Genomic DNA, 56,820 nt, shown 5'->3' with positions numbered 1-56,820 from the left:
ACCGATCCGGCACCGCTGACGATGATCGAGACAACCATCCAGTTGAAGCCGCAATCCGAATGGCGACCTGACATGACAATGGACGGTATTCGAGACGAGCTGGACAAGGCCGTTCAGATCCCGGGCGTCACAAATGTCTGGATCCAGCCGATCAAGAACCGCATCGACATGTTGGCGACCGGTATCAAAACCCCTGTCGGGGTCAAGATCACCGGGACGGACCTGGGGGTGATCGAACAGATCGGCATCGAGGTCGAGGCAGCTGTCGCGGGCATCGGGGGAACAGCGTCCGCTTATGCGGAACGGCCAGTTGGTGGCCGGTTTATCGAAATCGATGTCAATCGGGACGCCGCGGCGCGTTTCATGATGAGCGTTCGTGATATTCAGGACGTGGTGCAAACCGCGATTGGCGGGATGCAGGTTTCAGAGTCCGTGGAAGGGCTTGAACGTTTTCCCATCAACTTGCGCTATCCGCAGGATTGGCGGAACAGTCCTGAAAGGTTGAGAGACCTTCCGGTGGTCACCCCATCCGGTGCTCATATACCTCTCGGGGCTCTTGCAGAGATTCGCGTCGTGGACGGCCCGGGCATGATCCGATCGGAGAACGCCAGAAGAACCGGCTTTGTCTTCATTGATATCGCCGGGCGGGACCTTGGGGGCTATGTCACCGAGGCGCAGCAGGTGGTCGCGCAAAATGTGCAGTTGCCGCCCGGCTATTCGATCGCCTGGTCAGGCCAGTACGAGTACATCCAGCGAATGCAGGAGCGGCTCAAGCTGGTGGCTCCTGCAACCCTCCTGATCATCACCTTGATGCTCTTCATGGCGTTCAACCGCGTCATTGAGGTCGGGATCATCATGGCGGCCCTGCCGGTCGCCCTGGCGGGTGGCGTCTGGTTTCTCTGGTACCTGAACTTCGACATGTCCGTGGCCGTAATCGTCGGTTTCATCGCACTTGCCGGTGTCGCCGTGGAAACGGCAATCGTCATGCTGCTCTATCTAAACCTTGCTTGGAACAAGCGGAAGAAAGCGGCAGCCAGCGAAGCCCGCGTCATGACAACGCAGGATGTCGAGGATGTCGTCTTTGAAGGCGCCCTTTTGCGCGTGCGGCCAAAGGTGATGACCGTTGCGACGATCTTCGCTGGCCTGATCCCGATCATGTACGGGGACGGAACAGGTTCGGAGATAATGCAGAGAATCGCTGCGCCGATGGTCGGCGGAATGGCAACGGCAACTCTTCTGACCCTGTTCGTCATTCCGGCAATTTTCGTGATCTGGAAGCGTCTTGCGCTCAAGCGCGTCAATCGTGAGCTCAGAGCGAACACCCCGGAAGCAGGCGCGGTCGTGCCCGCTGAATAACCACTTGATCATACCGAGAACCAGAGAAAGGACACGCAATGAACCTGATCAAATCCCTGACACTCGCCGCCTTTATGGCAGCCAGCACTGCACCTGTGGCGTTTGCCGACGCCAAACACGGCTCCGACCATTCGGGAATGGATCATTCCAATATGACAATGAACGCCGAGCAGATGGAGGGGGCTGTCCACACGAAGGCTGTCGTCAACTCTATCGGCGAAGGCACGGCAAATGTCAGCCACGAACCGATCCCGGAAATCGGCTGGCCGGCTATGACCATGGACCTGCCGTTGCTCGAAGGTTCCCAGACCATGGGTGCTGTCAACGCTGGCGACAGCGTCACGCTGATGCTGGTGAAGGGGGACGATGGTCTCTACGCCATCGGCGCTATTATGCCAAACTGATCAGCCTCGGCCAATTGCTTCCCGGATCGATCGGTCCGGGAGGCAGCGCCTGGCGAAAAGCAAATCTTACGAAACAACTGAAAGCTCATCGGTGAGAACATGAAACCAGGCAGCGCTTCCCTCGCATTGGTTCTTGCAAGTCTGCTGACAACAGGCGCTCCCCTGACTGCCGTGGCAGGGTTCCACCAGCCGCAAAGCGTTTTCCTGCCTCAACAGGCGCCAGTGAATATGGATCATTCCGTGCTTGAACAACGAGGCGCACAATTGGTTGGTGCGTTCCATCTTCGCGGCGTCGTTAACTCGTTGTCAGAGGGAACCGTCAACGTGAGACACGAGGCTAATCAAAGGATTGGTTGGCCGGCGATGACCATGGACCTGCCCCTCGCCCCCTATGTCACGGTCACACCCGGCGTTGAACCTGGAATGCCGGTAACTCTGATGCTGACCATGAGCGATCTTGGCAGCTATCGAGTCTCTTCGATTGTAGCCGACGAACCAACTGATGACACACCTGAAGCGAACCCGGACAGCGCCCCGCCTACGGATGACGGCGTGCCGGTGTTTTAGGATCAACGCAGCAAAGAAAATCAAATTACGCCAGAAGAAGGGTGGCGACGACTTACAGCCAGTCATCACACATTACGCTCTTTCGATTCAAAAGACTAAAACTGCGATTCAAGCGTGGAAAAATTCTCGATGAGCCGGAGCGCATGTCTCGAAAACAGCCAACATGTGATTTCCGTTACGGCAATATGAGCTTCAACTGCTACCGTCGAAATTTGAAAAGGTCTTTGGCCATCTGAATACACATGACATTGGGGGTCGTTCATGCCGGTTATCATCTATGCTCCAACCGCATCCAGTGAACGTAACTTGAAGCAGATCCTGAGAAGACTGTTTTCGAACTGCGTGACTTACCAGGATCTGCGAGACAACCATCAGCATCTGGTGACGCTTGTTCGACCGCCTCACATCGACGTCCGAATCCAGGGCATGATACGGCTATTCGAATTCAACAATCCCAAGCAACATTTTGCATCGGTCGTCGCATCGGTCGCGAAGGTGCTCGCGGAATGTCACTGGGAAGCCCATACGGAAAAGGTCGGCGATATCCTTCAGGCAATCGATGCCTATTCCGAAGTCCTCGTGTATCTCAACGGCAGCAATTTTTCCGTCACGCGGTTCAGGCCGCATCCGCATCCACATATGCGCACCCGCGGGTTCCTGATCGCAACCGGAGGAGGCTTGCCTGGCGGCGGCATCGTACGCGTCGGATCCGGGAACGAGCTTTACTCGCGCCTATATGGCCATGCGGGCCGACAGCTCATGCGCACCGGTGACGAAGCTCTCATCAATGGCGTTATCAATTTGGGTGTGAATGTCGGGACCGGCATGATCTTGTCGCGGTTGCTTGGCGCAACTGGCCTGATATCCCAAGCGGACGCCGGAGCACTTTGGAGAGGCTTCAGCTTGTTACGGCAAGGTACTGCCGCTGCTACTGCCGGTCGCTAATTTGCGTCAATGCCTGGAAACTACTGAGAGCGGATTGGGCCGAACGCCATTCCTTACATCTGGCTCGAGAATTAGCCTGCGATTGCCAACCAGCAAACCATTCACCCAACCGAAAACTGACCCATCATTCCGTTGTCCTCGTGTTCGAGAATGTGACAGTGGAACATGAATGGTTTGTCCGGTCTGGCCGGCTTATCGAACGACATTTTTAGCTCAACGCTTCCAGACACCAGAACGGTGTCTTTCCAGCCGGCATATTCTGGTCGTGGATCGCTACCATTTTCCGAAACCACCTGAAATCGTGTACCGTGGACGTGGAAAGGATGGCTCAACATTTCCGACCGGATGAACCATCTTTCGGTAGATCCGATCGGAACGGAAAAGTTTAGTTTGTCTATTTCGTAAGCCTTGTTGTTGATGGCGAATAGAGGAATTTCACTCTGGCCACTCCGCATCATCCTTCTCATCCCCATGTTGAGGGTCAGAGAACGTGTCCTTCCACTTTCCCTGTCTTGGACGATCGAGTTGCCATCCAATTCATCTGGTATTTTGGTGACGCGTGCCGGAATACGATCATCAACGGCAATCGACAGTATGGGGAATGACGAGATGAACAGAGTGTCGTAAAGCCCACGGACCCGACCCATCATTCCGGCGGGCCCCTGGTTCGGATCGTCTCTGCTATAAATTGTAATTGGGTTGCCGTCTGAAAAGTCGATCAAGACCTCGGCACGCTCACCAGGAGAAAGAGTGAGGCCGTTCAGTTCGATCGGGTTAGGTACATAGCCGCCATCGGTTGCAATTAGCTGCATGGGCCTGCCATCGTCAATGAACAGCTCATAGATGCGTGCATTTGATCCGTTCAATAGACGAAGCCTTGCTATGCCCTTTGGCACCATCGCCACAGCATCGATCTGGCCATTTACCGTTACCACCTCTCCTGTGAATCCGTGCATCAGATCCATCATACCGAGATCGTAGGAAAGTTTTCCGTCCGAACCGAAACGTCGATCCTGAAACACCAGCGCCAGATCATCTGTTCCGTATGAATTCGGTAGACCTCTTTCCCCATCCATACCGTCCGTCAAGATCATCATGCCAGCCAGCCCGTGATAAACCTGCACCGCAGTTCGCCGATGGCTGTGTGAGTGGTACCAAAGGGTCGAGGGCTGCTGGTTAACGTTCAAGTCCACCGACCATGAGTCTCCAGGCGCAATTGGTTGATGCGGACCTCCGTCCTGGTCACCCGAAACCATCAAACCATGCCAATGCACGCTGATGTCTTCGTTCAGTGCGTTTTCGACGCGTGCGCGTGTTTCACCTTGTTTCAAAAGGACGGTTGGGCCGAGATAAGATTGATCAAAACCTGCCGTTGATGATTCGACACCGGTACCGAACGCATGGGTTCCGTATTTAGCGCGCAACTTGAACTCACTGTTTCGGGTAGCATCCAGGAGCGGTGGGTAGCTCAATCTTGGCCTGCTTGCCAGAGCCAACTCATTTGTTTTCCCGGGCCGATTGCCTACCCAGATCGCTGTTCCCGCAGTCATTGCGGCGACTGTTCCACTCAAGAACAAACTACGTCGACTTATCATTTTCTCTCTCGACCAAACTACGCTATTTAAAGAACCGTCACGCTCATGCTCAAAGGTATTTTCCTGTTTCCCTGCCCAGAAACTCATTCGAGGCAGAATATCCGAGGGACTTGCTTCCGACTGCGGACAAAAGCGCGACACAATCAAGACTTCGTCGCAAAAACACCGCTACAGGCAATCCGTGAAGTCGCAATCGCCCGTCTTCTGGCCAAATACACCAGCATTATCAGTCCAGTGCTGGGAAATAGCCTGGCAACTCCGGGACGATCTCGTTCATAAAGGACTGTAGCCTTTCGTCGGCTTCAGCTTCACTTTCCGCATTTCCTATCGGAGTAACGAGCCGAACCAGTCCGCCATCAGTGCGCTTGCCAAGCACAGAATCCCAAGCGACAACGAATTTTGCCTCAAAGTCATTGACGATCCTGCGCCCGCGCTGTTCGAACCAGTAGTATACCAATTGCCGTTGTAGACCCAGTTGTATGACAGCGCGGTTTACTGTGAAGCTAATCTCCTCTTCTCCGGTTACAACGCTGACTGGTTTCTGTTCCCAATCTGATACTTCCCAACCGCCACCGGGTAGACACACCTCCGGAGAGTGAATTCCAGACCCGTGCGTTTGCGAGTCATAATACGTCAGTAACAAGTTGATGTTATTTTGATTGTTACTGTAGTCTGCGACCAGGTATTCGTCTGCACCAAGTACTCGCTCCACATCGCTATCCAAAATAGTAGACACCCCTTGCCTACCGTCAATACTCAGCGGGAAGAGACCCAGCGGCAATCTGTCAACTTCAAAATCGGATGCGTGCTTAGGGGCCATCTGCCAGGCAATCCCAGCGGCAAGCACGCAAATGGTTACAACCATGAAGGGTCGATTGACGTTTAGAGAAGGGAGTTTCTTTAATGGGCCCAACATTCCTTGGTAGTCCATACCGATAATGTATTTAGGGCGTTTTCGTCCAAAGGAGAAATATCGAGACAGAATCCACGCAAAAAGATACAGAATAACTGTGCACGCGATAAATATAATCCAGCCTTCAAAGAAATGAATAAATCCTTCAGCTTGTTCGATACCATAGTAGTTGACCAGAACACCGATCATTCCAACTCGAAAACTGTTCATGAGCACGGTTACAGGAATTGTTGCCAGAAATATCAGAACTCTATGCCAGTTCGGACCGTTGTAAAGAACCGCCATGAGCCAGCCAAAGCTAAACAATGGAAACAAATAGCGCAGACCACTACATGCCTCTGCAACGAGTAATTTGTATTCTCCAAGATCAATAACTGTGCCATCGAGATATACTGGAATATTCATGACTTGAATTACTGCAACGCCGAGTTCGGCTGAAACAGCTTGAAGATCCGTAGAAACCTTAAGGTAAATGAACTGCGGCAAAGGCAGCATGAATATCAAATGTAACCAACCTGGCCAGAATCGGAATCCTTGACGAGTTCCTGCGAGAAGAAGAATCAAAGCACCTATGTAAAGAATAAATCCGTAGGTGATGATGTCCGGGATCCGAACAAGGTTTCCGACAAATCCTATCAAGATTGAAACGAAGAAAATGACCAGTCCAACCGTCCGGGGACCGTGGTCGACCTTTACCGGATGACGATTAATCTCCAACAAAGTCATGTAGCTGGTAATTAGCGGTACAAGAGGACCGTAGCTGTATTCTGGCTTGGCCCATGCGGCTCCCAAAGAAATCAATCCATCCCAAAAAAACAGAGCAGCGCCGAGTGACGCTACCAAAAGCCAGAGGATCACATTGGTGGCCAAAACGGTCCTGTCAACCTGTGAACCATGATCGTTGGTGCGGGCCGCAATAGTCATGATTTGTCTCCCAAATTACTTGTATGAAACCAATAGCTTTCCAGTCTTCAATTCCTTTAAGTGCCGTCGCTTGCGCGCTCTTGGCGCATTATCCGTTTTGTCCTCATCAAACGCCTTTCCCGGCAGGCTAGTTGGCCGCATCCCGCGCCTCACTGACAGCCGCAGACAGCTGCTCCTGTGTGGGCAGGCCGGGCAGTACCGTGTTGCCGATGACGAATGACGGAGTGCCGGTGATGTTCAAGCCCTCAGCCAGTTGCATGGACAGGCGGATGTGATTGTCGACATCATCGGCCTGCATGTCGGACTGAAGCTGATCAATATCCAGGCCGACTTCCTCGGCTATTTCAAGAACCGACGCCTCTTCCGCCCGGCCCCTGAAGGCCATCAGAGCCCAATGGAATTCCTCGTACTTGTCCTGCTGGCGCGCGGCCAGCGCGGCACGCGCCGCATAAACCGAGCCTTCGCTCAGGACAGGCCATTCCCGGAATACAACGCGGATATTCGGGTCGGCTTCGAGCAAGGCCTCCACAATGGGCTTCGCCCGCTTACAATAGGGGCAGTTATAGTCAAAGAACTCGACCAAAGTGACATCTCCATCCGGATTCCCCAGAACAGGTGCATTCGGGTCGCGCTCCAGTTCGGTCCGGCGAGACTCCAGTGTCGCCGCTATCGCGGCCTGCTGTCGTTCGAGCTGAACCTGTTGCAGGCGCTGGATTGCCAGCTCGATGATTTCCGGATTCTCCAGAATAGCTTCGAGAGCAAGTTCCTTGATCCTCTCCTCGGAGAGCGTTTCCGCTGTATCGGCGAGCGCGGGCACTGCCATCGACAAGGGCGCGACCAGCAGAATGCAGAGTTTCAGAAGCAGACGTTTCATTGGTTCAAGTTCCTCATCCGTTCGTTCATCATGTCGTGCCGTTCTCGGATTTCGTCTGGCCATTGGGCCTTGATCCAGGAGAGAACAGCGATGATCTCCCGGTCGCTCAAGCTGTCTTCGAAAGCGGGCATATTGGACTGGAAATCCTCAATGCCCGCTCCTTTTGCCGTTCCGAATTTGGTGATCCGGAACAGCAACTCGTCGGCATGGTGCCAGGTGTGGCCGGTTTCGTCGTGAGGCGGTGCCTTGAGAGTCCCGTCGGCATTTGCGGATTGCCAGTCTTCCTCACCTTCCAGCGCGGCGCCGTGGCAGGACGCGCAGCTCTGGACGTATATCTCAGCCCCCAGGCGTGTCAGAGCAGCATCATCCGGCTGCAACTGTGTGCCCGCCGAGACACCGTCGCTGAGCACGTAAAGGCCTGCGGCGCCCGACCCCAGGATCAAGGCTCCGGCCAGCAGATACCCGCGCTTCAACACCTTGCCCATCACAGCACCACAATCGGCGTTCCAACCGGAACCCGTGCATGAAGATCAATGATGTCCTGGTTCATCAGGCGCACACAGCCACTGGAAACCGCTGACCCGATCGTCCAGTATTCTGCCGTCCCATGGAGCCGGTAGAGCGTGTCCTGATTGCCCTGAAAGATGTAAAGGGCCCTCGCCCCGAGCGGGTTCTCTAGACCGGGCGGCATCCCGCCGTTCCGCCAGCTCCATTTTTCGAGTTCCGGTTCCCGCTCGATCATCTCGTCAGGCGGCGTCCACTTTGGCCATGAGCTTGTGCGCGCAATCCTTGCTCTACCAGACCATTCGAAGCCAGCCCGACCCAGCCCCACGCCATAGCGCATGGCCTTGCCCTTCTCCTGTACGAGATAGAGATAATAGTTGCGTGTATCGACAACGAGTGTCCCGACCCTTTCACTGGTCGGGTAATCCACTTGTTGCCTATAGAACCGGTCAGGCACCTTATTCAGATTGATTGCGGGAAGCGGAAACCGTTCCTCCGGCATAGCTCCGTACATGGAAAGATACGCAGGATCCTGAGACGGGGTAAAAAACTCGGGAGCGGAGGTACTGGAGACGCAGCCGCTGACGGCGAGCGCGGCAAGGCTCGCCGACCCGGCAAGGAAGGTTCTCCTTGAGACGTTCATCATGAAGACCTATTCACCTGTGGTCATGTAAGGCTGCGGCGGTTCGGACGGCTTGGCACTCACCGAATAGACCGTGTATCTGGCAGACGGATCGTATCCCATGCCGAGAGAACCCTGCGGCATACCAGGGACGGCGATCCCGCGGATGTCCGGACGTTCCGACATCATCTTGTCGATTGCCTCAAGGGGAACGTGTCCTTCGATCACATATTTGCGGTCATCTCCGATCACCGCCGTGTGGCAGCCTTCCATTTCAGCCGGAACCCCCGCCTGTTTCTTGATCGCGGACAGATCCTCCATGTCTTTCACGATGACGTGGTACCCGGCCTTTTCAACGGCGTCCGTCCACACTTGACAGCATCCGCACCAGGGCGTCTTGAACACTGTTACGGTTTTGTCCTCATCAGCCAATGCCGTACCGGAGAGTGAAACCAGCCCTGCGAGGGCGACAGCAGAGAGAGTTTGTCTAGTCATTTTTCTGATCCTTGTTTTCCGCGCCATGGCACGACCTGCCCATGAACCGGTGCATGACGACATGCATGCCGAGGCAACCGAGAACAGGCGCGGCCAGAAGCAGCGTTTCTCCCAGTGATTGACCTGCCGGGGCCGACGCAAAAATGATGGCGGTTCCCGCGACCATCGCGGCACAACAGGCCATCATGAAGAGGGTGTGTCCGCTGACGCTCTTTTTCGCTGGGTTATCTTCAGCGGTCCTGGCCTTCACACGAGCTACCGCCGCCGGAATCCGGCTTCCATTTTCCTGAATGCGCATTTGGCATTTGCCTATTTCTCAGGGCGAATGGTGCCGACCTATAACTTCAGCAGATATCGGGAATTCACCATTCGTCCTTCCAAACCATTGACCTTTCCGGCGCGCGAAAAAGCGCACACCGGCGCGAAGCGTCAAACGCGTTTGGGAGGATGGTCCTGAGGCAAGGAGGGAACGGCGAGCAACAAAAGAGCGCGACTGTGTTCCGGTGACACCGATGAGGTGAACAACACGTCCATGCTGCTCACGACAAATGACACACAGTCTGCGCCGCAGCCCGACAGTTTTAGATCTGTTTCTGTGTCGCTGGCCTTTTCACAGCATTTCAAATGGTGCGAGTGACTTTTGTCAGTGGCCTTTATCTGAGCGAGATCGGTCGCAGTTGTATGGTCGATGACGCTCGTTTCCATGTGCGCAACGCCGAATGCAGCGGCCGGATGGACCCCTGAGAATACTATGATCAACAATGCAATCAAAACACTGCGCATACCGCGTCAATACTCCAAATTCGCCGCGAGCACCACTCCATGCCGAACACAGACGAGTGATCTATACGACTTCGAACCATGTGTTCATGCCTGCTGCCGCATGTTCCAGCATATGGCAGTGAAACAGCCACTTGCCCGGATTATCTGCCACAAAAGCAATCCTGGCGCTTTGACTTGGGCCAATTGCAATCGTGTCCCGCCAGGGTTGACCGTCATCGATCGTCGCGCCTTCCCGTTCGATGACCCTGAAATGATGGCCATGAATATGCATCGCGTGCAGAAAAGAAGTGTCGTTGAGCACTTCAAGAATGACACTCTTGCCGTGTTCTACCGAGAAGAACGGATCTTCCGCGAGATTTGCGACACCATTGAATGCCCAGAGCTGTCCCGTTCTCGGAAAATCTTCGCCAGTCAGGACCTTGCCGTTATAGACCGTCTCAACCATGCGGCCCATCGCGCCGCCGGTCATGTCGATCTTGAATATCTTCGCGTTTTCAAGATCAGGCTCCGGGATAGGATTTGGTACCAATGGGAGGAACGCTTTCTTGGCGTCCTGACGGCCTTGAATCTTAAAGAACGCAAAAGGATAGGGAGTGTCACCTGATAGTTCTTCAAACGCGAAATCCCTTTCCGGTGTCACCAACAGATCCATTCGCTGCGCCGGTGAAAGCAGCAGGGGCGAGTAAGCAGGTTTTTCAGGTTTCGGAAGTGGTTGACCATCATAGGCCAGAACCAACGCACCGAAGCTTTCCGGAGCGATCGAAAAGATCCTTGCATTGGCAGCGTTTATCAGTCGGAGCCGATAGGCTTGCCCTTCCTTCAATTCGAAATTCGGACGGCTTTTGCCGTTGACCGTGAGATAGTTGCCGAGCCGGCCACCATGGCTCCAGTCCATCAAATGACCAAGACTCGCAACGTCAAGACTGCCGTCTTTTTGAAGACGCCAGTCATCGATGACCAGGGTCAGATCATGTTCTGGATCGAAAGCCGGAGTTGCTTCGTCGACAATAAACGGACCATAAAGCCCGCGCGCAACCTGATTCCAGCTCTTGTTGTGCGCGTGATACCAGTACGTCCCTGCGTCGGGAACCACAAAGTCATATTCAAACGTCTCGCCCGGTTGAACAGGTTCCTGAGTGAGACCAGAAACACCGTCCATTGCGTTGGCGATCCGGATGCCGTGCCAGTGGATGGACGTCGGCTCTTCAAGATTGTTCGTGAGGCGCACTTTCACGCGTTCACCGACCGTCACCCTGATTTCCGGACCAGGGGTGTTGCCGTTATAAAGCCAAAGATCGGAGGCTTTCGCGTCCTCATGATAGAGCTTCTTCGAGGTCAGACCAGCGGTGATCTCGAGGAAACCATCGTCCGCACGCGCAACACTGAAGAAAGGTTGCCCGGCAATGGCCGTCGTCGCAGCGGCTGTGGATGCCAAAAAATTTCGTCTGCTGATCATGGTCTTATTCGTCTCTCTCCAGCAGGTAGGTCGCGATTGCTTTTCTGTCTTCCTCAGACAAAAACGCCGTGCCGTCCCTCACAACCTCTCCCATCGAGCCCCCGAATACATCGCCGTCAGGCATTACGCCGGTCTGCAATGCATAGGACAAGGAGTTTATCGTCCAACCTCCCTCCTTTAAAGCAGCGCTGGTGATGGGTGGCGATTTGCCGCCATCGGGTAATTTGTCCGCACCTTCCAGAAACAGATCTACCTGTCTGGCTCCGAGGAGATTTCTCGGCGTGTGACACGCACCACAATGGGCAGGACCCTCAACGATGTACTTGCCCCGATTCCACGCCTCGCTCCTGTCAGGCTCCGGTCGAAACGGCTTGGGGTCAAGGAATGCGCCACGCCAGATCTTAAGGCCGGACCGGATGTTGAATGGCGGGACCATTTCATGCGCCTTGGAGGTCTCAGCTACCGGAGGAACAGTCTGAAATGCCGCCCATAGATTTGCCACGTCCTGATCGGAAAACTTGGCATAAAACGGGTATGGAAAGGATGGATAATACGGGTCTCCATCCGGTGAGACGCCTTGGCGCACCGCTTTGGCAAAGTCTTCCATTGACCAAGCGCCTATGCCGTTCTCCCCGTCAGTGGTCAGGTTTGGTGAATAGAACGTGCCAAAGTCGGTCGGAAGTTTCAGCCCTCCGGCAAGCGGTTTCCCACCGCCTTCAAAATCCGTGTGACACGCAATACACCCGGACATGCGGGCGAGATAAGCACCGCGCTGCGGGTCGCCTTCCGCAGCTTCAAGTTCAACCGGTTTTCCTATTGGCCAGAGATACAGCCCTGCGAACCCCGCTCCTGCTATCGCAAGAGCGGCGCACGCACCAAAAAGCCAGATCCTCACGGGTTACTTTTTCTCGATACGGAACTTTGTATGACATGACGAGCAGGTCTGCGCAGTCATGGCAAAAAGACCTTGAACCGGCATTTGGGCAAGCAGCTCAGGGTTCTGCATGTGGGATGGGTCACCCATCATTGTGCCTTCTCCCATCATGCTGCCCTGCCCCATCATGCCACTTTGCCCCATCATGCCGCCCCCGGCTCCGGGCTCGGAAAGTCCGTTGTCAGCAGCTTCCCCAAGTGCCGTGGCGAAAAGCTCAAGTTGCCCGGAAATATCGGCAAATTCCTGCCAGTTAGACCAGATCTCAGGTTTGGCTTCTGATGGACCTTTTATGCTGCCTTCGGGAAAAAGCTTTGTGAGCGCCTCACCCGAGTGGCTTTGAAGAACTTCTGCGTTCTTGCGAACCGCCGCCGCGTCATACGCAGTTTCACCACGCATCATCGCAGAGAGTGACTTGATGGCCTTGCCCAGGGCGCTCATCGCGTCCATGCGCTCTTTTACAATTCCTGTAGCACCACCATGCGCCAGGGCAGCGGCAACGCCAGACACAACTAGCGCTCCCGAAACAAGTATTACGGACAGTTTCATTGGATTGTCTTTCCTATATCCAGAATGCTTGGTGGCCTGAGCCACCTTTTATGAACCGGGACTAGGAAAAGTGTCGTGGGGGCGGAGGTTCGATCGCACTCGATTTCAACAAGACCAGCTTCGCCTCGATCGCCTCGATCTCCCCGGAAACCGTCAGGGTGAACGGCTCGAATTCAGTCGTCAGAGCAAGCAGATTTGCGCCGCAATGAACTGTCTGCGTATCAGCAAATCCGACGTCAGCTTGATCGGTTTCAGCATGATGATGATCGAGTGAGCCTACATGTGCATGACCAGCGTGATCGTGGCCTGCTACGGAATGGTTGAACGTGGCACCGCCAATCAGGAACATCAGTACAGCAACTGACATCATCAACCTGGTCATGAACATTGGCAGAGCGCGCTTCATCGCACCCTTACTGAATTCCGTTGGCTCTTTGAAGGAGCCGGACATACGCAACAATCCGCTCAACATCCTTCTGGGTCAAGCCCTCAACAGGCGGCATGTCACCAAACGGCCAGTGATGAGCGCGAACACCCTGCTTGACGGCGAGATAAAACGCCCCGTCTGCGTGATGGCCCGGTTCGTAGATCTTGTGCACAAGTGGCGGAGCGATGCCCTGTTGGCCCGCCGCATTCGCGCCATGGCAACTTGCACAGCTTTCGTTGAACAGCCGCTCGCCGAGTTTTGTTGTTCCGTCGAGGGGCGGGACGACAACCTCAACCATTGCCTGCCCCTGCTCACCTGAAGGTTCACCGGACTGTTTTCCAAACAGGAAATAACCTCCAATTGCAATCAGCACCACGCACAGCAAAAGCAGAAAGTTCTTTTGCATCAGGCTTGCTCCCCCGCGAGGTCTTCAAGAATGGGGCAGTCCGGACGATGATCCCCGGCACATTCATCGATCAAATGCGCGAGGGTTCCACGCATGGACTGTAGTTGCGCGATTTTGTCATCGATCTTGTGCAGATGTTCTTCGGCCACGCGCTTGACCTGTGCACTCTCACGGCCATCGTCTTCGTAAAGCGCCAGGAGTGTTCGGCAGTCTTCAATCGTGAACCCGAGCTCGCGAGCCCTGCCGAGAAACGCCAGTTTGTGCAGTTCTATTTCGCGAAATGCCCGGTAACCGTTTTCACTGCGCGGCGGGGTGACAAGACCAATATCCTCATAGTAACGGATCGTCTTCGCAGGAAGGCCGGACTTGCGGGATACGTCTCCTATGTTCATGATTGCCTCCATCATTCTGCTGCCGCCGGGATCTGCGGCCGCACTGGCCTCGCCCGAACAACCGTTTCATCCATGGAGGGCTTGATTCCACGTAACCGCAATGCGTTCGTCAAAACGAAGACCGAGGAAAGCGCCATCGCCCCGGCTGCCAAAACCGGAGAAAGAAGAACACCGAGGGCCGGATAAAGTACACCTGCTGCCACGGGGATGAGTGCTGTATTGTATGCGAACGCCCAAAAGAGGTTTTCTCTAATGTTGCGCATCGTGCGTTTGGACACCTCGTGAGCATTGACCACACCGCGTAAATCACCGGACATCAGAACAACATCCGCAGATTCAATTGCAACATCTGTTCCGGTTCCAATCGCAATCCCGACATCCGCATGGGCCAACGCGGGTGCATCATTGATTCCATCGCCCACAAAGGCGGTTTTTCCTGCCGACCCGAGAAGGGTATTCAACGCCGCGACCTTGCCATCCGGCAGCACTTCGGCGACGACGGTATCAATTCCGGTTTCCGCTGCAATAACTTCCGCTGTCTCGCGTTTGTCACCGGTGATCATCGCCACTTTAAGGCCCTGCGCATGAAGGGCGGCAATCGCATCCCTGCTCGAGGGCTTGACCGGATCGGACACTCCAATCACAGCTGCGGCCTTCCCGTCAATTGCGGCAAAAAGTGCTGTCCGGCCACGTCTGGCAAGATCCCCTTCCTGATCCTGAAAGTCACCAATCTCGATACCTTCCTTGAGCATGAGGCGGTCGGCTCCAACCAGGACCCTTTTTCCCGACACCAATCCGCTGGCACCATGCCCTGTGATTGACGCAAAGTCCTCCACGTCCAGCCGACATACGCCTTCCAGAGAAGCTGCGCGCACAATTGCTTCTGCGACGGGATGTTCCGATCGGCTTTCAACGGCGGCTACCATCTCCAGCACTTTCTGCCGGTCGAAACCATCTGCCAGGACCATATCGGTCAGTTCCGGTCGGCCTTCGGTGACTGTCCCGGTCTTGTCGAGCGCAACAACACTGACTTCCGCCAACTGCTGAAGCGCGTCGCCTTTTCGGAACAACACACCCATTTCCGCAGCCCGCCCAGTCCCGACCATGATTGATGTGGGTGTTGCCAGTCCCATCGCGCACGGACAGGCAATGATCAGCACCGATACGCCGGCAACCAGCGCAAAGGTCAGTGCTGGTTCAGGACCCAAAATCAGCCATGCGACAACTGTAAGAGCGGCCACCAGCATCACGGCGGGAACGAACCAAAGGGTTATCTTGTCGACCAGTCCCTGGATCGGGAGTTTTGCACCCTGTGCTTCTTCCACCATGCGGATGATCTGCGAAAGTGTTGTATCAGCTCCAACCCGGGTCGCTGTATATTGCAGGCTGCCCGACCCATTGACCGTGCCTCCGGTCACCTGCGCTCCAGTGGTCTTTTCGACCGGAACCGGCTCTCCGGTAATCATGCTTTCATCGACATGCGATGAACCTTCGGCGACTTCGCCATCAACAGCGATCCGTTCGCCGGGGCGGACAACAATCGTGTCGCCTATTGCGAGGGCGTCAATGGGCACTTCGACCTGCTCTCCGTCGCGCAATACTCTCGCCGTCTTTGCCTGAAGGCCCAGAAGTTTCTGAATCGCGGCACCGGTTCGCCCTTTGGCTCGGGCTTCAAGGAACCGTCCAAGCAGGATCAAGACCACGATAACGGCAGCAGCTTCGAAGTAGACTGCTCGAACTTCATCCGGGATCGCTGCTGGAAGGAAAGTTGCAACGACCGAATAGGCATAGGCTGCGCCCGTGCCGACAGCAACGAGGCTGTTCATGTCCGGAGCACCTTTCACCAGTGCCGGAAATCCTTTGGTGTAGAAGCTTCGTCCCGGGCCAACCAGAACGACCGTTGTCAAGATGAATTGCAGTACCCAACTTGTTTGCTGACCGACCGTCGCGTTGATCCAATGATGCACACCGGGAATAACGTGGCTGCCCATTTCGACAATGAAGACAGGGAACGCAAAAGCCGCGGCGATGGTCATCTTCCGGAACAGGTCCTGCGCTTCTTCGCGCTTCCTCTCGCCGCGATCACGCGTTTCGCCTGCTTCAGCAAGCGTTGCTGGATATCCGGCCGCGGCTGAAGCCTCCATCAGTGCCTGGGGTGAAACGGTACCCTCGGCATAGGTTACGCGCGCCGTTTCTGAGGCAAGGTTTACGTTCACATCCAAAACGCCGGGTACAGCTTCCAGGGCTTTTTTCACACGGCCGACACAGGATGCGCAGGTCATCGATCCAACGTTGAGCACTACTGTTTGGGTACGCGCCGGATAACCCAATTGCTCAAGCTTGTTGATCGCGTCTGCCGCTTGCTCTGAACTCTCAACAGACAAGTGTGCGGTTTCTGTCGCAAGGTTCACGGTAACGTCAGTCGCGCCTTCCAGCTCGGAAAGGCCGCGCTCCACGCGCCCGACACAGGACGCACAGGTCATTCCCTGGACGGACAAAGACAGTTTATGTTTCGAGGACATGGAAGGGTCCAATGCGAAGTTAATGGTTGTCCATCACATGGGGTTTCCAGCTACTGGAAGGTCAACAGCAAGGCTCAAAAAACCTTGTAAGTAGTTCTACCTGTTGACCTTCCCCTTACAAGAACCTCCATAACCGGCCAAATTTCCAACAGGAGGTAGATCATGAAATTCAGCGTTCCGATATGAGCTGCGGGCATTGTGTGGCGGCAATCGAGAAGGCGGTGCTCTCAAAGGACCCAGCAGCAATCGTCTCGTGCGACCTTGAGCAGCGCACAGTCGATATCGAGGGCCCGAAGGCAGCTGATGACCTCGTTGAAGTCATTCGGGCAGCCGGGTACGAGCTCTCACCGCTTGCGCCAAGCTAATCCAGATTTGTGAGCAAGAGCAGATGAATGCGCTCGCCCTCGTGTTCGGAGAACCTAGTGCGGATTGTCGCCTCGTGCGATCGCGAGATGATGGCTTTGATGATGCATACCAAGCGTCATGACACCGATGAAACCTAGGCCACGGATCCTGGACGCGTCTTCAGCGGGTCCAGTTACCGTCAATACGGCTCCATCCGGGATCTCTTCTGCGCTCAGATTCCAGCCGAATGTTCCGGACATCTCGAGGCTGTGTGCCAAAACCATGTTCTTGATCGATCGGCGAACCTCGCCCTTCCCTGATGAAACCGTGAAACGGGCACCGTCAGCCAAGGGTTCCACGGTAACACTTGAATCGAGCGTTACGTTGTCCATGTCAGCCAGATGAAGACGAAGAGCCTCCAGGTCAACCCGCTCCCAATTGGTTTTCGGATCGGCGAGCAATAGTTCTACGATTTCCTGGACAGAGGCAAAAGCACCCTGCCCTGGCTCACTCGGCATGCGGGCATCTTTGGTCTGATGTTGATGCATCGTGGCGTGAGAGTGTACGGGTGTTTCGGCGAGCGCCGGACCGGCTATCAGTGTCAGGAAAACCGACAGCGATGAAAAGTGTTTCATGAAGACAACTCCCTGTAATGGTCTCAAAGGTCTACCCAGGACACACGCCGGCACATATGATAGCAATCATGTCTGATTGGCTTTCACAGGTATTCTCGGATGCGACCCGGAGATCGTTTGAAAAGGGGGAACGCCTCTTTCACACGGGTGATCGGGTCTTGAAGGTCTTTTGGGTCCTCGAGGGTCAAATCGATCTTGTCCGGGTTACTCCTTCGGGAAATGAAATGGTGCTGCAAAGTGCCGGTCATGGCACTGTCCTAGCTGAGGCCTCAGTCTATTCGGAAAGTTACCATTGCGATGCGGTAGCTCGGAGTGAAGGCACTGTCGCACAGCTTGGGACGAACGCTTTCAAAGACCGCCTGGCAACCAACCGCATCTGGGCAGAAAACTGGGCGGGAAGTCTTGCTCACTCCGTCCAGCGCGCACGTCTGAACACGGAAATCCGCAGCCTGAAAAGGGTTGCTGATCGTCTTGATTTCTGGCTTGCGGTCAATTCGGATGCATCTGCGGAAAAACCAATCAAGGACATCGCCGCGGAAATTGGCGTGTCACCCGAGGCGCTTTACCGCGAATTGGCGAAACGTCGAAGAAGGAAAGTCTAACTTTGTTTCCCGGCTTAAGAGAAGGCAATTTTGCAGTATGAGAGAACGTTTAACCCCCAGACATTACACTGGTGTTGTTGAAGCTGGATCACTTGATTGATCCAACTCCCAAATATGCTGGCACTTTTGCTCCACCCAAAATTTGAGCTTATGCATCTTTGATGTGCACATGCTCAGCCGGCAACACCCAATTCTCCCACGCCAGCATCATGTCCCGTCGCTGTTCCAGCAGGTCTGTTCGGTGATAAGCGGCCTCGGTCGCATTCCTGATCGTGTGGGCAAGGGCTCTTTCCGCCAGGTCCCGAGGGTATCCGTTTTCCGATGCCCAGTCCCGGAAGCTCGACCGAAACCCGTGCGCCGTCGCACAGCGACCCGGCGTGTCGCTAGCAACCTTGTGATCGCGCAAACATTTGGTCAAGGTCATGTCGCTGACCGGTGTATTGTTGCGCGAAGGAAACACAAGCTCTGTCCTTCCTGTGTCCGCCTCTTCCTTCAGGTTCTCAAAAAGATCGATCAGATAAGGAGACAACGGCACGCGATGAACCAATTTCGCCTTCATGCGCTGGGCCGGCAGTGCCCAGATGCCTTTTTCCAGATCCAGTTCCTGCCATTCCATCAGTCTCACCTCACCGGAACGGGTCGCCGTCAGAATCAGAATTTCCAGCATGAGCTTGGAGCGTGTCTGGAGACCTTGGCGCAAAACGCCCTGCACAACGGTTGGCAGTTCCTGCCAAGGCACTGCGGGCTGGTTAGCAACCCGTTCGCGCTTTCCAGGTTGCTTGGGCAGTAGCTGACTCACCACACCTACGGGACTCGCCATGATGTACCCATGCGCTGCGCACCAGTTCATAACGGCATCGCACCGCTGTTTGACGCGTGAAGCTGTCTCCGGTTTTTCCAACCAGATCGGCCTCAATGCAGATGCAAAATCGGCGGGCGACAGGTTCGAGACTTTGATGCATCCGATCGAGGGGAACACATATTGCTCCAGCGTGTTGATCCACTGGTTGGCGTGTTTCACGTTTCGAAACCCTGCCTTCAGATCTTCATGGACCTTGCGCGCCGCCTCGGCAAATGTCGGCAAAGACATCTTGTGTTTCTCGATTTCTAGAAGTCTCTGCCGTTCATTGAGTGGATCTTTGCCGTTCTCAAGCACTTGCCGTGCCTGGAACCCTTTTTCCCGAGCCTCCTTCAGCGGTGTTGCGGGATAGCTCCCAAGCCCCATATCTCGGCGCCTGCCTGTTTCCGGTGACATGAAACGAAACACCCACTTTGCCTTGCCGACTGACTTTCCGGGAAAGAGATAGAGTCCGCGGACAGACCCGTCCGAGACCGGCTTGTCGCCAAGTGTGACCTTTCTGGCCTTGGCGTCTGTTAGCATCATTCCTGTCCCTTCGCACCGCAGCAAAACGTTTGGACCATCATTTAGCCCATCATGGTGCTTACCATTTATTACCTTTACATGATAGGAGTTGACACGATAAGATCACATAGTCATTCAATTAGGTGTTTATTTTCATATCGATATCTATACACAATAAAATTGGATGATGGGGTTTGAAATAATTGTCTTGGCGGACTCTCTGTCCGCCATATCACGTAAAGTGATAGCGTTTTCGGTACACAAGACCCTACCAGAATAAGATTCGCGGTTTTCAAAATCAGTTTCAAAGTATCCAAACTAGTCATCGGGTGCGTGTCGGGCGGTATGTTTTGTCAATCGCCAGATAGCTTCTGTTCGGACGAGGCTGCCGTTGCCAATCCGCCATTGGGCAGATACGGTGCGCGCATGATTGCCTGAGTATCTCCAAGCAAACCACTCTTTGGTTTTACAGTGCGCCACCTCTTTGGGCGCAGTAATTACTCATGCAAAAAGAAAAATCATGATTAGCTATATTACTCTTGGGTCAAATGACCTTGCTGCTTCCGCAACTTTTTTCGATGCGCTGTTTTGCGCAATAAACGGCACGCGCGCCTTTAGCCTAGACAACATGATCGCCTATAGTTTTGGACCCGAAAAACCCAAGATAATCGTGACCACGCCTTTCGATGGCGAGACTGCTTCTCACGGAAACGGTACCATGGTTGCGCTTGCAGCAAAGGATCAAGATCAAGTCGATGCCGTTCATGCTCTAGCGATTGCGCTCGGCGCAACCGATGAAGGAGCCCCGGGCAATCGGGGCAAGCACTTTTACGGTGGCTATTTTCGTGACCTTGACGGAAACAAGTTCAACGTCAGCGTCACGGTCTGACTGACTTCGGCGCGGTGGACCACGAGAGGCAACTTGACGGTTGCCTCTCGTGGTCTCACAGGGCTCAATGCGGACATTGGCCGGCCCTGCCTGAATGACCACTCCGAGCCGCCCACAGCCTCGTGCACCGCGCTTGTGAATGCCCGTTTTCGCCGAACAGCCCGTCGAAACCCGTCCGTCGGTGACGGGCCCACTCTGACGCGAGGTGACGGCACAGATGTCCAGGTCAATATGTGCCTTGCAGACCGGCCCAACCTTGCCGAGACCTAGGCCTGTACCTTTTCTCCGTTGACTTCACGAAGGACTTCCCGCGACACGATCTGCGCGGCTGCGGTGGGAACCTGGCCTTTTCGAGTCAGGAAGGAATAAGTCTCCACGAACAAGGACAGTTCTGTCTCCAATATGCCTATTGAGCCTGGTGACCCGTCCGGCAACCACGCGAAACTTTCCGCGACGGACCGGGCAACTGGTCCGATGGCATTCGAACGTTGAATGGTTGCGAGTGTAAAAAGAAACGATGACGTCGTCAGGATTTTGGGCGGAAGCTGAAGCCCCATGTCGCGAAGCGCGCATTCCGCAGTTGTTCTGATCGGGGCGCCGACCGGGGGAAACACCCAGTCAAACCCCAGGAGGGCACTCGCCGTCACAGGCGTTGAGTGACGCGTCAGGGGATGATCCAACCGCGCAACCATACATGCCGGCTCACGGCGCAAGGGCCGCTCGTCGAAAAGGTCCGGATCCGCGTTCAGGGGAACACGGCTCAGCGAAAAATCCAGCCGTCCGTCTTCAAGCATTGGCGCCAGTACCACACTTGGTCCGATCTCAACCGAAACGGATATTTCCGGATAGCTCAAACGGATATGCCGGATGGCGGGCAAGACATATTCCACCGCTGGCCCCGTGACCGACCCGATGTTCACATGCCCCCTCTGTCCGGAAACGTGGTGTTCAACATCCAGTGCGGCATCGGTCAGTTCTTGAAGCACCCTGACGCAGCGCTCGCCCAGCTTCCGGCCGACTTCGGTCAACTCGATACCACGCCCGCTGCGCACATAGATTTCAGCGCCCGCAACATGTTCGATTTCCGACATGAGGCGCGATGCCGCGGGCTGCGTGATCCCCAATGCGGACGCAGCATCCGTCAATCGGCTTTGGCGAACGAGCTCCGCCAACAGCCGCAAATGCGAAATCTTCATTCCACGCCGTAACAAGTCCAGTGCCAAGCTGCGCCCTCTGAATCATATCTTTTTCGGTAAGCTTTGATAGCAAAGAATGATTTGACGGTCATGTGTCTTTTCGCAAGTTTGAGAACGGCATCTAGGGATGCCCGTCATTTTAGGGTCGGTATTGTGCTGACCAGGGAGGAACACATGAAATTCTTTTCCAAAGCGCTGATTGCGGCCGCTGCGGCAGCAACACTGATGTCCGGCGTGTCTTTCGCTTCCGACAAGGGTGCGGTCGGCATCGCCATGCCAACCAAGTCGTCCGCCCGCTGGATCTCCGATGGGAACTCAATGGTCGAGCAGTTCACGGCCGCGGGCTATTCAACCGACCTTCAGTATGCGGAAGACGATATTCCAAATCAGTTGGCGCAGATCGAAAACATGATCACCAAAGGTGTCGATGTTCTGGTAATCGCGGCGATCGATGGAACGACGCTGTCCAACGCCCTGGAAAACGCAGCTGCGTCCGGAATCAAGGTCATTGCCTATGACCGGTTGATCCGTGACAGCGGCAACGTCGACTATTATGCGACCTTTGACAACTTCAAGGTTGGTGTTCAGCAGGCAACTTCGCTGGTCAACGGCCTGAAAGAGCGCTTTGGCGACGGTCCCTACAATGTTGAACTATTCGGCGGCTCTCCGGACGACAACAACGCCTATTTCTTCTACGACGGCGCGATGTCGGTGCTTCAGCCACTCATCGATGCGGGCACCATCAACATCGTTTCGGGCCAGATGGGCATGGACACTGTCGGGACACTTCGCTGGGACGGCGCTGTCGCCCAATCGCGCATGGACAACCTCCTTTCCGCCCACTACACCGACAAACAACTGCATGGTGCACTAAGCCCTTACGATGGCCTCTCCATCGGCATCCTGTCGTCGCTCAAAGGCGTCGGCTATGGTTCCGCCGACCTTGACATGCCGATTGTTTCCGGACAGGACGCCGAAGTTCCATCCGTCAAGTCCATTCTTGCCGGCGAGCAACACTCAACCGTCTTCAAGGACACACGCGAACTTGCCCGCGTCACGGTCGGAATGGTTGAGGCCATCCTCAATGACGGCGAACCTGAAATCAACGACACCAAAACCTATGACAACGGTGTCAAGGTGGTTCCGTCCTATTTGCTGGAGCCGGTGGCTGTCGATGCTTCCAACTGGGAAGATGTCCTCATCGGCAGCGGTTACTATACGGCTGATCAAGTCAAGTAAGTTTGGCCCGGCAAAAGACCCGTTCACAACCCTTCAGTTGCGGGCGGGTTTTTTTGGAACACGGAGATCGGAGTAGATGGCACTCCTGTCCATGCGAGACATCAGCAAGACCTTTCCGGGTGTCAAAGCTCTCGACCAGGTCAATCTTGATGTTCAGCAAGGTGAGATTCACGCAGTCGTTGGCGAAAACGGCGCGGGGAAATCCACACTCATGAAAATACTTTCGGGTGTTTATCCCCACGGATCCTATGACGGCAAAATACAGTTTGATGGAGCACCGGCGCAATTTGCCAACATCTCAGACAGCGAACGCCAGGGTATCATCATCATTCACCAGGAACTGGCACTGGTGCCCCAACTCTCCATTTCCGAGAACATTTTCCTGGGCAACGAACGCGCCAAAAGTGGTGTGATCAACTGGCGGGAAACCAACCGGCGTACCGAAGAGCTTCTTGCAAAAGTTGGACTGGCCGAAGCACCGTCCACACTGGTGGACAATATCGGCGTGGGAAAGCAACAGCTTGTGGAAATCGCCAAAGCGCTCTCCAAGCAGGTCAAGCTTCTCATTCTGGACGAGCCGACTGCCGCGCTTCAGGAAAACGACAGCCGAAAACTTCTGGACCTGATGCTCGAGCTGAAAGCGCAAGGTGTCACCAGCATCATCATCTCGCACAAGCTGAACGAAGTCCGCTACGTCGCAGACACGGTCACAGTCATCAGAGATGGCATGACTGTTTCCCGTTTGGATGCCAAGGCCGGATTGAGCGAGGACGAGATTGTTCGCGACATGGTCGGGCGAGAAATGACGCACCGATTCCCGGAACACCAACGCAGTCCGGGAAAGCTCTTGCTTGAGGTCAAGAACTGGGATGTCTGGCATCCGGAGCACACCGGACGACAGGTCATACGCGATGTCTCCTTTGCCGTTCGCGCCGGTGAGGTTGTCGGTATCGCCGGTCTCATGGGGTCCGGTCGCACCGAGCTGGCGATGTCCATATTTGGTCGGTCCTATGGCCGCAATATCTCGGGTTCGGTGAAACTGAACGACAACGAAATAGATGTCAGTACCGTCGACAAGGCAATAAGTGCAGGTATTTCCTATGTCACGGAAGACCGGAAATCGCTTGGCCTTGTTCTCGATGAGACAATCCGATTCAACACCACTCTGGCAAATCTTGAGGGCGTATCTTCGGGATCTGTCCTGAAGCGGAATGACGAAACGAAGGTCGCCGAAAAGTTCAAGAAAGCCCTGGCGATCCGAACGCCATCGGTGTTCCAGAAAACGGTGAACCTTTCAGGCGGCAATCAGCAAAAAGTCGTTCTGGCCAAGTGGCTCTTCACGAAACCCGAAGTCCTGATTCTTGACGAGCCCACCCGGGGGATCGACGTGGGAGCCAAGTACGAAATCTACACCATCATCAACGACCTGGCGGACCAAGGCAAAGGCGTTGTGATGATCTCTTCTGAAATGCCGGAACTGCTCGGAATGTGCGACCGGATTTACGTGATGAACGAAGGTGCTCTTGTCGGTGAACTGAATGCCGAAGACGCAAGCCAGGAGCGCATCATGTCGCTCATAGTAAACGAATAGAGTTTAGTCATGGACTTGGCACAAAGCGATACAAATCCTGCGCCACAGGTAAAGACGAAAAGCATCGGTCAATACCTGTCGTCACATTTGAGACAATACGGCCTCCTGTTCGCCCTCATTGCAGTGATGGCGTTTTTCCAGATCGTCACCGACGGCACCCTGCTGCGTGCGGTCAATGTCACCAATCTGCTGTTGCAGAATTCCTATATCATCATCATGGCACTCGGCATGCTGATTGTAATCGTTTCGGGAAATATCGATTTGTCGGTCGGGTCGGTCATGGGCTTCATCGGCGCACTGGCTGCCGTGATGATTGTCAACCTGGATCAATCGGTTCCGCTGACCATTGTTGCATGTCTATGCGTCGGTGGCATCATAGGAGCGGCGCAAGGCTATTGGGTTGCCTATTGGAAAATCCCCTCTTTTATCGTGACGCTTGCCGGGATGCTGGTGTTCAGAGGTCTTTCGCTCTGGTTGCTGGAAGGACAGTCCGTCGGGCCGTTCCCGAAGGAGTTTCAGATTCTGGCAACAGGATTTGTTCCCGATATCTTTCCCGTAAGCTGGGGCGACTCCCTGGCCAATCTACTCGAGATCCGTCGTGTCAAGCATGTCAACATGCTGGCGCTGTTCACCGGTATCGCAGCAGCAGCCATGATTGTCTGGATCGGTCTTCGCCAGCGGGCACAAAACCGGCTTTACGGTATCGAGGATGAGCCGAAAATATTCTTCTTTGCGCGCAATATCATTGTCGCTGCCGCGCTCATTTTCGTCATGTACAAACTGTCGCTGTTCCGCGGACTGCCCAACGTCCTGATAACGATGGGTGTGCTGACGATCATCTATGCCTTCATCACCGAGACGACCACTATTGGCCGCCGCATCTATGCGCTCGGCGGCAATGAAAAGGCCGCCAAACTTTCCGGCATCAAGACAGAAAGGCTCACCTTCCTTGCCTTCACGAACATGGGGGTCCTGGCTGCCGCGGCGGGCCTGGTCTTTGCCGCACGTTTGAATACGGCAACCCCGAAGGCCGGGTTTGCATTGGAACTGGACGTTATAGCCGCGGTCTTCATCGGCGGTGCTTCAATGTCCGGTGGCGTGGGCACGATTATCGGCGCGGTTGTCGGTGCTTTCCTCATGGGTGTCCTGAACAACGGGATGTCGATCATGGGCATCGGCATAGACTACCAGCAGATGATCAAGGGGCTTGTCCTGCTCGCTGCCGTGATTTTCGACGTCTACAACAAGAACAAGCAAGGATAGTCAAATGCTGCTCTCACAGATCCTGGATACAGAAGGAAACTGCGCCGTTGTTGTGCGCAACGGCAGCGAAGCAGGTATCCTCAAAGGGGTTTCGTCGACCTATCAGCTCGTCATGAATGCAATCGGGAGTGGTCAATGTCTGGCCGAGAGTATTCGCTCCCACGAACTGGGACCGGCTGTGGACCTTGAAAAACTGTCGGAAGACGGCCGCCTGCTCCTTCCCCTTCACCACCCGGATCCGGCCCACATGCACTTGACTGGAACGGGCCTCACACACCTGGGCTCGGCCGCAACCCGGGATGCCATGCACGCCAAGGCAGAGACGGACGAGACCCAGCAGACGGATTCAATGAAAATGTTCCGTATGGGGTTGAAGAACGGCAAGCCGACCAATGGTCACGCCGGGGTGCAACCGGAGTGGTTTTACAAAGGCAACGGAACCAGTGCCATCGCTCCCGGCAGCGATCTGGTCAGCCCCGGGTTTTGTGACGACGGCGGCGAGGAGCCCGAAATCGCCGGGATATATGTCATTGGCCCGGATGGGACGCCTCACCGGGTCGGGTTCGCGCTGGCGAACGAATTCTCCGATCACGTCATGGAGCGGCAGAACTATCTTTATCTGGCCCATTCAAAACTGCGCCCTGCTTCCTTCGGACCGGAAATGCTCGTCGGAGACCTTCCGGATCATGTTGAAGGAACCAGCCGGCTAATTCGCGATGGATCGGTCCTTTGGCAGAAACCGTTCCTGTCCGGCGAAAGCAACATGTCTCACACCCTGGCCAACCTGGAACATCATCACTTCAAGTACGACCTGTTCTGCCAGCCAGGTGATGTTCATGTCCACATGTTCGGAACGGCTACGCTCTCCTTCGCTGACGGTATTTCTTGCATTGACGGGGATGTTGTTGAAATTGCCGCAAAAGGCTTCGGTGTGCCGCTGAAAAACCGGTTGACCTTTGAAGTCAGGGACAGCGGCATGACTTCGGTCAGGGTGCTTTAGGAAAAATGACTTTCCAACCAGCAAAATGGCCGAGGAAACTGAGATCCGCGGAGTGGTTTGGCGGCACCAGCCGGGATAATATTTATCATCGCAGCTGGATGAAAAACCAGGGATTGCCGGACGACTTGTTTGACGGACGTCCGGTCATCGGCATTTGCAATACATGGTCACAACTCACGCCGTGCAATGCTCATCTGCGCGACCTCGCCGAACGCGTCAAACACGGAATATATGAAGCGGGCGGGTTTCCCGTCGAGTTTCCCGTTTTCTCGACGGGTGAGAGTACATTGCGGCCAACAGCCATGATGTTCCGAAACCTCGCGAGCATGGATGTTGAGGAAGCCATACGCGGGGCTCCTCTCGACGGCGTGGTTCTGCTCGTTGGTTGTGACAAGACAACACCCTCCCTGCTCATGGGAGCCGCCTCCGTGAACCTGCCAGCGATTGCCGTCTCCGGCGGGCCGATGCTGAATGGCTGGTTCCACGGTGAAAGAGTAGGCTCAGGAACCCATCTCTGGAAGTTTTCAGAGGCCGTCAAGGCAGGCAAGATGACCCGAGAGGAATTTCTCGAAGCCGAAGTATCCATGAGTCGGTCGCCCGGCAGCTGCAACACCATGGGCACGGCCTCTACCATGGCATCGATGGCAGAAGCCCTTGGAATAGCGCTCTCCGGAAATGCCGCCATTCCCGCCGTCGACAGCCGACGACGTGTCATGGCGCATCTGACCGGCCGCCGCATCGTTCAGATGGTCAAGGACGACCTGAAGCCGTCGGATATCCTGACCAGGGAAGCTTTTGAAAACGCGATCCGGACCAACGGGGCGATCGGCGGATCAACCAACGCCGTCATTCACCTGCTGGCAATTGCCGGACGCGTCGGGATCGATCTCACGCTTGACGACTGGGACGAGTTTGGGCGCGACGTACCGACGATCGTCGACCTTATGCCTTCCGGCAAATATCTGATGGAAGAATTTTTCTACGCCGGCGGTCTGCCTGTTGTGATCAAACGTCTCGGCGAGGCCGGAATGCTCAACAAGCAAGCCATCACCGCTTCCGGCGAGACAATCTGGGATCAGGTCAAGAGTGTCAAGAATTGGAACGAGGATGTGATCGTGCCAGTTGAAAGAGCCTTGACCGATCAGGGTGGCATAGCGGTTCTCAAAGGCAACTTGTCACCGAATGGCGCCGTATTGAAGCCCTCGGCAGCGTCGCCAAACCTTTTGAAGCACCGAGGCAGGGCGGTCGTTTTTGAAGACATTGACGAATACAAGCTCAGGATCAACGATGAAGACCTCGACATCGACGAGACTTGCATCATGGTGCTCAAGAACTGCGGCCCCAAGGGCTATCCAGGATTGTCCGAGGTCGGAAACATGGGCCTGCCTCCCAAAGTCCTGCGGAAGGGTATTACAGACATGATCCGGATTTCCGATGCGAGAATGTCTGGTACGGCTTATGGAACGGTCGTTCTGCATACTGCGCCGGAGGCTGCGGCAGGCGGCCCGCTGGCGGTCGTGCGTTCCGGAGATTTTATTGAACTGGATGTTCCCGACCGCCGACTTCACCTGGAAGTTTCCGACGAAGAATTGCAAAAGCGGCTGGATGCCTGGACACCCACTCACATTGTTCCGGAAAGTGGATATGCCCGTCTCTTTCACGATCATGTGCAAGGAGCAGATACCGGTGCCGATTTCGATTTTCTCAAGGGTTGCCGGGGCTCCGCTGTACCGAAGGATTCACATTGATGGTAGAAAAACTCGCGCTGGTCGGCATCGGAAAGATCGCTCGAGACCAGCATATTCCGGCAATATCCGGCAACCCAAACTGGTCGCTCGAGGCAACGGTCAGCCGTCACGCATCGGTTGACGGTGTCGCCTCCTTTGAAACGCTTGAGGCCTTGCTGGAGGAGCGGCCGGACATTTCGACGATCTCGCTCGCCATTCCGCCCCAACCCCGATTTTCGTATGCCGAAGCAGCCCTCAAGGCTGGCAAACATGTCATGCTCGAAAAGCCACCGGGACAAAGTCTGGCGGAGTGTTTTGCGCTTGAAGCGCTCGCTCGTGAAATGGGCGTCTCAATCTTTGCAACCTGGCATTCCAGATTTGCGGATTGTGTGCCTCACCTGAAATCCTGGCTCTCCTCTCGAGAGCTCAAGCGTCTCGCGATTGTCTGGAAGGAAGACGTCCGACATTGGCATCCCGGGCAGGAATGGATCTGGGAACCGGGCGGCATGGGTGTCTTTGATCCAGGCATAAATGCGCTGTCGATCATGACCGAGATCCTGCCTCATGCGGTTCATGTCTGTGAAGCAATGCTGGAGTACCCGGAAAACCGGGCCACACCAATCGCCGCCAAACTCAAGTTTGCTGATCCAAATGGAGCCGAAATGACTGCAGTTTTCGATTGGCGGCAAGAAGGCCTGCAGACATGGGATATTGAAATTGAAACCACCGACGGCAACGCCCGATTGTCGCTGGGAGGAGAAAAGCTCGAAATCAACGGAGAGCTGATCAAGAGCGGTTCCAACAACGAGTACCCGAACCTCTATGCCAGGATGTCCGAGCTGGTTCGAAACGGTGCAAGCGACATGGACATGTCCCCGTTCATTCATGTCTGCGACGCGTACTCCCTTGGTCGGAGGATCACAACCTCTCCGTTTGAATACTGATCGTTCTTTCAATTGCCCGGGTCTGCGCAGTGGTTTCCAGCCTCGGACCACTTCAATGGACGAGGATCACATGAGCTTGAAGCGTGTGTGGAGCCCACTGTGCAAGACGTCCTGAAAGCAGGCACGCCCTGCCAGGAGACGGCGGGTTGGATGGTAACCCGTTCGCACTCTCCCGGTTGTTTGAGGAGGAGCTGGTTCACGACACTGACCGGGCTCGCCTGGACATGGCCGTGCGCAGCACACCACGTCATGACCGCGTCGCATCGCCTCTTCACTCGGGACGTCGCTTCCAGCTTCACCAACCAGATCGGTTTCAGGATTGCCGCCTAGCCTGCGGGTGACAAGCTCAACACCAGAATGTTTTTTGATCGCGAAAGCAAAGCGCCGCCTCCGGACAACACCCCTGAAGGGCCACGAGTGGTCTGGCGTGCAAAGGACCGGCCACTCACACGTGGCTGATCATAAAGACACCATTTGTAACGTTTCTTTACATTCTTTTCAGAATCAGCGCCACACACCGCCGATTTTGTAACTTTTCTATACACTTTTACTTTATTTTGTGTAGTAAAAAATCTACACTTCGATATCTTTGTCAGTTTAAAGTTTAAATATTCTCCAATTGTTGATTTTATATTCTATTTATACTATGTTCAACACGCAAACTTACGGAGCGCAGCAAGTGAGAGCTTTGAGCTTAGTTTACCCCAACCAGACATTTCCGGAGGTTTCATGCACATGAACCTGCGGAAAAGAGAAGCATCAGCATATCCAAACTACCTGGGGAGCCTTGAAGCATACGGACCTAAACGCCAAAGGCCTTGCTGGCGCTGCGTAACCGTTGTCACCGGATCACATCCATCGTCACCGAGGATCATGACTTTTGACCGAAATTCGCCCTACTAGGCCCCGAATAAAGAAACGGACAAAATCCAAAACAAGCGGCTGGCGACATGTCACACAATGTATCTGAAAGTAACTACGAAACAACACTTACGATCGTGAAGATAGAAGGCGGAATCGAAGTCACACGTTCTTCCGTGACATCTGCAGCCGCGGTTTGCATACCACAATTGGGCAGTGTTTATTCTTTGTTCGACTTTGTGGACGGAAAAGAACTGACCGGTGTCGTAACAAGGGTCCTGCATAAAAATGTCGTCAACAAGGGGCCGGCCTTCAACGGTTCCATCGAAGTTACGCTCACTTGAACCGGGACCACGTTTCCTTCGCGTTGCATTGTGCGAGGTTTGACCAGTTGGATTTCGAAAGAACGAGAACCAGAAACTCTTCAATTGTTTCGGAAACAAAGGAAAACCGGCGCTTCACTCGCTCCGTTCGTTCGAACCCCAACCGTTCCAAGAGGTATATTGATCCAGCGTTTGAAGCATGAACTTCAGCTTTGAGCGAGCGTCCGTCAGGGCAAGCGAAATGATGATCCACGAACCAGTTTACAGCGCTGCTCGCAATACCCTGACCCCAATACTCATGAGCAACCCAAAACATTATCTGGTCCGAGAGCGAGACAATGCCGGTAAATTCACCATTCAACTCCAGTGTTCTCGATACCTGCCCGGAGCCGCACAGGAAATCCATGTATTCGGTCAATGTCCGATCGTCCAATGGACAAGGCAGTGCTGCGAGATATCGGGACACACGTTCATCGGAAAGCGCAACAGCTATTGGCAAACGGTCCTTTGGCAATGTGGGTCTGAGGCGAAGCACTCCGCCCGGAAGCATGAGTTTCGACTCATCCGGCAGGTTTGCGACGATTCCCGGCGCGCGCTTGTTCACTCAGTGCCTCCATCCTGGCGGTGATACGACAGCACACCACACTCCGAAGTTCCCAAAATAACCTCAATCAAACAATGATTTGTCGAAACATTCACCCAGAGCTCCGGATAAAAGAAAGCCACCACAATACGCACTGCCTTCTGCCGCCTTCGTATTTGTTCCAAAAATTATATAATAAAAAAAATTAAGTGTTTTTACGAACAAATCATAGACATTCGGAAAATTTACAAGTAAAATATGAAGCAATCAAGCACGTGCTGACGACTTTGTGAAATAAACATAAACTTCAAATGTCCGTCAACAGCGTTAACATGGGAGCATAGTACGTTCAATTAGCACCGCCTTGCGGAGCATTCTCACGTAATTTGCTCAATTTCCCCCTAAAATTGCTGTATTTTTATTTGTTAGTCACCGTTGAATATTTGGTGATATGTCGAAAGAACAAGAAACCGCTTCGATGCGGCAACGAAGTTGGTGCGAATAGTCAAATTGATGATTTCGGCACCGAAGTTACAAGTAGGGAGAGAAGAAATTGGTCGAAATAATCTCCAAGAAGGACGGACCGAGGCGTGAAGATGTGGCCGCCAAACGCCTGATCAACGAAAACAGGTCCACGATTCATCGACTCGCTGACCAGATAAGCAATGGTGGTTTCAGCCGATCGCGGCAGCTCCTGAAGGAATCGCGGCAGGAGCCCAAACCTGACGGTCTGGTTTTTCATTTCCTAGACAATTCAAGAACGCCTGAAGAACCGGAACCGCGATTGCGCCGGAGCCCGAACGGGCGCGTGTTTGTGATGGATACCAAGTCCGGAAAACAGATTTTGTTTCTGGGCGAGGTCCGGGAACGGGACGCTCTTCGCTACTTCGCCTTGTCAACGAAGAAGAACGGGTTCATTTCACCCGTCGACGAGGAGATTGAACACTCCTTGAGTGATCTGGACGGCGTCGTCATCGAATCCCCCGAAGTCGAAGAAAAAATGCTCGACGTTATCCGGAAAAGACTGCAGGTCCCCTGACCCCGAATTGAGGGAGGGACAAAAATTCACGCTCAGAATTGCTACTTGTCAGGGACGCGAGACAACATGCCAACGAGCTATTTCACGACACAGAATCACGCCGGCTTCAAGAAGCGCGAAACGAATTCAATCAATGCCGAACGCCAAACGATGCGCTCCTGGGAGCAGTATGTTGAAGGTCGGCTGGATACCAATGAAATCGAACGCGGACTTGCAGGTGTGCGACCGGAAATACTGAAGTCCTGGGATCGAAGCAAAGACCTCGGGATCAGTGCACTGTCGCAAGCCTCTCCCAAAAAGCTTACCGCTGAAAATATTTTCACGCTGACCCAGAAGAACCAGACACTTGTCATTGCCGCAAGGGCCGCCTTTGCACGACTCGCACCGCACTTGGCCGAATCCGGAGCCATTTTGATCCTTACGGACAAGAATGGAACAATTATCGAGGCAATTGGCGATCCGGAGACAATAGACGCAGGACGCGACATTCAGCTGGAAATCGGGGGCGTCTGGGCGGAAGGCGTCATCGGGACGAACGGTATCGGAACCGCATTGAGCACGGGAACACCAGCCTACGTTCATGCATCCGAACATTTTTGCGTGGGCATCAAGGCGTGGACTTGCGCCGCCGCGCCAATATTCGACCCGCTAGACAAGAGTATCGCCGGAGTACTGGATCTGTCCGGGCCGCCGGCCATTTTCCGACCGCACAATCTCGCGCTTGTTGTTGCCGCAGCACGCGAGATTGAAATTGCCCTGGCAGAGGGACTGCGAGAAGAAAGGACACTTCTTCTGGAAGCTCTCATCGACTCGCCCTCTACGCACAGCAGTACCGACGGCATCGTTCTCCTCAACCGGGCTGGACGGATCGTTTACAACCGGAACACCGACAAGATTTCCTCCAGACGCAAGCAGGATCTTGTGATCGGCCGGAAGTTGCTGGCCATGAAACCGGAAATGACCGACGGACAACTTGCCGAAGCTATTCCACGTGAACTGGTCATCAAGGGCGTCGAACTTCTCAAGACCGGCGGTGAAACTCGCGGCGCTGTTCTGATCCTGCCTGGCGACTCCCAATCAAAGAAACCCGCGGCCAGGTCCCAGAGTGTAAAAATTTCGGCACGCAGTGGCGTCGAGGAAGATGAAATCGAGATTATCGGCAATTGCCCGAGAATGCTCGAAGCCATGGACTATGCGCGCCGGGCGGCAGAAGCGAATGTTACTGTTCTGGTTCAAGGGGAAACCGGCGTCGGCAAGGAACTGTTCGCCCGTCTGATTCACAGCCACCACAAGAAGAAAAACGCTCCTTATGTCGCTGTCAATTGCGCGGCCATTTCCAGCGACCTGATCGGTGGCGAACTGTTTGGACATGTCGCCGGCGCTTTCACCGGTGCGTTGCGAGAAGGGAAGGTCGGCAAGTTCGAACTGGCAAACAGCGGAGTGATATGTCTCGACGAAATCGGCGACATGCCGCTGGAACTGCAATCTTATCTGCTGCGGACGCTGGAACAGCGAGCGGTCTATCGCATCGGATGCAACAGGCGGCGCGCAATTGATGTTCAGCTGGTCGCAATGACCAACCGAAATCTGCGCAACGACATCGAAGAAGGCAATTTTCGACGGGATCTCTTCTACAGGATCAGCGCGATTGTCATTGAAGTCCCGCCCCTTCGCGAAAGAGGTGACGACATCCAACTGCTTGTCGATCAGTTCAATGGGGTTTTATCACGCAAGTTCGGACGTCCTCTGCTGACCTTCGACGACAGCGCAAGAACGGCACTCGGCACCTATCGCTGGCCTGGAAATGTACGCGAACTCAGAAACACCATCGAAAGACTGTGCCTGCTGGCAAAGAGCGAACGGATTTCCATGTGGGATCTTCCACCGGACATCACATCTCCGGATGACGATATGATCCTGCCAGCCGGCCACGTATCGGTACCTGCTGACAAGCTCAACCTCGACGACATTGAATCAATAGCGATCCAGCGGACAATTGAACTTGAAAACGGGAATCTGTCCAAAGTTGCCGCCTCGTTGGGCATCTCACGCCCTACTCTCTATCGAAAGATAAAATTATACGGGCTTGAACGAGGAAAATAGAACGCGTTACATGCGTACTGCAAATTTGAAATACAAAACAACAGTACCGAAAAGAAAAATCCAGAATACTAGTGGGCGACAGAGATGATACTGAATGTCGCCCACAAATCATATTCTACTATACTTACGGAACGATCACACCTCGGCCAGTGAACTTGCGATTTTTGAAATCGTCAATCGCCGTATTGATGTTGTCCAGCGAATACTCAGTGTAGTGCATCTTCACCAAGCCATCGGCATTCAGCTCCATCAATTCAACCAACTCGGTATAGTCTCCGACGAGGCTGCCGCCGATTTTTATTTCGTTTACAACAAGTTCAACCGTTGGAACTTCGATCTGTCCGCCATACCCGACAACAATCAATTCCCCGCCCTGGCGCAGCAATTTCCAGCAGATGTTCTCCACGCCCAGTTCGCCGACAAAATCGATCACCACCTGACTTCCGCCACCGGTGATATCTTTGATCTGTTCGATCAGGTCGGGCCCGCCATCGAGCACAACATCAGCGCCCAGGTCCCGGGCAAGTGCCTGCGCGCCCGGCTCACGATCCACCGCAATGACGCGGGCACCACAGAGATGTTTCAGACACTGGATCGCAATATGTCCCAGCCCCCCCACGCCCAGGACGGTGACATATGCTCCCGGGTAAACGAGACCGGCTGCCCGTTTTGCCGCACGATAGGCGGTAATACCGGCATCAGCCATCGGCGCCACATCCAGAGGAGTGACATTGGTGTTCAGTTTGATCAGTGAACTTTCGTTTGTCAGGAAATATTCCGCGAAGCCGCCATCCAGTCCGAGCCCCGGAAATTGCCCGTGGTCGCAATACATGTCGTGGCCATACCGGCAATTCAGGCAAATCCCGCAACTTCTATGAGGGTGTACGATCACCGCATCACCAGGTTTTACGGATTTCACGTTGCTGCCGACGTCTTCTACCCAACCGGCATTCTCGTGGCCCATAATGTATGGCAAGAGGCTCCCTTCGACATCCATGATGTCCTTCCACACCCCTTCAATGATATGCAGGTCCGTGCGGCATAAGCCGGCCGCCCCCACTTTTACGACAACTTCATCAGCTGCGTTGATCGTCGGCGGTGCAACATCTTCAATGCTGAGTTGGACATTCATTGCCGGGTCATATTCATAAAGCCTAGCAGCTTTCATAACAGGTTCCTTCCGCAGGAATGAGGTCGACGGGCGCAGAACGCGAATGCGCCCGAATTGATTTCTTATGCGCGTCCCAGAAGTTCAGCCCCGCCACCCAGCGCCGGACCTGCAGTCGGATCCGCTTCGCCTTCGTCAAGGTCGCCGATCAGGGTTTCCGTGGTCAGTATCAGCGTCGCTACCGAGGTCGCATTTACCAACGCACTCGCGGTCACACGTACCGGGTCGATTACGCCTGCTTCGAACATGTCCTGGAATTCGCCGATTTCGGCGTTGAACCCCTGTCCCGGCGCCGCGGACGTGACCGAGGCGACAACTGAATCGGCATCCGCACCGGCATTGCTGGCGATCCTGGCGACTGGACGCGTCAATACCGAGCGAACGAGTTCGACACCGGCCCTGACATCGGCTTCGTTGTCGGAGGCGAGATCCTGCAGAACCCAGTCAATCTGCGCCAACGCCGTACCGCCGCCGGCAACGACACCATCCTCGGAAGCAGCCCTCACGGCCGAGAGCGCGTCATCTATCAGCTGGATCTTGCGTTTCTGTTCGACGGGCGTGAAACCACCGGCGTAGATGACGGCTGTTCCACCGGTCAGCTTGGACAAACGCTCACGCAGTTTGTCCTGCTCGATATTCGGCGGGGCAACCTCGATCTGACGCTGAACCTGGGCACGACGTGCGGCAACGAGATCCGGGTCTCCTTCGCCTTGAATGATGCTGGTCAACGAGGCGGATACTCTTACTTTTCTCGCCCCGCCCAATTGCTTGAGCGTTACGTCCTCGACCTTCTTGCCCAGTCCCTTGGATATGACCTCGCCACCGGTGAGAATTGCAAGGTCATCCATCATCGCTGAACGCCAATGACCGTATTCTGGCGGGTGCACAATCAGGTATTTTCCGGGACCACCGTCGTCCAGCAGACTGACAACCACTTCCGGTGCGATTTCTTCTGCAACAACAAGCAGGGGCCGACCGGCAGACTTGGCAATTTCACGCGCTTCGTGCAACACGTCCGGCGACGGGATCTTGTGATCCGTCATCAAGATCAACGGGTTCTCAAGAACAGCTTCCATCTGCTCCTGATCAGTCACCATGTGATGCGAGATGTAGCCGCGGTCGAAGGAAATTCCCTCGATAATTTCCAACGTCGTGTCGATGGTCACGCCGAAATCGGCAGAAATTATTCCGGTGTTTCCGACGCGCTCGAAGGCTTCGGCCACCAGTGCGCCCAGTTCGGGGTCCGATGCGGAAACGCGCGCAACCGCTCTCAGGTATTCCGGATGTTGCTCACAGGAGCGGGACGACTCGTCAAGACCCTCGACAATCCTTGAAACGGCAAGCTCGATACCTTTGCAAAGGTCGACGGGCTTGACGCCATTCGTCGTGATCTCAACGCCCTTTTGTATCAGCGCGTTCGCCAGCACAATGGCCGTTGTCGTTCCGTCTCCCGCGACCTCGTTGGTTTGCATGCTCACTTCGCGTACGACCTGGGCTCCCATGTTTTCAAACCGGTCGGTCAATTCGATCTCCGAAGCGATCGTGACCCCGTCCCTGGACACGATCGGCGTGCCCACGGGACGATCTATCATTGCATTGAGCCCCTTTGGCCCGAGCGTCGGCTCTACCGCGGCAGCAAGTTTCGCGACACCATTTGCCAGCGCAGAACGCGCACTTCCGTTATGGATGAGTAGCTTGGCCATCATCTGTCTCCTTGAATTTTATGAGCGCCGCACGCGGCGCATCTGGCTCCGCCTGGCTTAGACAGACTCAAAATTTTGTGGGGGGACACGCCCTTGAATGAAGTCCACCAGAGTGGGACCGTCAGGCCCGATCTCAACTTCCTTGTAGCGGGTGTTGCTCAGTCCACGACAAAGTGCCCCGTTGAATTCCATGTTGATCCGCACGGATCGCAATTCGCTGAGGTGTTGGCGCAAGTTACCCGCTTCTATCCGCTGGCCGGTCCAGGTCACAAACGCCGGATCATCCGAACCGAAAGCCAATTGGCGAGAAACCAGCAAGGAGCGGTAACGCGGTTTCTGCCTGACTTCTTCTTCGCCCTGAAACTCGATCAGGTCGAATTCCCCAACCGTCATGGAAACGATTGCTTCGGCGGACAATCCAGCCTGCTGCAAGGCAAGCAGAACGGTTTCCTGCCGGCGTATGAAAGCCTTTTCAAGGAATTTGAGATTGACGCTCTCCAGCTCTTCGCCGTTGCAATATTTGGAGAAAACCTCGTCAAAGCTGCAGCTTCCGTTGACACCCTCATTTACCTGAACGTCGAAGCAATGATCCTTGAGCGTGACGGTAACCTCACGCACCCAGTTCAGTTTTTCCACTTCCTGCCGGATGCCGAACGCCATGAGAAAGGCGAAATTCGGCGAGCACCAGTAGGTAGGAAGCCGAAAATCGACTTCCACCTTTTCAGAAGCAAAAACCTCAACCCGCTCGACAAAACCCATATCGGTGATGGGTTCGTCGAGTTCTGGATCGGAGACATTTTCCAGCTGTTCCCAGACGGTCGTCGCCAATTCAGATTGTTGAATTTCCTTCAGCATCTACTCACTCCGCTGCGACTTGAATTGGCGAAGCATTCAGTTGCTTGAGTTTCGCGGCGGCATCGATGCCGTACAGACTTGCAGCATTCAGGCCGAGTATCTTTTCCTTGACCTCGTCCGTGAGCTGAACGCCGCCGCGTTCTGCCGAAATGTCTTCCGGAATCTGATAGTTCCAGAGCTGGTCAACCAGCCAGGCAGGTGTCCAGATTGCATAGTCGGAACCGAACAGGAGCTTGTCTTCCCCGACCCACCAGAGCAATTCAGCCATGACCTCGCCGAAGTATCGGGGGCGGGAGTGGATGAACGGCAACGCAACGGCCAGGCCTGCGTAGACGTTTGTCTCCTGCGTGGCGATCCAGCAGAAATCATCGAGTCTCGGAAGGCCGCAATGCTCGATGATCCAGTTCAGGTTCTGGAAATCTGTCGCCGCATAGTCGACATCGTGAACATCAAAGGCATCCTTGTTCAGAGGAATGATCGTCGGACCCTTGTGAACATGGATATTGCGTATCCCGAGTTTGTCGCAAAGCTCGAAACACTTGTAGGCCGCCGGATCATTCAGCGCCCAACCCTTGCTGTCTCCGTTCCATTCAGCGGTGTACATTTTCACACCCTGAATATCGAAGTTTTCCTTCATGTAGTGGATGTATTCCAACGCCTTTTCACCGTCGCGCGGATCGAATGTGCCATTGACGATGAAGCGCTCGGGGTGGCGGGAAGCCATCTCGGAACTGCGTTCAATGCTGGAAAAGCCGTTCTTGTAAAAGTCACTCAGATAAGTCGACTGAATGATCGCCATGTCGTCCGGACCATCAATGAACAGGTCACGATAGACATCGTCCGCAGTGTATTTTTCGAACTTGCTCTTTTCCCAAAGCTCCTCAGCCGGGCTCAGGTTGGTGTGATAGGCGTAAAAACAGTCAATAAACTGCTTGCCATGAACATTGGCCTGGTTTTCCGGGCTTCCGTCCCAGAAGTGTGTGTGGCCATCGAGAACAAAAATCTCTCTTCCGTCTTCGGTCTTATACATCATGCTCCTCCATCATTTTGCTTTGCTTCCGGATCTAAAGAGGGAGCCGCGGCGCAGCGGTTACGCACCGTCGCGCCGTGGCAATCGTGTCACTCGATGTATTCGAAGACTTCATCCATGTTGCCGAACAGGATGACCGTGTTGTCGTCAACACGGACCATTCGGCCGTAGTGGGTTGACGTGTTGACCTCGAAGATTTCGGCGGTCATTTCACGACCCAGAAATTCGCCGATTTCATCCATCCTGAAGATCAGCTTGCCTTCACCGTCGATGCGGATTGTTGCGGGGTTGTATGTCACGGTGACCTTGGGGTCCTCGCCCATAAACTCGGCGATGGCGCGCGCTTCCACGCTATCGTTCATCGTGACACCACACTGGTGGGAAATTGTCCTCTCGAACTTGATCTCGTCCATCGACTTGAAAATGTTCTGCTTCGACGCGTCGCGAGCGATATTTGACATGGTGAAATCTCCTATGATTAGCGGCTGAGACCGAGTTCACCGAGGATCTGATCGATACGCTCGTGCGATACGGCTCTAACGTCTTCAAACGCGACGGGTTTTGAGTGGGGTTGCGACCAGATGGGTTGCAGGTTCTGCACGGCCTTTTCGGCAAGCTGGCCATGCTTGGCGATCCAGGACTGAAACAGTTTCCTGTTGTGGTCCGCGTGCTTTTCGTCGTTGACGAGCAGGAACATCAGGTCAATCGCGTTGGCGAGATTTCGTTCGTAATCCGCTTCGGCCGCCGAGATGACCGGAGGTGTGATGAAATCGTTGTTGGCCGCAGCCACCTGCATGAAGAAGCCGGAACGGATCAGCTCGCCGACAAGGGGTTCGAAGATGATGTTGATCGCGAAGTATTGCTCAAGATAGTCCTCGCTCCCCATGATCGCTTCAATTGCTTCACGCGTGGGCTGCCAGACTGGATCTTCAAGCCAGCTCTTCTTGCCGAGATCGTCATCCCAACCATCGATATCCATGCCGATTTCGGCGAGATACAACGTAATGTCCTGTGCCAGACGCAACTTGTAGCTCGAGTTGGTGAGCGTCGCGTTGTTGATCATCTGCGTGTAGCCATACCGCTGTGCCTGCATCAGCGACGTCCCAAGACCGAATTCGGCATGTTTCCAGGCACCCAGATGTGCCTGCAGGACCCGGCACCAGGTTTTGTCAAAGGCTGCCGGAGCGCCTGCCTTGCGCGCATTCGAAATGACGTTCTGCACCATCGTCACGATCTTGGACTGACGTTGATAGTGCGTGCGTTCCCATTCCTGATCCGGTGCACGAAACGCGTGCCAGTTCGAGCTGAGCGCTGCGGTGTAGTCCTTCTGATAGGCACCACCGGCCTTGCCGCCTTCAAACTCGATGATCCAGTCCTGGATCAGATAGCGTTCGGGATCGGGCTGCACGTCCACCGTGACGTCTTCATAGTGCGTTGCACGCTTGCCGCGCGGTTCAAAATAGTTGTACTTCCTGCTGTTTGATCCAACGAATGTCGCTGCGCCTGCAGCGCCGGATCCAACTGAGCTTGATGTTGCAACCATCGAAGTATTCCTCCCTGTGATAGTCCTTCAACTAGCGATCAGCCCGAATGTCAGTGGGCCGATGAACCGGTAGTTGGAGTGAATTTGTCGAAGAAAACGCGCTCGGTATCGAAGTCGTGCATGAACAGCACCGGCGTCAGGGCGTCTATCATCGGCGGTGGCCCACACGCGTAGACGTCTCCGTCGCCATCGATGCCCAGTTCCTTCAGATAGCGATCGACGCATTCGTGCACGAAGCCCCGTTCGCCTGTCCAGGTGCCGTCTTCTTCTGCATGGCTGAGGACAGGGATGAACTCGACGGACGGATTTTTCTCCGTAATGTCCGTGATTTCCTTCATCTTGAAGAGATCGTTACGGGTGCGGGCGCCGTAGAAGAAGTGGACCGGCCGAGTTTCCCCACTGGCCAGGTGATCGTTCAGGATTGACCAGACGGGTGACATTCCGGACCCTGCTCCCACTAGGATAAGTGGTCCTTCTCGTCCTTCTCTTCGGAAGCACATTCCATAGGGTCCCGTGACCTGGACTTTGGCTCCGGCCTTGATCCCGCCTTCATCGAGTTCGTTGGAGAACTTTCCGTCGGGATACTTTTTGATGATGAAGGAGAGGTTTTCGGTTTCGCTCGGCGGATTTGCCATGGAGAACGAGCGTGTAATCGTCTCCCCCGCTTCCGTGGTGACCGTGATGTCGACATACTGTCCGGCCCAGAACTTGAGCGGCGAATGCAGTTTGATCTGAACGCCGCGGATATCATGCGTCAGTTTTTGAAAATCGACGATCTCGCCGGCATATTCCTTTACCGGGATCGACTTCGACAAAACTTCCTCGTCGTAGTTCAGCAGCTCTATTTCAATGTCGCTGAAGGCCAGTGTCCGGCACATGAGGACGTGACCGGTATCTCGCTCCATATCGTTCAGGGCGAATGTCGAGTAGTTCAGCATCTCGCTTTCGCCATCCAGCTGCACGCATTTGCAGGCAGAACATTGACCTTCCTTGCAGCCATGCGGCAGCGCTATTCCCTGACGAAATGCGGCATCGAGAATCGTTTCGTTCTCTGCCACCTCAAATTCCACACCTACCGGTTCCAGTCGGACATTGTAGGTTTCTGACATCAGCTCAGTCTCCGTATTCCAATATGCCGTGGCGCGTCTCACGGACTTGGGAAAACGGAGGCCATTTCTGGCCTCCGCAATTGTCTTAAGTGCATGGATTGATGGTGAAGCCCTTGCGGTACTCGCCAACATGCGCATCCCGCTCGGCATCGGACATTGCCCGCAATGCGTTGAGGGGTGAGGCCAGCTGATGCCCGCGCACGTGCTCAAGCTTCCACTGATCCTTGTCGTCGAAGCGCAGGTGCGGCTGAGGCACCAGGGTTTCGCCGTCATCGCGGACAAAGTTGAGATCCTTGATCGCGTCGGCCAGATCCCAGCCGTCGTAAACGGTTTCCCATTCACGCTTGCCGGAAAATTTACCCATCGCCGGTGTCGGCCGACCCTGATACTCGTCAGAGAAGGCATCCACGGCGGTCCAACGGTCCAGTTCGTGAGCGAAGGTGTGCCATTTGCCATCGATCTGGTCGATCACCATGTCCTCACGGATGAGGCACGGAACAAGGCATGACCAGCAACGGTGCGGATACACATATCCGGTCTCTTCATTGAAGGTGATCACCTTCTCGCCGGGCTTGCTGAGTTTTTCGTACCACTTCCAGAAGTCGCCAAATTCGGCGTACCAACCCGGATACTTGTGCTCGAACCACTCGAAGTCCTTTTCCGTCTGGGCTTCGATCCGCCAGAAATTTACCGGCCAGCCGACAGCGAAGAACTGTGCGACCTTGTGGACGTATTTCTTGTCGGTGATACGCTTCCAGGCTTCCTGGACGTCATCGTGGTGGATCTTCACACCGTACTTTTCAAGCGGCAGCATGTAAGTCCGGTAATAGTCTTCAAAGATCCAGCGGTGCCACATCTCCGCGTAGGATTCTTTCTCCTTGTCGCGGTTGGTTGTGCCGTACTCGATGAACGTACCGATCGCCGCATCGACAATGGCGTGGTTCTGCCAGAACGCGTAGCGGAGATCCCGCTCGAGAAGCAGGTGGTTTTCCGGCTCCTTCAGAGCTGCCATCAAAAGGGAGTGACCATTCCCGATATGACGGCTTTCATCCGACTGTACCGACAGGAACACGGTCGGCAGCGCATAGTCGCCATTTCTTGCCGCCTCGGAAGGCATCGCAACGAAAAGGGTATTGGTGAACGCCGTTTCTGCGACAACCGTCAGATACATGCATGCAGCAGTCATGGTATCGCCGGTGATGAAACCTTCACCGAATTGACGGCCGATCGTCGTGGCATAGCACTTGCCGAAGGCTTCTTCGGTGATATCGAATCCGGCAGGATCGATGTAGTTTTCCATGTACCACTTTTTCAGATTCATCTGGATCGTGGAGTGACGGAACTCGTCGACCATCTGCATGGTGAAGCCGGTACGAAGGTCCTCGCCCGGTGCCAGGCGGGCAACCATTGCCATGGACCGTGCGGCGGAGATTTCCGGAAAGGGAATAATCGCAAGGAAGAGCTTCATCCACTCGATCCAGCGCGGCTCCACATTTCGGAACATGTCGCCGCGCAAAGCGGCATCCAGGGCACCGTAGACACGATTGTCCTTTTCCTCTTCCATCGGGAAATAGGAACGAAGCACCTGCTTCATCGGATCGCGCGGAGCCTTGGTGATCTTGTAGTCGGTCGGAAATGTCGAGGCTTCCTGCACATAGGTAGGATTCCAACCAAGGTCAGATATTTTCTTGGTGGCCTCACCCACCGAGATGCCTCGTTGAGAGGTGATCTTGTTCAACGTTATTGCCATTCCTGGAGCCTCCTCAGCTCGTACCGGCGAACCGGTTCATGGATGGCAGCAGACAGCTGCCTGACTGTCGGACCCGAAACATGCAGGTAGCAGGAGCAGGCACTCCCCCACTGCATGGGATCAGACGAATGACGGCAAAGGTTGAGCAGATTCACGCTGCAACGCGTGTCTCCTGGAATTGCACCATGACTGCCGGCTGCTGGCCGTCCGGTGCTTAACCTCCCAATTCCTTCGTTCTTGGTGCACCTTGCTAGACAAGGCGCTGTTTTGTGCTTGAGGAATTGCAAGGATGATTCCAGTTTTGGAACCAATCGAAGAAATCAAGAAAAATTAATCTCTCGAAACACATAAGAGGCTGTTTTTTAAACGAAAATTATTTGAAGAAATATTTCCAGAAAACTACTTCGAGACCTCCGGCCGTCGACTGAGAAATTCTGACAGTGTAAAAGTGTTATGAAACTTTACGTCTCTTTACATAGTTGTCCGCGCCAACTGATACATTTCTTGCGCCGGTCAGAAATGTTGGCAGCCGTACTTGGTTTTTGATTGTCTTCAGACCAGAACATCGTAGAAATATCTGAACCCGGTCGCAGGCCGGTTATCAAACCTGCTGTCGCCTTCTCGACCTGCACCAAGCCCCCTCGTCGTCGATGCCCGGGGAAAGGAAGAAATGAAGCTTGATAGGATATCTTTTGCAGGCTGCTATCGCGGTGCATCGCCCCAGTTGATCGCACACACGCAGCAGCTGTGGTCTGCAAGGGGATTGGATCTGGAAAGCACCTGGCTTCGGACAGTCGGATCCTTGCGGGGGTTCCGGGCCGCCGATTTTCCGGAAGAAGAAGACAGCAGTGCCCCGATGGATGCGTTTTTCCTGTTTGATCAGGCGATCATCTGGGTGGCCTCGCTCCACTCTGCGGCCAACTGCATTGCCTCACTGCAGGATGTGCAGCTTGATCGGGCTCAATGGTCAAGCCTGCAGGCAGTCACCTATCGACTGATGGAACAGCTCGACGCCGTCCGGATGCTGTTTCTGTCGGACTTGCCGATTCCGTCGATGCAGATCGCACGTTCAATTTCGGAAGATGCCGACATGGCATTGGCATTTCTGATCCGCCGCAAACTTGCACAACGCTTTACGGCGTGCCGCACAACAGAAGAAGCAAACGAGTTCTGGCGCCGTCATATTTCAGGAGGCCGGGCGTTTCGTGTCGTTGCAGACCGGTTGTATGAAGTCGGCCTGGATTTCGGCAAGCAGGGTGACTATTCCGACTGGCGTCGTGACACGCTGGCGATCTTGGGTACAGCCGCCCATACGTCGTTCCTCAGGCACTCACGCTCCGATGGTGCCGCGACCGAAAACGGGCAATTCAGGGATACCCATGACTGTCTTGAATTCGTGACGCTGCGTCTTCACGAGATGTGCGCCTATTCAAATGTTTTGCAGGAGCGGCTGTCGAAAGATCTGAAATACATCAGCAAACAACAGCCGCAGCCAGGCCTAAACCAGTCTCTTGCCATCTCGGCCGCAGCAATCAGCGAAATCACCGTGGAACACTGGCGCCGAACAGTTGCAAGAGATCCATTCGGATTGTCAGGTCAACGAGAGAGCTAGTGGCGACTTGTGTCGCTACCCTTTACTTCTCCGCGTGCAATCCATTGAGCAGCCATCACCAACGTACCCATGGCGAAGTCCTTGCCGTGTTCTTCAATCATTTCTTCGGAAATTTCCGATACCCGCCTGAAGAACTCGTCCTTGCTTTCTTCTTCGGGTGTCAGCTTTGGTTTCACGTCCTGCATTTTCTTCCTCCTACGTCCTTATTTGAACATCTGTTCGGGAAAGGCGACGATGCTGCTTTCCCCAGCCTTGTCGCCGACGGAAAGGTTTTCTCCATCCGGCGACCAACTCATTGTGGTTATTGCCTCGTTTGACGCATTCCTCAGCAGAAGTTCGTCTGGATCTCCAATGGAAGTCAGCGCGATCATTCCGTTTTCATATCCGGCTGCGACCAGGTTTCTTGTTGGGTGTGAAGCAATGGCCTCCAGCACCACGAAACCAGGTTTTCCCGATGACAACGGAGATCCCGGATGGTCGTTTTCCGGCAAATCAGACACTTTCCATCCGACAAGACGGAAGGCTCCCGATGCGACGAGGGCACCTCCGGCGTCGTTAAAGTCGGCGTTGCGAACCTCTCTCGGAAAATTGCAAATTTTCTCCACCGTCCTGCCGACGCAATTAATCACCAACATCGCTTTTTCTGCACATCCGCAAGCCACTTGAGTGGATTGCGAATTCCAGTTCATCGACAAAATTTCGCCAACGCAGTCAGCACTCCACTGATGTTTCAAGTCTCTTGAACGCTCCAGGATCGAAATCGAGCCTTCTCCCCACGCCGCGATTTTGCCATCCCCGGCGATGCCGGAAAGGCAGGTAACCTGGTGATCCAGTTTCAACGAAACCAGTTGGGCATCGTTCCCGGTGCCGGTGACGAAGACTTCGTTCTCGCGGGCAAAGACCAGGTGCTCGCCCGAGGGATCACCGTTGAATGCGCAAATGGGTCCGCTTCCAGACGACACACGTTCAATTACAAGTCCGCGGGCCGTTGCCTGACGTATCGTGCCGTCTTTGCATGCAATCGCAAAACCCTGGGCGCCGAAGCGCGCAATTGGCAGGTGCGTCAGCGCAGACACATCCAGAATTGATGCCGGTATCGGGTCGACTTTTCGCGGCCGGATCGTCGTTCGGCCACTCTCCTTGTCGATCACGGTCCGCCGGGCCGGCGACTCAGCGTCCGACGTCCGGACGATCGCCAGATTGCCGGATGTCAACAGGAATGCAGCAAAGCTACCGTCTTGGCTAAAGATCGAATGAACCGGCTCTTCGTCAAAGGACCAGGACATGGCCAGCAGTTCAAATGCTGAAAGTCCTCTGGAACTTTGCTCATTCATGATGTTTCCCCTTCGTTTTTGTTTCTTCGAGCAATTTATCGACTTGCTCCAACTCCGCCTCCAGCTCACTCAGGCGAGTAGCATTCGCTTCCAGATCGGGGGTCGCAGGCCTTTGATCGACGACCTCTTCCAGGTCCGTCGCTGACAGGAGGGACAGAAAATCAGCGCCCCCGGAGACCTGCAAAAGACGATGATGTTCAGCGTTGGCGGCCGACAATTCCTGCACAATGTGAAGCCGCTGGCGAAGAAGGTCCCCGATTTTCTGAGATTGACCTGACATTTGGCTTTCCTACATTTGGCGCGTCGAGTGAGATCGGATCGGAGGACGGAAATCATGCAGCAAACAGCAACCAGACAGTTCATTACGGCCGTAGCGAGCGTTGGCCGGGACATCCTTGGCGCCGGTCATCCGTTGATTTCCAAAATTGAAGCAGCCGGCACGACTGTCGATGCGGAGACAGTCGACGAGATACAAAAAGCGCTCTCCGCTCTTCCTGAAGAGACGCGCGACACTCTCATGAGCGCCGTTCATAAACACATGCGCGAAGATATTTCGGCAATCTGGGGGCAACTTCCTCACGCCGAGAGCAATGAGCCCAACTAGCGGTACGAAGCTCGCTTGTTGTCTGGCAATTGCTGGCAACTCGCCAGTCGAGACCACTCTCATGACTTTGCCCAAAATTGCCTGTGTTGAAATATTGCGTACATATTCACGCACTCGTAATCCGGCTTCTTCACGGGGCACTTGCTGCTTCAGCAAAAGAACAAATACCGCAAGACACAGACACGAAATTATAATACATACTTCAGGAAAGCAAAAATAATGATCAATATAATAAAATAAAATAAATACTGTAATTTTTCTTTACGCATTTGTTTTTGAACGTAACGAAATTTTACATGTTTGATCGGTTTTGACTTCAGTTTGTCATCGCACGCACGTAATCCAGATGCGTCCAACGCCCAAGTCCGATCTTTGTCTTTTCTCGACGGGATCAGTCTTCGGGACCGCAGATGTAGATTGCCGCTCACAGCCCCGAGACGATACGCGAGACCTGAGACCGAAGAGGCTTCTACCCGTCATCCGATGCAAATGAATGTTGGCCGACTACGACTGATGTTCGTCATCTTTCAATGAAGGTCGAACCACGAACAGGGGACGGGACCAGTCAGACATGGTCCTGGACTGCTACTTCGAAGAATAGTTTTTTTCGAGATCGTCATAGAAGCTCTTGTGAACCGCGTTCTGGCGAATTTCGAAGCTCGCAACCGGTCCGTCTTCATCCATGCGCCCATCGCTTTTCAGAAGGGACAGCGCGTCATGCATACCCTTCAGGGCCCCCTGAAGCGCGACATTGGCGTAGAGCACAAGGGCGTAACCCATTCCATCGAGCTCCGAAAAGTCGATGATCGGTGTCTTGCCGCCGACGACCAGATTGATCAACTGCGGCGTGCCTGCAAGCCGCGCCGGTATCTCCCGAATGTTTTCCAGTTTGTGCGGCGCTTCGATGAACGTGACGTCCGCGCCGTCTTCGATGAAGGCTTCCGCTCTTTCGATGGCAGCGTCAAACCCGTGTACCGCGCACGCATCGGTGCGCGCAACGATCATGAAATTGGGGTCGATACGGGCGTCAGCGGCCGCCTTTATGCGGCTGCGCGCTTCTTCCAGGTCCACAACATCCTTTCCGGAAAAATGGCCGCAGCGTTTCGGATTGACCTGGTCTTCAAGCTGAATTGCGCTTGCGCCTGTCCGTTCGAGCGTACGAACCGTGTGATGGACGTTGAGGGCATTTCCAAAGCCGGTGTCCGCATCGACAACAATGGGCAGCTGGGTCGCGTTTCGGATCGTCGTGGTGTGCTGCGCAATCTCCGGAAGCGAAACGAACCCCAGGTCCGGCATGCCGAGATATGTGTTGGTCAACCCGGCACCTGAAATATAGACTGCCTCGAAGCCCAGCTGGTCAATGACACGTGCCGCCAGCGCATTGGCAGCGCCCGGCATCAGAATGGCGCCGCCCTGATCGAGGCGCATGCGAAACGCCTTGTTGATTTCATGGTTCATCATGGCTGCGTTCTCCGGGATCCTGCAATTGCAATGTGCGTAATACCCGTTCACTGGATTGGCAAGCGGCAGCCAGGAACGTTCTATCAGGCAAAATTGCGTGACTATGTCGTGGTCAGGCCATGAGCAAGTCTCTCCAGCAGCGGGATCGCGCCTGCGCGCGCTTCCTCGTCAAACCGCGTTGCGAGGCCTGATACCGTAAGCGCACCGACAAGTTCACCGGCCGCGCTGAAAACAGGCGTCGATATGGAAGAGATGTTGGGATTCGTTTGCCCGACAGAGCTTGCGGTTCCGTTTTCATTGAAGCTGCTGAAGTCGTCCATGTCTTCTCCGGAGTATCGGCGTAGAACCAAACCGGATGCCCCCGTTGAAAGCCGAAGACGCATACCCTCCTCGACATGAAAGCGCAGCAAATTTGGTGAATTTTCCCTGTACAAACAGACGCGTTCATTGCCTGCTCGCACATAGAAAGACGCTGTCTCACCTGTCGCTTCGGCAAGGATCCTGAGCGCGGGTGCCACATGTTCTCGCTTGGTGAAGTCTCGCCGGAAGATCAGAGCAAGACGCCAGACACTTGGACCGACGCTGAACCTGCCGTCTTCGTCGCGCTGAATGAAACCATAAATGCGCATCGAATTGGTCAACCGCAGGATCGTGCTCTTGTGGAGGCCTGTCTCCTCCGCGAGTTCCGCCAGCGACATAATCGGCTTCTGCGTCGAAAAGGCACTCAGGATCGACATGGCGCGTTCGACGGATTCAGTGCGGTTGGTGGCCATTCTCGTTCTGTCAGATGAAACGCAACAAGGAGCACCTTGCAGCAATGCCGGAACCCTGTCTAGCTTGCCGGTAGTTCAGGAGAGGCTAAGTGACGTTCAAGATCATCCCCAATTCCAAATTTTCGGCAACCGATTATCGCTCGGTCATCGGCTACGGGTATCGCAGCCTGCCGCATTCCCTGCGCCTGCTGGCGGAGAACGCGGCGCGCCATTCCGAAGGCGGTGAAGCGGCGCTGGATGTTCTGGCGCGCGAGGGAGATGCCGTTCCGTTTCGTCCTGCGCGCCTCTTGTTGCACGACATGCTCGGGATTCCGGCCCTGATCGACATAATGGCGATGCGGAACCTTCTGGAAGAACAAGGGCGCGACCCGCTCAGTGTCGATATGAGCCTACCGGTGGACCTCGTGATCGATCATTCCATGTCGATCAACCACTGGGCGGACAGGTTTGCACTTCAAAAGAACATGGATCGCGAATTCGAGGTCAATCGTGAACGGTTCGAATTTCTGAAGGCATGCGAAACCCGGTTCCCGCGCCTGCGCGTCATTCCTCCGGGTGGTGGAATCTGCCATCAGGTCAACCTTGAGTTCCTGGGACAGACTGTTCTGCCATCCCACGAGGATGACAATCTGCTTGTGCCCGACTCCTGCCTCGGGACTGACAGCCATACACCCATGATCAATGCGCTCGGCATCATGGGCTGGGGCGTCGGTGGCCTCGAGGCAGAAGCAGTCCTGTTTGGAGAAACAACGCCTGTCAACGTGCCCCGTGTCATCGGGCTGGAACTTACAGGCGCCCCTTCTGATGAAATCATGGCGACCGACATCGCACTTGTCATTGCGGAGAAACTGCGCGCAGTTGGCGTAGTGGACACATTTGTTGAACTGTTCGGGCCAGGCTATCGCACGTTGAGCGTCGCGGACCGGGCGACGATCGCAAACATGGCTCCCGAATATGGATCAACAATGGTTTTCTGCCCGGTCGACGAGCGGACAATCGGCTATCTTCGCGACACCGGACGCGGCAGGAGTGCGAACCTCACCGAGATCTACAGCAAGGCACAGGATCTGTGGGTCGATGGCTCCGACACGAATGTGCAGTATGATGAGGTCGTCGGTCTTGACCTCGGCCGGATCGGGCGTTCGGTGTCCGGGCCGTCGCGTCCCGAACAGCGGATCGACCTGGCGGATGCCAGCGAGCGGTTGAAACTCAAGGGAGAAACGGAGCGCAGGGTACCGGTTCAGGGCACATCACATGACATCGGCGATGGCGATGTGATCATTGCCGCGATCACCAGCTGCACGAATACCGCCAATCCCCGCAACATGGTGGCCGCCGGCCTGATGGCTCGAAATGCGGTCGCACGGGGCTTGAAGGTCCCACCTCATGTCAAGACGTCTCTCGCTCCCGGATCAAGGGTTGTGGCGAGCTACCTGGAGGAAAGCGGTCTGCAAGGCCCGCTTGACGCGCTCGGCTTTGAAATCGCGGCGTTTTCCTGCTCGACCTGCAACGGCATGTCGGGACCTTTGCATCCTGCACATGAGGCAACGATCAAGACCAATGATGTCAAGGGCATCGCGGTGCTGTCCGGAAACCGGAATTTTGCGGGACGCATTCACCCGCTCGCGTCGCGCAACATGATAGCTTCGCCTCCACTCGTGGTTGCCTATGCATTGACAGGCTCGATCCTGAAGGACATCACCTGCGAACCACTCGGATACGACCATGACGGCGATCCGGCAATGCTGTCGGATTTGTGGCCGTCGGCAGATGAAGTGTCAGAGATTGTCGAAAAATTCGTAACTCCGACAGAATTCAGCAGAAACTATGCCGCAATCAACGATGTAAATGTGCACTGGAATGATCTGGCAGCAGATGCGGGCACTTACGAGTGGGTGCCCTCGAACTACGTGTCGTTCCCACCTTTCGTCCGAAAGATCGACAAGGTCGCCGGACCTGTTGGGCCACTCAAGGGCCTGCGCCCTCTGGTCATCCTGGGGGATAGCGTCACGACCGATCACATTTCTCCTTCGGGCATCATCACGCCGGAGTCGGAGGCCGGCAGGTATCTTCAGCAACAAGGTGTCGAGCCAAGGGATTTCAATTCCTTCGGGACGCGGCGCGGCTGCTCCGACGTTGTCGTCCGCTCCACCTATGCGAACTACAGACTGCGCAACGAGATGACCCCGGACAACGAGGGTTCCTGGACCAGGATCGAGCCGGAGGGTGAGATCACTTCCGTTTTCAAGGCAATTGAGACCTATCTCGACAGGGACCAGAAACTCGTTGTGATTGGCGGCAAGGAATATGGTTGCGGTTCTTCAAGAGATACGGCGGCCAAGGCGCCCTGGCTCGCCGGCGTCCGCGCAGTCATTGTGGAGAGCTTCGAGCGGATCCATCGCTCGAACCTTGTGAACATGGGCATCGCTCCGCTCTGCTTTCCCAAGGGTGTCACGCGCCGGACACTGCGCCTCGACGGAAGTGAGACATACGATATAGATATTGACGAGGATCTGCTGGGAGCCAGGCTGACAGTGCATCGCAAGGACGGCAGCTACGACATGACACCTCTTGACCTTCGCCTTTACAATGATGGCGAGCGGGACACATTCGCTGCCGGCGGCCTGTTGCCGCGCGCATTCCGAAAATTCCTTGCAGGAGCGGCATGATGCAGAAGCGGTTGCGGGCTGCCTTCTATCGCGGAGGAACATCCAAGGCGGTCGTGTTCAACGGCGAGGACCTGCCGGATGACCGTGCGATTTGCGACCGGATTTTCCTTCATGTCTTGGGCAGTCCCGACGCCTACGGCCGCCAGTTGAACGGCATGGGTGGCGGCCTGTCCTCGCTGTCCAAGGTTGTCATCGTCAGGCCTTCGGACCGCGAGGATGCCGATGTCGATTACACCTTTGTCCAGATCGCAGTCGATGAACCGCTGACCGATTACGGATCGGCGTGCGGGAACATGGCCTCCTGCGTCGGGCCTTTTGCCGTCGAAGAAGACATGATCAGCCTGCAGCCTGGACAGACCGAAGCGCTTGTGCGGATCTACGACACCAATACCGACCGGCTCTATCACGCCGGTTTTCCGGTTCTGGATGGCAGACCTGTCGAGCAGGGAGAGGTCCGGATACCCGGCGTTTCGGGCACAGGTGCACCCGTCGTGCTCGACTTTCTTGCGCCAGGCGGTGCGGCGACCGGAAAACTGCTGCCCAGCGACCGGCCGATCGACGACCTGAGGGTGGATGGGTTCGGACCTGTCACGGCGTCGCTGATTGATGCGGCAAACCCTGTTGTCTATGTCCGGGCGACGGATCTGGGACAAACAGCGACAGAGCGTCCCGAAACCCTTGACGGCGATGCCGTTCTCATGGCCCTGCTCGAGAAAATTCGCTGCGCGGGTGCAGTCGCGATGGGGATGGCAGATACCACCGGCGACGTAAAGCGTTCGACCCCCAAGGTCGCCCTCGTCGGTGCCGCGCAAACGTTCACCTCTCTTGACGGCGAAACGCACGGGCCCGAAACCCATGACCTGAATGTACGGCTGGTGTCCATGGGCAACTTTCATCGGGCAATCACACTGACCGGCGGCATGTGTACGGCAGTTGCGTCGCAGATACAGGGCTCACTGCTGCAGGAAGCCTCGAGCGCCGCCGGACCCGACCTGAGAATTGGCACGCCTTCAGGTGTGTTGACCGTGACTGCTGACGTGCGCACCGGTGACCAGGGTCCGGAAGCCGTGACCGCCGGAACCTACCGGACACAGCGGCGGATCATGGAAGGTGCCGTCCTTTATCCTGCCGAGTATCTGGAGGACGCGTCATGAGCAACAGTTTGGCCGGCAATCTGACCGGGTTTTCAACCTGTGACCTGAACGATGCCAATCCCGGCAAGGTCCACTTCGTGCATTTGTCTTTTCGTGACTTCGGAGCGAAGAGGCGATTTGCCGGAAGACTACGAACCGCGGTCATGGTCGAGGACACAAAGCTTGTGCAAGAAACGCTCTTTTCGTCAAAAGGCAATGGCGATGTCATCGTGCTGGACGGAGGAGGTTCACTTCGTACCGCATTGCTGGGTGACAGGATGGCTGAACGACTGATCGCGAACGGTTGGGCGGGCATTGTCGTCAACGGTGCAGTGCGGGACGTCCGCCGCCTCGCCGCTCTGGACCTTGGCGTGAAGGCTCTCGGAACCAGCCCGATACGCTCGGGCAAAACGGGAAGTGGAGCAATCGATGTGCCGGTTGCCTTTGGCGGCGTTCTCTTTGAACCGGGAAAATACATCTACTGCGACGAGGATGGCGTTCTTGTTTCTCAGGAGCCCCTGACCGCCTAGGCGCCCCTAGGGCTGAACCATGGCGTTGAGCCACGCCCGTATGAAGGTTCGCCGTTTCAACTGGTCCAGATACACCAGCAATCCCGGACCAAGCCGTATCGGACGGAAGGCGGCCTCACGTTGCAGGACACCCGGATCAATGGCCGGTAGCCCGGTCAGATCCTCAATCAGGTCGCGGTTGTCTTCCGACACCAGGAAATCGACGAATTGCCCGGCCAGATCGAGATTTCCGGCTGTCTTGGGTATCAGTACGGTGCGCAACATCACGGTCGTGAAATCACTGAACTGAAGAATGCCCAGATCCGTGTTGTCGGCAAGGTGCGCAGCTGCATAGCTTCCAAGAACATTGTAGGCGAGCGCCAATCGCCCCTCGACCACATCACGGATCATCCGGCTGGAACAGCAATAGAGCCGGGCGTCGAGCCGGCCCATTACTTCTGCCATGCGCCAGAGCGACTCGGACTGGCGCGAATCCTGCGTTGCGAACAGATAGCCGGCGCCGCTTTCCCGGATATCATAGGTACCTACCCTGCCCTGGAAACGGTCCGGGTTTTCGCGCAGCAGGGCGATAAGTTCATCGCGATTTGTCGGCTGTGGAAGACCTTCGAACGCAATCTTCGAGTACACAAGGACCGCCGGTTCCTGTGTGAAGGCGTAAAGGCGATCTCGCCACTTCGCCCAATCCGGGAGCGACGCGGTTTCCGTTGAAACATAACGCTCTGCGAACCCGTCATTCACGAGCTTTGTCTGAAGATCCATGGCAGATGAAATTGCAATGTCGAACTCCGCGTCCTCTTCATAAAGAGCTTTCATGAGTTCGCTGCTCGACGCGGTCACATAGTGTACTTCAACAGTAGGATTGCGGGCCTGGAAGGCTTCGACCAACGGCGCAAAAACACTGAGGTCCGCGGTTGACAGAATGTTCAGTGTCGCCGCCGGACGATCGACTTCAAAGAGGCGTTCCTCTTCGGCAACAAAACCGTGGGCGGACGTCATCTGGACCCAGATCCATCCGATCAGGCCGAGGGCAATGTAAGAGACGCGCATGTTCCCCTCCTTTCCGGATTGTCGGTCAACGCAAGTGACCCGCCATGAGCGCTCACGACCTCCTCCACGATTGTCAGCCCCAGCCCCGATCCTATGATATCGCGCACGTTGTCGCCCCTGCCGAAGCGTTCCGTCAAGCGGCTGCGATCACCATCTCCCAGACCCCTGCCCTCATCAAGGACATCGATCCTGACAGTTGAAGCGTCTTCGGATATTTCCACCCTTATCCGGCTGTCCTCCGGCGAGTATTTGACCGCATTGTCCAGAAGATTGCGCAGCGCGTTCTGCAACAGGATCGGGTCGCCCTCGACCGCGCTCGTCGTGTCGGATCCGGAGCAGGTTATCCGGATATCCTTGAGATCCGCCGTCGGGCTGATCGACCGGATCACGTCTTGCGCGAGATCCTTCATGTTCAATTGTTCTTTCTCCAGATTGTCGGAGCGCAGGGCAACCATCGCATGATCGAGCAACTGTCCGGCAGAGCGCGAACTTTCGTCTGCTGCGCGGATCACCTCGCGCAGGATCTGCTTGTTTTCCGGTTTTCGCACGCTGCGCAGGGCAATTTCCGATTGGGTTCTGACGGTCGCCAGCGGGGTACGGACGTGATGGGCGGCTTCAGCTATGAAATCCTCCGTTCGTGCCAGCGAAGCGCTCAGCCTGGCCATGAAGGTGTTGAGTGACTGAAGCAGCGGCACGAGTTCCGTCGGAGCTGATGTCGCCACCGGGCTCAGGTCCTGAGGGCCACGCCGCTCGACAGATTGTGCCAATCGATTGAGCGGACGCATGGCATTGTTGGTGGCAAACCAGCTGAGTGCACCGGACAACAGGAAGAAGCCAATGCCGGCAGCGGCCGCAGCAATGGAGATCTGCAGCGAAACGGCGGCGAGGCCAAGGCGTGTCTGCGCGACGAGTACCGTCAGGATCACGGTCTCGTCCCCGACGGTCAGTCGCCGCGGCAACGCGGCGATCCGCACTTCGTCATCCCGGTAGATTGCCGTTGCAAATACGGGCTTTCCGGTCTCGGCGACGCTGGCTGGTGCCGGCAGATCATCGTACCCGGTGACCGTGAGATCATCGGCGGTAACCCGATAGAAAACGCGTTCCTCCGCGATCGAACCAAGCATGGAAAGTGCCGAATAGGGGACGTCTACCAGAATCTGTCCACGTTCTGCCCTGGCAGCTTCGGAAATCGCCGTTGCCGACGCGATCAGGATATTGTCCTGGGTGGTCTCGGCCGCTTGCTGGGCGAGCACGCGCACAGTGAAATAGAGCGCAAATGACAGGATTGCGGCGACCAGCAGCAGCTGTAGCAAAAGCCTGCGCCTCAGTGACCCTCGTGCGTGTACAACGGTCATGTGGCGGTCATCCGGTAACCGACCCCGCGCACCGTCTCGATTCTGACGCGTCCCCCCTGCAGCTTTTTCCGGACGCGTCCGACATAGACCTCAATCGCATTTTCCGAAACTTCCTCGTCGTAGGAAAACAGCCTGTCGACCAGGTGAGACTTCGAAAAGATCATGTCGGGGGCGGAAACTTCAGAACGCGCCGTCAGCACGATCACGGGTGTGTCGTTGTCGCAGGTCCGGTGCCATTCCAGAAAGTTTCGCCCATCGCCATCCGGCAGCATGATGTCAAGCAGTATGAGTTCGTATCCGGTGCCCGCCAAACAGTCCGCTGCTGTCTCCAGATCCGGCGCGTGGTCAACGACATGCCCATCAAGCCCCAACCGTTCAACGATGGCTGCAGCCAGTTTTTCATTGTCCTCGATCAGCAGGAATCGCATTTATTCGGCCATTTTCCCATTTTTTTTGTGACGTGACAGGTTCGTGTCAGCTTTCCCAATACTTTTGGTGTTTGCAAGGGGCTCGTGAAGCCCCGGCGTGTCCGGGAGGAAAACATGACACTTATAAAGATGACCCGTCGGGTCGTATTGGCGGCGGCTGCCGCATCCCTTTCATTTGCAACGCCATCATTTGCCGAAGAAGCAGTTGACAGCATTCACTTCCTGATTCCGGGTGGTGCTGGCGGCGGCTGGGACGGTACAGCGCGCGGAACGGGCGAAGCCCTGACCAAGGCTGGTCTCGTTGGCTCCGCGTCATACGAGAACATGTCAGGCGGCGGCGGCGGCAAG

The 56,820-nt window shown here is 55.1% G+C and carries 56 protein-coding genes (2 of these 56 only partly in view); 22 read left to right on the top strand and 34 right to left on the bottom strand.

What is annotated here, in order from left to right; genetic code table 11:
- The 4 genes from ACO6TI_RS10825 to ACO6TI_RS10810 form a co-directional block, all read left to right on the top strand.
- Window positions 1-1,356: the 3' end of a CusA/CzcA family heavy metal efflux RND transporter gene (locus ACO6TI_RS10825; protein ID WP_104704654.1), read on the top strand. The gene continues 1,824 nt to the left of window position 1, outside the view; only the last 1,356 of its 3,180 coding nucleotides appear in the window; its start codon lies beyond the left edge, outside the window; its stop codon occupies window positions 1,354-1,356.
- A 38-nt stretch (window positions 1,357-1,394) separates the two neighbouring features.
- Window positions 1,395-1,760, top strand: a complete 366-nt coding sequence (locus tag ACO6TI_RS10820; RefSeq protein WP_104704653.1) for a copper-binding protein — start codon at window positions 1,395-1,397, stop codon at window positions 1,758-1,760.
- Between the two features lie 99 nt (window positions 1,761-1,859).
- A complete protein-coding gene (locus ACO6TI_RS10815) occupies window positions 1,860-2,327 on the top strand; it encodes a copper-binding protein (RefSeq protein WP_104704652.1) in 468 nt (155 codons plus the stop codon).
- 261 nt (window positions 2,328-2,588) lie between these two features.
- Window positions 2,589-3,272 (top strand): hypothetical protein, encoded by a 684-nt coding sequence (locus ACO6TI_RS10810; protein ID WP_104704651.1) that lies wholly within the window; start codon window positions 2,589-2,591, stop codon window positions 3,270-3,272.
- A 101-nt stretch (window positions 3,273-3,373) separates the two neighbouring features.
- Here the strand turns inward: ACO6TI_RS10810 and ACO6TI_RS10805 are convergent, their stop codons facing one another.
- The 14 genes from ACO6TI_RS10805 to ACO6TI_RS10740 all read right to left on the bottom strand — a co-directional run bounded on the left by ACO6TI_RS10805 (window position 3,374) and on the right by ACO6TI_RS10740 (window position 16,665).
- Window positions 3,374-4,954, bottom strand: coding sequence for a multicopper oxidase domain-containing protein (locus ACO6TI_RS10805; protein ID WP_196905409.1), 1,581 nt, complete (start codon window positions 4,952-4,954; stop codon window positions 3,374-3,376).
- A 139-nt stretch (window positions 4,955-5,093) separates the two neighbouring features.
- Window positions 5,094-6,704 carry a VPLPA-CTERM-specific exosortase XrtD gene (gene xrtD, locus ACO6TI_RS10800; protein ID WP_422384929.1) on the bottom strand — a complete coding sequence of 537 codons (1,611 nt, stop codon included), beginning with the start codon at window positions 6,702-6,704 and terminating at the stop codon, window positions 5,094-5,096.
- A gap of 127 nt (window positions 6,705-6,831) precedes the next feature.
- A complete protein-coding gene (locus tag ACO6TI_RS10795) occupies window positions 6,832-7,578 on the bottom strand; it encodes a DsbA family protein (protein ID WP_104704648.1) in 747 nt (248 codons plus the stop codon).
- On the bottom strand, window positions 7,575-8,063 hold the full coding sequence (locus tag ACO6TI_RS10790) for a c-type cytochrome (protein WP_104704647.1): 489 nt from the start codon (window positions 8,061-8,063) through the stop codon (window positions 7,575-7,577). Before ACO6TI_RS10790 ends, ACO6TI_RS10795 begins: the two co-directional genes overlap by 4 nt.
- Window positions 8,063-8,725: a L,D-transpeptidase gene (locus ACO6TI_RS10785; protein ID WP_162498017.1), complete on the bottom strand. Its 663-nt coding sequence runs from the start codon at window positions 8,723-8,725 to the stop codon at window positions 8,063-8,065. Before ACO6TI_RS10785 ends, ACO6TI_RS10790 begins: the two co-directional genes overlap by 1 nt.
- A gap of 9 nt (window positions 8,726-8,734) precedes the next feature.
- The gene (locus tag ACO6TI_RS10780; protein ID WP_104704645.1) at window positions 8,735-9,199 is read right to left on the bottom strand and encodes a DUF411 domain-containing protein; all 465 of its coding nucleotides are present in this window, start codon (window positions 9,197-9,199) and stop codon (window positions 8,735-8,737) included.
- Window positions 9,192-9,497: a hypothetical protein gene (locus ACO6TI_RS10775; RefSeq protein ID WP_104704644.1), complete on the bottom strand. Its 306-nt coding sequence runs from the start codon at window positions 9,495-9,497 to the stop codon at window positions 9,192-9,194. Before ACO6TI_RS10775 ends, ACO6TI_RS10780 begins: the two co-directional genes overlap by 8 nt.
- 546 nt (window positions 9,498-10,043) lie before the next feature.
- On the bottom strand, window positions 10,044-11,438 hold the full coding sequence (locus ACO6TI_RS10770) for a multicopper oxidase family protein (RefSeq protein WP_104704642.1): 1,395 nt from the start codon (window positions 11,436-11,438) through the stop codon (window positions 10,044-10,046).
- A 4-nt stretch (window positions 11,439-11,442) separates the two neighbouring features.
- Window positions 11,443-12,333 (bottom strand): c-type cytochrome, encoded by an 891-nt coding sequence (locus ACO6TI_RS10765; protein WP_104704641.1) that lies wholly within the window; start codon window positions 12,331-12,333, stop codon window positions 11,443-11,445.
- A 3-nt stretch (window positions 12,334-12,336) separates the two neighbouring features.
- Window positions 12,337-12,918 (bottom strand): cytochrome c, encoded by a 582-nt coding sequence (locus tag ACO6TI_RS10760; RefSeq protein ID WP_104704724.1) that lies wholly within the window; start codon window positions 12,916-12,918, stop codon window positions 12,337-12,339.
- A 61-nt stretch (window positions 12,919-12,979) separates the two neighbouring features.
- On the bottom strand, window positions 12,980-13,324 hold the full coding sequence (locus tag ACO6TI_RS10755; RefSeq protein ID WP_104704640.1) for a hypothetical protein: 345 nt from the start codon (window positions 13,322-13,324) through the stop codon (window positions 12,980-12,982).
- Window positions 13,325-13,331: 7 nt separating this feature from the next.
- Complete coding sequence (locus tag ACO6TI_RS10750; protein WP_104704639.1) at window positions 13,332-13,751, bottom strand: c-type cytochrome; 420 nt, start codon at window positions 13,749-13,751, stop codon at window positions 13,332-13,334.
- Window positions 13,751-14,143 (bottom strand): Cu(I)-responsive transcriptional regulator, encoded by a 393-nt coding sequence (gene cueR, locus ACO6TI_RS10745; RefSeq protein WP_104704723.1) that lies wholly within the window; start codon window positions 14,141-14,143, stop codon window positions 13,751-13,753. The genes ACO6TI_RS10750 and cueR overlap by 1 nt, the downstream gene beginning before the upstream one ends.
- Before the next feature lie 11 nt (window positions 14,144-14,154).
- Window positions 14,155-16,665 (bottom strand): heavy metal translocating P-type ATPase, encoded by a 2,511-nt coding sequence (locus ACO6TI_RS10740; protein WP_104704638.1) that lies wholly within the window; start codon window positions 16,663-16,665, stop codon window positions 14,155-14,157.
- A gap of 221 nt (window positions 16,666-16,886) precedes the next feature.
- On the opposite strand from ACO6TI_RS10740, the gene ACO6TI_RS10735 reads away from it, so the two are divergent.
- Window positions 16,887-17,030: a hypothetical protein gene (locus tag ACO6TI_RS10735; protein WP_321191976.1), complete on the top strand. Its 144-nt coding sequence runs from the start codon at window positions 16,887-16,889 to the stop codon at window positions 17,028-17,030.
- Between the two features lie 54 nt (window positions 17,031-17,084).
- Here ACO6TI_RS10735 and ACO6TI_RS10730 read toward each other — a convergent pair whose 3' ends face one another.
- Window positions 17,085-17,645: a hypothetical protein gene (locus ACO6TI_RS10730; RefSeq protein ID WP_104704636.1), complete on the bottom strand. Its 561-nt coding sequence runs from the start codon at window positions 17,643-17,645 to the stop codon at window positions 17,085-17,087.
- 68 nt (window positions 17,646-17,713) lie between these two features.
- Between ACO6TI_RS10730 and ACO6TI_RS10725 the strand changes: the two genes are divergently transcribed.
- A complete protein-coding gene (locus tag ACO6TI_RS10725; RefSeq protein WP_158705630.1) occupies window positions 17,714-18,247 on the top strand; it encodes a Crp/Fnr family transcriptional regulator in 534 nt (177 codons plus the stop codon).
- A gap of 148 nt (window positions 18,248-18,395) precedes the next feature.
- Here ACO6TI_RS10725 and ACO6TI_RS10720 read toward each other — a convergent pair whose 3' ends face one another.
- Window positions 18,396-19,631 (bottom strand): phage integrase central domain-containing protein, encoded by a 1,236-nt coding sequence (locus ACO6TI_RS10720; protein WP_104704634.1) that lies wholly within the window; start codon window positions 19,629-19,631, stop codon window positions 18,396-18,398.
- A 409-nt stretch (window positions 19,632-20,040) separates the two neighbouring features.
- Here ACO6TI_RS10720 and ACO6TI_RS10715 point away from each other — a divergent pair, with 409 nt between their 5' ends.
- Complete coding sequence (locus ACO6TI_RS10715) at window positions 20,041-20,499, top strand: VOC family protein (protein ID WP_321205860.1); 459 nt, start codon at window positions 20,041-20,043, stop codon at window positions 20,497-20,499.
- Between the two features lie 266 nt (window positions 20,500-20,765).
- Here the strand turns inward: ACO6TI_RS10715 and ACO6TI_RS10710 are convergent, their stop codons facing one another.
- Entirely contained in the window at window positions 20,766-21,722 is a 957-nt protein-coding gene (locus ACO6TI_RS10710) for a LysR substrate-binding domain-containing protein (protein ID WP_186009654.1), read from the bottom strand.
- Window positions 21,723-21,869: 147 nt separating this feature from the next.
- Here ACO6TI_RS10710 and chvE point away from each other — a divergent pair, with 147 nt between their 5' ends.
- From chvE to ACO6TI_RS10675, 7 genes are all read left to right on the top strand, one after another.
- Window positions 21,870-22,934, top strand: coding sequence for a multiple monosaccharide ABC transporter substrate-binding protein (gene chvE / locus ACO6TI_RS10705; protein WP_422384928.1), 1,065 nt, complete (start codon window positions 21,870-21,872; stop codon window positions 22,932-22,934).
- 76 nt (window positions 22,935-23,010) lie between these two features.
- Window positions 23,011-24,525 (top strand): multiple monosaccharide ABC transporter ATP-binding protein, encoded by a 1,515-nt coding sequence (gene mmsA, locus ACO6TI_RS10700; protein WP_108873503.1) that lies wholly within the window; start codon window positions 23,011-23,013, stop codon window positions 24,523-24,525.
- A gap of 9 nt (window positions 24,526-24,534) precedes the next feature.
- Window positions 24,535-25,788 (top strand): multiple monosaccharide ABC transporter permease, encoded by a 1,254-nt coding sequence (gene mmsB / locus ACO6TI_RS10695; protein ID WP_055120165.1) that lies wholly within the window; start codon window positions 24,535-24,537, stop codon window positions 25,786-25,788.
- A gap of 4 nt (window positions 25,789-25,792) precedes the next feature.
- Window positions 25,793-26,788, top strand: a complete 996-nt coding sequence (araD1, locus tag ACO6TI_RS10690; protein ID WP_422384927.1) for an AraD1 family protein — start codon at window positions 25,793-25,795, stop codon at window positions 26,786-26,788.
- Between the two features lie 5 nt (window positions 26,789-26,793).
- Entirely contained in the window at window positions 26,794-28,536 is a 1,743-nt protein-coding gene (gene araD / locus ACO6TI_RS10685; protein WP_422384926.1) for an L-arabinonate dehydratase, read from the top strand.
- A complete protein-coding gene (locus ACO6TI_RS10680) occupies window positions 28,536-29,459 on the top strand; it encodes a Gfo/Idh/MocA family protein (protein ID WP_422384925.1) in 924 nt (307 codons plus the stop codon). The genes araD and ACO6TI_RS10680 overlap by 1 nt, the downstream gene beginning before the upstream one ends.
- 950 nt (window positions 29,460-30,409) lie before the next feature.
- Complete coding sequence (locus tag ACO6TI_RS10675; protein WP_055120173.1) at window positions 30,410-30,664, top strand: hypothetical protein; 255 nt, start codon at window positions 30,410-30,412, stop codon at window positions 30,662-30,664.
- On the opposite strand, the gene ACO6TI_RS10670 is transcribed toward ACO6TI_RS10675, so the two are convergent.
- A complete protein-coding gene (locus ACO6TI_RS10670; RefSeq protein WP_422384924.1) occupies window positions 30,657-31,247 on the bottom strand; it encodes a GNAT family N-acetyltransferase in 591 nt (196 codons plus the stop codon). The two genes, ACO6TI_RS10675 and ACO6TI_RS10670, sit on opposite strands and share 8 nt — an antisense overlap.
- A gap of 532 nt (window positions 31,248-31,779) precedes the next feature.
- Between ACO6TI_RS10670 and ACO6TI_RS10665 the strand changes: the two genes are divergently transcribed.
- Entirely contained in the window at window positions 31,780-32,265 is a 486-nt protein-coding gene (locus ACO6TI_RS10665) for a hypothetical protein (RefSeq protein WP_409860017.1), read from the top strand.
- Window positions 32,266-32,331: 66 nt separating this feature from the next.
- Complete coding sequence (locus ACO6TI_RS10660) at window positions 32,332-34,368, top strand: sigma-54-dependent Fis family transcriptional regulator (RefSeq protein WP_104705515.1); 2,037 nt, start codon at window positions 32,332-32,334, stop codon at window positions 34,366-34,368.
- A 124-nt stretch (window positions 34,369-34,492) separates the two neighbouring features.
- On the opposite strand, the gene ACO6TI_RS10655 is transcribed toward ACO6TI_RS10660, so the two are convergent.
- The 8 genes from ACO6TI_RS10655 to ACO6TI_RS10620 all read right to left on the bottom strand — a co-directional run bounded on the left by ACO6TI_RS10655 (window position 34,493) and on the right by ACO6TI_RS10620 (window position 43,526).
- A complete protein-coding gene (locus ACO6TI_RS10655; RefSeq protein WP_104705516.1) occupies window positions 34,493-35,536 on the bottom strand; it encodes an NAD(P)-dependent alcohol dehydrogenase in 1,044 nt (347 codons plus the stop codon).
- 65 nt (window positions 35,537-35,601) lie between these two features.
- A complete protein-coding gene (locus ACO6TI_RS10650) occupies window positions 35,602-37,239 on the bottom strand; it encodes a molecular chaperone GroEL (protein ID WP_104705525.1) in 1,638 nt (545 codons plus the stop codon).
- 57 nt (window positions 37,240-37,296) lie between these two features.
- Entirely contained in the window at window positions 37,297-38,094 is a 798-nt protein-coding gene (locus ACO6TI_RS10645) for an iron-sulfur cluster assembly protein (protein ID WP_422384923.1), read from the bottom strand.
- 4 nt (window positions 38,095-38,098) lie between these two features.
- Window positions 38,099-39,124 carry an amidohydrolase family protein gene (locus tag ACO6TI_RS10640; protein WP_055120183.1) on the bottom strand — a complete coding sequence of 342 codons (1,026 nt, stop codon included), beginning with the start codon at window positions 39,122-39,124 and terminating at the stop codon, window positions 38,099-38,101.
- A gap of 89 nt (window positions 39,125-39,213) precedes the next feature.
- The gene (locus tag ACO6TI_RS10635) at window positions 39,214-39,585 is read right to left on the bottom strand and encodes an MmoB/DmpM family protein (protein WP_029062090.1); all 372 of its coding nucleotides are present in this window, start codon (window positions 39,583-39,585) and stop codon (window positions 39,214-39,216) included.
- A gap of 17 nt (window positions 39,586-39,602) precedes the next feature.
- Entirely contained in the window at window positions 39,603-40,667 is a 1,065-nt protein-coding gene (locus ACO6TI_RS10630; RefSeq protein ID WP_055120185.1) for an aromatic/alkene monooxygenase hydroxylase subunit beta, read from the bottom strand.
- Between the two features lie 50 nt (window positions 40,668-40,717).
- Window positions 40,718-41,776, bottom strand: a complete 1,059-nt coding sequence (locus ACO6TI_RS10625) for an NADH:ubiquinone reductase (Na(+)-transporting) subunit F (protein ID WP_055120187.1) — start codon at window positions 41,774-41,776, stop codon at window positions 40,718-40,720.
- Window positions 41,777-41,861: 85 nt separating this feature from the next.
- Complete coding sequence (locus ACO6TI_RS10620) at window positions 41,862-43,526, bottom strand: aromatic/alkene/methane monooxygenase hydroxylase/oxygenase subunit alpha (protein WP_055120189.1); 1,665 nt, start codon at window positions 43,524-43,526, stop codon at window positions 41,862-41,864.
- 670 nt (window positions 43,527-44,196) lie between these two features.
- Here ACO6TI_RS10620 and ACO6TI_RS10615 point away from each other — a divergent pair.
- The gene (locus ACO6TI_RS10615; protein ID WP_144436164.1) at window positions 44,197-45,138 is read left to right on the top strand and encodes a hypothetical protein; all 942 of its coding nucleotides are present in this window, start codon (window positions 44,197-44,199) and stop codon (window positions 45,136-45,138) included.
- Here ACO6TI_RS10615 and ACO6TI_RS10610 read toward each other — a convergent pair.
- The 3 genes from ACO6TI_RS10610 to ACO6TI_RS10600 are packed head-to-tail and all read right to left on the bottom strand — an operon-like array spanning window position 45,135 to window position 46,752.
- A complete protein-coding gene (locus ACO6TI_RS10610; protein WP_196879117.1) occupies window positions 45,135-45,323 on the bottom strand; it encodes a hypothetical protein in 189 nt (62 codons plus the stop codon). The two genes, ACO6TI_RS10615 and ACO6TI_RS10610, sit on opposite strands and share 4 nt — an antisense overlap.
- An 18-nt stretch (window positions 45,324-45,341) precedes the next feature.
- Window positions 45,342-46,472, bottom strand: a complete 1,131-nt coding sequence (locus ACO6TI_RS10605) for a WD40 repeat domain-containing protein (protein WP_104705520.1) — start codon at window positions 46,470-46,472, stop codon at window positions 45,342-45,344.
- Entirely contained in the window at window positions 46,465-46,752 is a 288-nt protein-coding gene (locus ACO6TI_RS10600; RefSeq protein WP_055120196.1) for a hypothetical protein, read from the bottom strand. The genes ACO6TI_RS10605 and ACO6TI_RS10600 overlap by 8 nt, the downstream gene beginning before the upstream one ends.
- Before the next feature lie 54 nt (window positions 46,753-46,806).
- Here ACO6TI_RS10600 and ACO6TI_RS10595 point away from each other — a divergent pair, with 54 nt between their 5' ends.
- Window positions 46,807-47,076, top strand: coding sequence for a hypothetical protein (locus ACO6TI_RS10595; protein WP_144436165.1), 270 nt, complete (start codon window positions 46,807-46,809; stop codon window positions 47,074-47,076).
- 585 nt (window positions 47,077-47,661) lie between these two features.
- On the opposite strand, the gene ACO6TI_RS10590 is transcribed toward ACO6TI_RS10595, so the two are convergent.
- The gene (locus ACO6TI_RS10590; RefSeq protein WP_422384922.1) at window positions 47,662-48,537 is read right to left on the bottom strand and encodes an isocitrate lyase/PEP mutase family protein; all 876 of its coding nucleotides are present in this window, start codon (window positions 48,535-48,537) and stop codon (window positions 47,662-47,664) included.
- A gap of 101 nt (window positions 48,538-48,638) precedes the next feature.
- Window positions 48,639-49,310: an IclR family transcriptional regulator gene (locus ACO6TI_RS10585; RefSeq protein ID WP_282045509.1), complete on the bottom strand. Its 672-nt coding sequence runs from the start codon at window positions 49,308-49,310 to the stop codon at window positions 48,639-48,641.
- An 89-nt stretch (window positions 49,311-49,399) separates the two neighbouring features.
- Between ACO6TI_RS10585 and acnA the strand changes: the two genes are divergently transcribed.
- Genes acnA through rraA form a run of 3 tightly spaced genes read left to right on the top strand, consistent with a single transcriptional unit; the run spans window position 49,400 to window position 53,642 of the window.
- On the top strand, window positions 49,400-51,979 hold the full coding sequence (gene acnA / locus ACO6TI_RS10580) for an aconitate hydratase AcnA (protein WP_422384921.1): 2,580 nt from the start codon (window positions 49,400-49,402) through the stop codon (window positions 51,977-51,979).
- Complete coding sequence (locus ACO6TI_RS10575; RefSeq protein WP_422384920.1) at window positions 51,976-53,133, top strand: 2-methylaconitate cis-trans isomerase PrpF family protein; 1,158 nt, start codon at window positions 51,976-51,978, stop codon at window positions 53,131-53,133. Before acnA ends, ACO6TI_RS10575 begins: the two co-directional genes overlap by 4 nt.
- Window positions 53,130-53,642 (top strand): ribonuclease E activity regulator RraA, encoded by a 513-nt coding sequence (gene rraA / locus ACO6TI_RS10570; protein ID WP_422384919.1) that lies wholly within the window; start codon window positions 53,130-53,132, stop codon window positions 53,640-53,642. The genes ACO6TI_RS10575 and rraA overlap by 4 nt, the downstream gene beginning before the upstream one ends.
- Before the next feature lie 6 nt (window positions 53,643-53,648).
- On the opposite strand, the gene ACO6TI_RS10565 is transcribed toward rraA, so the two are convergent.
- The 3 genes from ACO6TI_RS10565 to ACO6TI_RS10555 are packed head-to-tail and all read right to left on the bottom strand — an operon-like array spanning window position 53,649 to window position 56,472.
- Complete coding sequence (locus ACO6TI_RS10565; RefSeq protein ID WP_055120208.1) at window positions 53,649-54,689, bottom strand: ABC transporter substrate-binding protein; 1,041 nt, start codon at window positions 54,687-54,689, stop codon at window positions 53,649-53,651.
- Window positions 54,659-56,044 carry a sensor histidine kinase N-terminal domain-containing protein gene (locus ACO6TI_RS10560; RefSeq protein ID WP_422384918.1) on the bottom strand — a complete coding sequence of 462 codons (1,386 nt, stop codon included), beginning with the start codon at window positions 56,042-56,044 and terminating at the stop codon, window positions 54,659-54,661. Before ACO6TI_RS10560 ends, ACO6TI_RS10565 begins: the two co-directional genes overlap by 31 nt.
- Complete coding sequence (locus ACO6TI_RS10555) at window positions 56,041-56,472, bottom strand: response regulator transcription factor (RefSeq protein ID WP_422384917.1); 432 nt, start codon at window positions 56,470-56,472, stop codon at window positions 56,041-56,043. The genes ACO6TI_RS10560 and ACO6TI_RS10555 overlap by 4 nt, the downstream gene beginning before the upstream one ends.
- Window positions 56,473-56,586: 114 nt before the next feature.
- On the opposite strand from ACO6TI_RS10555, the gene ACO6TI_RS10550 reads away from it, so the two are divergent.
- On the top strand, window positions 56,587-56,820 hold the 5' end (the start) of the coding sequence (locus ACO6TI_RS10550; RefSeq protein ID WP_055120443.1) for a tripartite tricarboxylate transporter substrate binding protein. It continues 747 nt past the right edge of the window; the window shows 234 of its 981 coding nt (coding positions 1-234); its start codon is at window positions 56,587-56,589; its stop codon lies beyond the right edge, outside the window.

The sequence above is a fragment of the Roseibium album genome (assembly GCF_965233825.1).
In the GTDB taxonomy this organism is placed as follows: domain Bacteria; phylum Pseudomonadota; class Alphaproteobacteria; order Rhizobiales; family Stappiaceae; genus Roseibium; species Roseibium album.
Note: the sequence above shows the minus strand (reverse complement) of the source record. Positions and strands in the feature narration are given on the sequence as shown.

Excerpts from the sequence above, each read along its gene's own strand:
- ACO6TI_RS10640 (WP_055120183.1), bottom strand. The coding sequence starts at position 39,124 with ATGTATAAGACCGAAGACGGAAGAGAGATTTTTGTTCTCGATGGCCAC.
- ACO6TI_RS10615 (WP_144436164.1), top strand. The coding sequence starts at position 44,197 with ATGAAGCTTGATAGGATATCTTTTGCAGGCTGCTATCGCGGTGCATCG.
- araD (WP_422384926.1), top strand. The coding sequence starts at position 26,794 with ATGACTTTCCAACCAGCAAAATGGCCGAGGAAACTGAGATCCGCGGAG.
- ACO6TI_RS10775 (WP_104704644.1), bottom strand. The coding sequence starts at position 9,497 with ATGCGCATTCAGGAAAATGGAAGCCGGATTCCGGCGGCGGTAGCTCGT.
- ACO6TI_RS10630 (WP_055120185.1), bottom strand. The coding sequence starts at position 40,667 with ATGGTTGCAACATCAAGCTCAGTTGGATCCGGCGCTGCAGGCGCAGCG.
- ACO6TI_RS10600 (WP_055120196.1), bottom strand. The coding sequence starts at position 46,752 with ATGTCAGGTCAATCTCAGAAAATCGGGGACCTTCTTCGCCAGCGGCTT.
- ACO6TI_RS10635 (WP_029062090.1), bottom strand. The coding sequence starts at position 39,585 with ATGTCAAATATCGCTCGCGACGCGTCGAAGCAGAACATTTTCAAGTCG.
- ACO6TI_RS10805 (WP_196905409.1), bottom strand. The coding sequence starts at position 4,954 with ATGAGTTTCTGGGCAGGGAAACAGGAAAATACCTTTGAGCATGAGCGT.
- mmsB (WP_055120165.1), top strand. The coding sequence starts at position 24,535 with ATGGACTTGGCACAAAGCGATACAAATCCTGCGCCACAGGTAAAGACG.
- ACO6TI_RS10680 (WP_422384925.1), top strand. The coding sequence starts at position 28,536 with ATGGTAGAAAAACTCGCGCTGGTCGGCATCGGAAAGATCGCTCGAGAC.
- ACO6TI_RS10575 (WP_422384920.1), top strand. The coding sequence starts at position 51,976 with ATGATGCAGAAGCGGTTGCGGGCTGCCTTCTATCGCGGAGGAACATCC.
- ACO6TI_RS10555 (WP_422384917.1), bottom strand. The coding sequence starts at position 56,472 with ATGCGATTCCTGCTGATCGAGGACAATGAAAAACTGGCTGCAGCCATC.
- ACO6TI_RS10815 (WP_104704652.1), top strand. The coding sequence starts at position 1,860 with ATGAAACCAGGCAGCGCTTCCCTCGCATTGGTTCTTGCAAGTCTGCTG.
- ACO6TI_RS10645 (WP_422384923.1), bottom strand. The coding sequence starts at position 38,094 with ATGCTGAAGGAAATTCAACAATCTGAATTGGCGACGACCGTCTGGGAA.
- ACO6TI_RS10770 (WP_104704642.1), bottom strand. The coding sequence starts at position 11,438 with ATGATCAGCAGACGAAATTTTTTGGCATCCACAGCCGCTGCGACGACG.
- ACO6TI_RS10755 (WP_104704640.1), bottom strand. The coding sequence starts at position 13,324 with ATGAAGCGCGCTCTGCCAATGTTCATGACCAGGTTGATGATGTCAGTT.
- ACO6TI_RS10725 (WP_158705630.1), top strand. The coding sequence starts at position 17,714 with ATGTCTGATTGGCTTTCACAGGTATTCTCGGATGCGACCCGGAGATCG.
- ACO6TI_RS10750 (WP_104704639.1), bottom strand. The coding sequence starts at position 13,751 with ATGCAAAAGAACTTTCTGCTTTTGCTGTGCGTGGTGCTGATTGCAATT.
- araD1 (WP_422384927.1), top strand. The coding sequence starts at position 25,793 with ATGCTGCTCTCACAGATCCTGGATACAGAAGGAAACTGCGCCGTTGTT.
- ACO6TI_RS10740 (WP_104704638.1), bottom strand. The coding sequence starts at position 16,665 with ATGTCCTCGAAACATAAACTGTCTTTGTCCGTCCAGGGAATGACCTGT.
- ACO6TI_RS10595 (WP_144436165.1), top strand. The coding sequence starts at position 46,807 with ATGCAGCAAACAGCAACCAGACAGTTCATTACGGCCGTAGCGAGCGTT.
- ACO6TI_RS10675 (WP_055120173.1), top strand. The coding sequence starts at position 30,410 with ATGTCACACAATGTATCTGAAAGTAACTACGAAACAACACTTACGATC.
- ACO6TI_RS10720 (WP_104704634.1), bottom strand. The coding sequence starts at position 19,631 with ATGATGCTAACAGACGCCAAGGCCAGAAAGGTCACACTTGGCGACAAG.
- ACO6TI_RS10590 (WP_422384922.1), bottom strand. The coding sequence starts at position 48,537 with ATGATGAACCATGAAATCAACAAGGCGTTTCGCATGCGCCTCGATCAG.
- ACO6TI_RS10730 (WP_104704636.1), bottom strand. The coding sequence starts at position 17,645 with ATGAAACACTTTTCATCGCTGTCGGTTTTCCTGACACTGATAGCCGGT.
- ACO6TI_RS10785 (WP_162498017.1), bottom strand. The coding sequence starts at position 8,725 with ATGAACGTCTCAAGGAGAACCTTCCTTGCCGGGTCGGCGAGCCTTGCC.
- ACO6TI_RS10795 (WP_104704648.1), bottom strand. The coding sequence starts at position 7,578 with ATGAAACGTCTGCTTCTGAAACTCTGCATTCTGCTGGTCGCGCCCTTG.
- ACO6TI_RS10760 (WP_104704724.1), bottom strand. The coding sequence starts at position 12,918 with ATGAAACTGTCCGTAATACTTGTTTCGGGAGCGCTAGTTGTGTCTGGC.
- cueR (WP_104704723.1), bottom strand. The coding sequence starts at position 14,143 with ATGAACATAGGAGACGTATCCCGCAAGTCCGGCCTTCCTGCGAAGACG.
- ACO6TI_RS10780 (WP_104704645.1), bottom strand. The coding sequence starts at position 9,199 with ATGACTAGACAAACTCTCTCTGCTGTCGCCCTCGCAGGGCTGGTTTCA.
- xrtD (WP_422384929.1), bottom strand. The coding sequence starts at position 6,704 with ATGACTATTGCGGCCCGCACCAACGATCATGGTTCACAGGTTGACAGG.
- ACO6TI_RS10560 (WP_422384918.1), bottom strand. The coding sequence starts at position 56,044 with ATGACCGTTGTACACGCACGAGGGTCACTGAGGCGCAGGCTTTTGCTA.
- ACO6TI_RS10610 (WP_196879117.1), bottom strand. The coding sequence starts at position 45,323 with ATGCAGGACGTGAAACCAAAGCTGACACCCGAAGAAGAAAGCAAGGAC.
- ACO6TI_RS10585 (WP_282045509.1), bottom strand. The coding sequence starts at position 49,310 with ATGGCCACCAACCGCACTGAATCCGTCGAACGCGCCATGTCGATCCTG.
- mmsA (WP_108873503.1), top strand. The coding sequence starts at position 23,011 with ATGGCACTCCTGTCCATGCGAGACATCAGCAAGACCTTTCCGGGTGTC.
- ACO6TI_RS10625 (WP_055120187.1), bottom strand. The coding sequence starts at position 41,776 with ATGTCAGAAACCTACAATGTCCGACTGGAACCGGTAGGTGTGGAATTT.
- ACO6TI_RS10650 (WP_104705525.1), bottom strand. The coding sequence starts at position 37,239 with ATGGCCAAGCTACTCATCCATAACGGAAGTGCGCGTTCTGCGCTGGCA.
- rraA (WP_422384919.1), top strand. The coding sequence starts at position 53,130 with ATGAGCAACAGTTTGGCCGGCAATCTGACCGGGTTTTCAACCTGTGAC.
- ACO6TI_RS10820 (WP_104704653.1), top strand. The coding sequence starts at position 1,395 with ATGAACCTGATCAAATCCCTGACACTCGCCGCCTTTATGGCAGCCAGC.
- ACO6TI_RS10565 (WP_055120208.1), bottom strand. The coding sequence starts at position 54,689 with ATGCGCGTCTCTTACATTGCCCTCGGCCTGATCGGATGGATCTGGGTC.
- chvE (WP_422384928.1), top strand. The coding sequence starts at position 21,870 with ATGAAATTCTTTTCCAAAGCGCTGATTGCGGCCGCTGCGGCAGCAACA.
- ACO6TI_RS10810 (WP_104704651.1), top strand. The coding sequence starts at position 2,589 with ATGCCGGTTATCATCTATGCTCCAACCGCATCCAGTGAACGTAACTTG.
- ACO6TI_RS10605 (WP_104705520.1), bottom strand. The coding sequence starts at position 46,472 with ATGAATGAGCAAAGTTCCAGAGGACTTTCAGCATTTGAACTGCTGGCC.
- ACO6TI_RS10655 (WP_104705516.1), bottom strand. The coding sequence starts at position 35,536 with ATGAAAGCTGCTAGGCTTTATGAATATGACCCGGCAATGAATGTCCAA.
- ACO6TI_RS10790 (WP_104704647.1), bottom strand. The coding sequence starts at position 8,063 with ATGGGCAAGGTGTTGAAGCGCGGGTATCTGCTGGCCGGAGCCTTGATC.
- ACO6TI_RS10660 (WP_104705515.1), top strand. The coding sequence starts at position 32,332 with ATGCCAACGAGCTATTTCACGACACAGAATCACGCCGGCTTCAAGAAG.
- ACO6TI_RS10620 (WP_055120189.1), bottom strand. The coding sequence starts at position 43,526 with ATGGCAATAACGTTGAACAAGATCACCTCTCAACGAGGCATCTCGGTG.